The organism is Alkalimarinus alittae (assembly GCF_026016465.1).
In the GTDB taxonomy this organism is placed as follows: Bacteria; Pseudomonadota; Gammaproteobacteria; order Pseudomonadales; family Oleiphilaceae; genus Alkalimarinus; species Alkalimarinus alittae.
In genome coordinates this window covers 1,374,315-1,431,985 of record NZ_CP100390.1, presented here as the reverse complement: position 1 = coordinate 1,431,985, position 57,671 = coordinate 1,374,315, and the positions used below count along the sequence as shown (strand labels likewise).

General features: G+C 44.0%; 58 protein-coding genes (2 of these 58 cut by a window edge). 29 read left to right on the top strand and 29 right to left on the bottom strand.

Features of this window, described 5'->3' with window-relative positions; translation table 11 throughout:
- Together NKI27_RS06500 and NKI27_RS06495 are read left to right on the top strand one after the other, a co-directional pair.
- Nucleotides 1-116: the 3' end of a class I SAM-dependent methyltransferase gene (locus tag NKI27_RS06500; protein ID WP_265048869.1), read on the top strand. Its footprint begins 505 nt before the window's first position; only the last 116 of its 621 coding nucleotides appear in the window; its start codon lies beyond the left edge, outside the window; the stop codon is at nt 114-116.
- A 104-nt stretch (nt 117-220) separates the two neighbouring features.
- The gene (locus tag NKI27_RS06495; protein WP_265048868.1) at nt 221-1,147 is read left to right on the top strand and encodes a diguanylate cyclase; all 927 of its coding nucleotides are present in this window, start codon (nt 221-223) and stop codon (nt 1,145-1,147) included.
- On the opposite strand, the gene NKI27_RS06490 is transcribed toward NKI27_RS06495, so the two are convergent.
- The 5 genes from NKI27_RS06490 to dcd form a co-directional block, all read right to left on the bottom strand.
- The gene (locus NKI27_RS06490; protein ID WP_265048867.1) at nt 1,148-2,410 is read right to left on the bottom strand and encodes a valine--pyruvate transaminase; all 1,263 of its coding nucleotides are present in this window, start codon (nt 2,408-2,410) and stop codon (nt 1,148-1,150) included. It lies immediately after the preceding gene.
- A 69-nt stretch (nt 2,411-2,479) separates the two neighbouring features.
- Nucleotides 2,480-3,082, bottom strand: a complete 603-nt coding sequence (locus NKI27_RS06485) for a YjaG family protein (RefSeq protein WP_265048866.1) — start codon at nt 3,080-3,082, stop codon at nt 2,480-2,482.
- Nucleotides 3,083-3,177: 95 nt separating this feature from the next.
- Nucleotides 3,178-3,936, bottom strand: a complete 759-nt coding sequence (locus NKI27_RS06480; RefSeq protein ID WP_265048865.1) for a class II aldolase/adducin family protein — start codon at nt 3,934-3,936, stop codon at nt 3,178-3,180.
- A gap of 7 nt (nt 3,937-3,943) precedes the next feature.
- Nucleotides 3,944-5,080, bottom strand: coding sequence for an MFS transporter (locus NKI27_RS06475; RefSeq protein ID WP_265048864.1), 1,137 nt, complete (start codon nt 5,078-5,080; stop codon nt 3,944-3,946).
- A gap of 138 nt (nt 5,081-5,218) precedes the next feature.
- On the bottom strand, nt 5,219-5,785 hold the full coding sequence (gene dcd, locus NKI27_RS06470) for a dCTP deaminase (protein ID WP_265048863.1): 567 nt from the start codon (nt 5,783-5,785) through the stop codon (nt 5,219-5,221).
- Between the two features lie 228 nt (nt 5,786-6,013).
- Here dcd and NKI27_RS06465 point away from each other — a divergent pair, with 228 nt between their 5' ends.
- The 7 genes from NKI27_RS06465 (at nt 6,014) to NKI27_RS06435 (ending at nt 13,519) form a co-directional block, all read left to right on the top strand.
- Nucleotides 6,014-6,562: an ABC transporter ATP-binding protein gene (locus NKI27_RS06465; protein ID WP_265048862.1), complete on the top strand. Its 549-nt coding sequence runs from the start codon at nt 6,014-6,016 to the stop codon at nt 6,560-6,562.
- On the top strand, nt 6,559-7,356 hold the full coding sequence (locus NKI27_RS06460) for an ABC transporter permease (RefSeq protein ID WP_265048861.1): 798 nt from the start codon (nt 6,559-6,561) through the stop codon (nt 7,354-7,356). The genes NKI27_RS06465 and NKI27_RS06460 overlap by 4 nt, the downstream gene beginning before the upstream one ends.
- 35 nt (nt 7,357-7,391) lie before the next feature.
- Complete coding sequence (locus NKI27_RS06455) at nt 7,392-8,156, top strand: hypothetical protein (protein WP_265048860.1); 765 nt, start codon at nt 7,392-7,394, stop codon at nt 8,154-8,156.
- 303 nt (nt 8,157-8,459) lie between these two features.
- The gene (locus NKI27_RS06450) at nt 8,460-10,067 is read left to right on the top strand and encodes a cbb3-type cytochrome c oxidase subunit I (RefSeq protein ID WP_265048859.1); all 1,608 of its coding nucleotides are present in this window, start codon (nt 8,460-8,462) and stop codon (nt 10,065-10,067) included.
- Nucleotides 10,064-10,687 carry a cbb3-type cytochrome c oxidase subunit II gene (locus tag NKI27_RS06445; RefSeq protein WP_265048858.1) on the top strand — a complete coding sequence of 208 codons (624 nt, stop codon included), beginning with the start codon at nt 10,064-10,066 and terminating at the stop codon, nt 10,685-10,687. Before NKI27_RS06450 ends, NKI27_RS06445 begins: the two co-directional genes overlap by 4 nt.
- A gap of 8 nt (nt 10,688-10,695) precedes the next feature.
- A complete protein-coding gene (locus NKI27_RS06440; protein WP_265048857.1) occupies nt 10,696-11,307 on the top strand; it encodes a c-type cytochrome in 612 nt (203 codons plus the stop codon).
- A gap of 1 nt (nt 11,308) precedes the next feature.
- A complete protein-coding gene (locus NKI27_RS06435; RefSeq protein WP_265048856.1) occupies nt 11,309-13,519 on the top strand; it encodes a heavy metal translocating P-type ATPase in 2,211 nt (736 codons plus the stop codon).
- Nucleotides 13,520-13,571: 52 nt separating this feature from the next.
- On the opposite strand, the gene apbC is transcribed toward NKI27_RS06435, so the two are convergent.
- A complete protein-coding gene (apbC, locus tag NKI27_RS06430) occupies nt 13,572-14,672 on the bottom strand; it encodes an iron-sulfur cluster carrier protein ApbC (protein WP_265048855.1) in 1,101 nt (366 codons plus the stop codon).
- A gap of 354 nt (nt 14,673-15,026) precedes the next feature.
- On the opposite strand from apbC, the gene metG reads away from it, so the two are divergent.
- The 10 genes from metG to NKI27_RS06380 all read left to right on the top strand — a co-directional run bounded on the left by metG (nt 15,027) and on the right by NKI27_RS06380 (nt 25,638).
- Nucleotides 15,027-17,081, top strand: a complete 2,055-nt coding sequence (metG, locus tag NKI27_RS06425) for a methionine--tRNA ligase (protein WP_265048854.1) — start codon at nt 15,027-15,029, stop codon at nt 17,079-17,081.
- 225 nt (nt 17,082-17,306) lie between these two features.
- Nucleotides 17,307-17,888, top strand: a complete 582-nt coding sequence (gene rsxA / locus NKI27_RS06420) for an electron transport complex subunit RsxA (protein WP_265049480.1) — start codon at nt 17,307-17,309, stop codon at nt 17,886-17,888.
- 15 nt (nt 17,889-17,903) lie between these two features.
- Complete coding sequence (gene rsxB / locus NKI27_RS06415; protein WP_265048853.1) at nt 17,904-18,503, top strand: electron transport complex subunit RsxB; 600 nt, start codon at nt 17,904-17,906, stop codon at nt 18,501-18,503.
- Complete coding sequence (rsxC, locus tag NKI27_RS06410; RefSeq protein WP_265048852.1) at nt 18,500-20,536, top strand: electron transport complex subunit RsxC; 2,037 nt, start codon at nt 18,500-18,502, stop codon at nt 20,534-20,536. Before rsxB ends, rsxC begins: the two co-directional genes overlap by 4 nt.
- A gap of 4 nt (nt 20,537-20,540) precedes the next feature.
- Nucleotides 20,541-21,587, top strand: coding sequence for an electron transport complex subunit RsxD (rsxD, locus tag NKI27_RS06405; RefSeq protein WP_265048851.1), 1,047 nt, complete (start codon nt 20,541-20,543; stop codon nt 21,585-21,587).
- A complete protein-coding gene (gene rsxG, locus NKI27_RS06400) occupies nt 21,587-22,252 on the top strand; it encodes an electron transport complex subunit RsxG (RefSeq protein ID WP_265048850.1) in 666 nt (221 codons plus the stop codon). The genes rsxD and rsxG overlap by 1 nt, the downstream gene beginning before the upstream one ends.
- On the top strand, nt 22,242-22,955 hold the full coding sequence (locus NKI27_RS06395; protein ID WP_265048849.1) for an electron transport complex subunit E: 714 nt from the start codon (nt 22,242-22,244) through the stop codon (nt 22,953-22,955). Before rsxG ends, NKI27_RS06395 begins: the two co-directional genes overlap by 11 nt.
- Nucleotides 22,955-23,596, top strand: coding sequence for an endonuclease III (gene nth, locus NKI27_RS06390; protein WP_265048848.1), 642 nt, complete (start codon nt 22,955-22,957; stop codon nt 23,594-23,596). The genes NKI27_RS06395 and nth overlap by 1 nt, the downstream gene beginning before the upstream one ends.
- Before the next feature lie 393 nt (nt 23,597-23,989).
- On the top strand, nt 23,990-24,559 hold the full coding sequence (locus NKI27_RS06385; RefSeq protein ID WP_265048847.1) for a phosphoribosyltransferase: 570 nt from the start codon (nt 23,990-23,992) through the stop codon (nt 24,557-24,559).
- 191 nt (nt 24,560-24,750) lie between these two features.
- Nucleotides 24,751-25,638 (top strand): lysophospholipid acyltransferase family protein, encoded by an 888-nt coding sequence (locus NKI27_RS06380; RefSeq protein ID WP_265048846.1) that lies wholly within the window; start codon nt 24,751-24,753, stop codon nt 25,636-25,638.
- Between the two features lie 13 nt (nt 25,639-25,651).
- Here NKI27_RS06380 and modC read toward each other — a convergent pair whose 3' ends face one another.
- The 22 genes from modC to NKI27_RS06270 form a co-directional block, all read right to left on the bottom strand.
- Nucleotides 25,652-26,734, bottom strand: coding sequence for a molybdenum ABC transporter ATP-binding protein (gene modC / locus NKI27_RS06375; RefSeq protein ID WP_265048845.1), 1,083 nt, complete (start codon nt 26,732-26,734; stop codon nt 25,652-25,654).
- Nucleotides 26,731-27,414, bottom strand: coding sequence for a molybdate ABC transporter permease subunit (modB, locus tag NKI27_RS06370; protein ID WP_265048844.1), 684 nt, complete (start codon nt 27,412-27,414; stop codon nt 26,731-26,733). The genes modC and modB overlap by 4 nt, the downstream gene beginning before the upstream one ends.
- Complete coding sequence (gene modA / locus NKI27_RS06365; RefSeq protein ID WP_265048843.1) at nt 27,411-28,178, bottom strand: molybdate ABC transporter substrate-binding protein; 768 nt, start codon at nt 28,176-28,178, stop codon at nt 27,411-27,413. The genes modB and modA overlap by 4 nt, the downstream gene beginning before the upstream one ends.
- A 137-nt stretch (nt 28,179-28,315) precedes the next feature.
- Nucleotides 28,316-28,873, bottom strand: coding sequence for a chalcone isomerase family protein (locus NKI27_RS06360; RefSeq protein ID WP_265048842.1), 558 nt, complete (start codon nt 28,871-28,873; stop codon nt 28,316-28,318).
- A gap of 368 nt (nt 28,874-29,241) precedes the next feature.
- On the bottom strand, nt 29,242-30,225 hold the full coding sequence (gene rpoS / locus NKI27_RS06355) for an RNA polymerase sigma factor RpoS (protein ID WP_265048841.1): 984 nt from the start codon (nt 30,223-30,225) through the stop codon (nt 29,242-29,244).
- A 169-nt stretch (nt 30,226-30,394) separates the two neighbouring features.
- Nucleotides 30,395-31,021 carry a peptidoglycan DD-metalloendopeptidase family protein gene (locus NKI27_RS06350; protein ID WP_406802961.1) on the bottom strand — a complete coding sequence of 209 codons (627 nt, stop codon included), beginning with the start codon at nt 31,019-31,021 and terminating at the stop codon, nt 30,395-30,397.
- A 392-nt stretch (nt 31,022-31,413) separates the two neighbouring features.
- Nucleotides 31,414-32,337 carry a DUF368 domain-containing protein gene (locus NKI27_RS06345; RefSeq protein ID WP_265048840.1) on the bottom strand — a complete coding sequence of 308 codons (924 nt, stop codon included), beginning with the start codon at nt 32,335-32,337 and terminating at the stop codon, nt 31,414-31,416.
- 24 nt (nt 32,338-32,361) lie between these two features.
- Nucleotides 32,362-32,991 (bottom strand): protein-L-isoaspartate(D-aspartate) O-methyltransferase, encoded by a 630-nt coding sequence (locus tag NKI27_RS06340; RefSeq protein WP_265049478.1) that lies wholly within the window; start codon nt 32,989-32,991, stop codon nt 32,362-32,364.
- Nucleotides 32,992-33,020: 29 nt separating this feature from the next.
- Nucleotides 33,021-33,194 carry a hypothetical protein gene (locus NKI27_RS06335; RefSeq protein ID WP_265048839.1) on the bottom strand — a complete coding sequence of 58 codons (174 nt, stop codon included), beginning with the start codon at nt 33,192-33,194 and terminating at the stop codon, nt 33,021-33,023.
- Between the two features lie 66 nt (nt 33,195-33,260).
- Nucleotides 33,261-34,244, bottom strand: coding sequence for a tRNA pseudouridine(13) synthase TruD (truD, locus tag NKI27_RS06330; RefSeq protein ID WP_265048838.1), 984 nt, complete (start codon nt 34,242-34,244; stop codon nt 33,261-33,263).
- Nucleotides 34,245-34,270: 26 nt separating this feature from the next.
- Complete coding sequence (ispF, locus tag NKI27_RS06325) at nt 34,271-34,756, bottom strand: 2-C-methyl-D-erythritol 2,4-cyclodiphosphate synthase (protein WP_406802959.1); 486 nt, start codon at nt 34,754-34,756, stop codon at nt 34,271-34,273.
- The gene (ispD, locus tag NKI27_RS06320; protein ID WP_265048837.1) at nt 34,753-35,526 is read right to left on the bottom strand and encodes a 2-C-methyl-D-erythritol 4-phosphate cytidylyltransferase; all 774 of its coding nucleotides are present in this window, start codon (nt 35,524-35,526) and stop codon (nt 34,753-34,755) included. The genes ispF and ispD overlap by 4 nt, the downstream gene beginning before the upstream one ends.
- 38 nt (nt 35,527-35,564) lie before the next feature.
- Entirely contained in the window at nt 35,565-35,840 is a 276-nt protein-coding gene (ftsB, locus tag NKI27_RS06315; RefSeq protein ID WP_265048836.1) for a cell division protein FtsB, read from the bottom strand.
- A 153-nt stretch (nt 35,841-35,993) separates the two neighbouring features.
- Complete coding sequence (eno, locus tag NKI27_RS06310) at nt 35,994-37,295, bottom strand: phosphopyruvate hydratase (RefSeq protein WP_265048835.1); 1,302 nt, start codon at nt 37,293-37,295, stop codon at nt 35,994-35,996.
- 240 nt (nt 37,296-37,535) lie between these two features.
- Nucleotides 37,536-38,384, bottom strand: a complete 849-nt coding sequence (kdsA, locus tag NKI27_RS06305) for a 3-deoxy-8-phosphooctulonate synthase (RefSeq protein WP_265048834.1) — start codon at nt 38,382-38,384, stop codon at nt 37,536-37,538.
- 11 nt (nt 38,385-38,395) lie between these two features.
- A complete protein-coding gene (locus NKI27_RS06300; protein ID WP_265048833.1) occupies nt 38,396-40,018 on the bottom strand; it encodes a CTP synthase in 1,623 nt (540 codons plus the stop codon).
- 180 nt (nt 40,019-40,198) lie between these two features.
- Nucleotides 40,199-41,653 (bottom strand): tRNA lysidine(34) synthetase TilS, encoded by a 1,455-nt coding sequence (gene tilS / locus NKI27_RS06295; RefSeq protein ID WP_265048832.1) that lies wholly within the window; start codon nt 41,651-41,653, stop codon nt 40,199-40,201.
- Entirely contained in the window at nt 41,637-42,590 is a 954-nt protein-coding gene (gene accA, locus NKI27_RS06290) for an acetyl-CoA carboxylase carboxyl transferase subunit alpha (RefSeq protein ID WP_265048831.1), read from the bottom strand. Before accA ends, tilS begins: the two co-directional genes overlap by 17 nt.
- Nucleotides 42,591-42,843: 253 nt before the next feature.
- Nucleotides 42,844-46,320 (bottom strand): DNA polymerase III subunit alpha, encoded by a 3,477-nt coding sequence (dnaE, locus tag NKI27_RS06285; RefSeq protein WP_265048830.1) that lies wholly within the window; start codon nt 46,318-46,320, stop codon nt 42,844-42,846.
- A gap of 48 nt (nt 46,321-46,368) precedes the next feature.
- The gene (locus NKI27_RS06280; protein ID WP_265048829.1) at nt 46,369-47,352 is read right to left on the bottom strand and encodes a GGDEF domain-containing protein; all 984 of its coding nucleotides are present in this window, start codon (nt 47,350-47,352) and stop codon (nt 46,369-46,371) included.
- Between the two features lie 110 nt (nt 47,353-47,462).
- A complete protein-coding gene (locus NKI27_RS06275) occupies nt 47,463-47,879 on the bottom strand; it encodes a hypothetical protein (protein ID WP_265049476.1) in 417 nt (138 codons plus the stop codon).
- A gap of 43 nt (nt 47,880-47,922) precedes the next feature.
- Nucleotides 47,923-48,213, bottom strand: coding sequence for a DUF6471 domain-containing protein (locus tag NKI27_RS06270; RefSeq protein ID WP_265048828.1), 291 nt, complete (start codon nt 48,211-48,213; stop codon nt 47,923-47,925).
- A gap of 146 nt (nt 48,214-48,359) precedes the next feature.
- On the opposite strand from NKI27_RS06270, the gene NKI27_RS06265 reads away from it, so the two are divergent.
- From NKI27_RS06265 to NKI27_RS06230, 8 genes are all read left to right on the top strand, one after another.
- Nucleotides 48,360-48,749, top strand: a complete 390-nt coding sequence (locus NKI27_RS06265) for a YjfI family protein (RefSeq protein WP_265048827.1) — start codon at nt 48,360-48,362, stop codon at nt 48,747-48,749.
- Nucleotides 48,750-48,760: 11 nt separating this feature from the next.
- Nucleotides 48,761-49,444, top strand: a complete 684-nt coding sequence (locus NKI27_RS06260) for a PspA/IM30 family protein (RefSeq protein WP_265048826.1) — start codon at nt 48,761-48,763, stop codon at nt 49,442-49,444.
- An 11-nt stretch (nt 49,445-49,455) separates the two neighbouring features.
- On the top strand, nt 49,456-50,502 hold the full coding sequence (locus NKI27_RS06255; protein WP_265048825.1) for a potassium channel family protein: 1,047 nt from the start codon (nt 49,456-49,458) through the stop codon (nt 50,500-50,502).
- Nucleotides 50,495-51,139, top strand: coding sequence for a YjfK family protein (locus tag NKI27_RS06250; protein WP_265048824.1), 645 nt, complete (start codon nt 50,495-50,497; stop codon nt 51,137-51,139). Before NKI27_RS06255 ends, NKI27_RS06250 begins: the two co-directional genes overlap by 8 nt.
- Nucleotides 51,140-51,198: 59 nt before the next feature.
- On the top strand, nt 51,199-51,615 hold the full coding sequence (locus tag NKI27_RS06245) for a DUF350 domain-containing protein (protein WP_265048823.1): 417 nt from the start codon (nt 51,199-51,201) through the stop codon (nt 51,613-51,615).
- An 11-nt stretch (nt 51,616-51,626) separates the two neighbouring features.
- Nucleotides 51,627-52,238 (top strand): DUF1190 family protein, encoded by a 612-nt coding sequence (locus NKI27_RS06240; RefSeq protein ID WP_265048822.1) that lies wholly within the window; start codon nt 51,627-51,629, stop codon nt 52,236-52,238.
- 5 nt (nt 52,239-52,243) lie between these two features.
- A complete protein-coding gene (locus NKI27_RS06235; protein ID WP_265048821.1) occupies nt 52,244-53,410 on the top strand; it encodes a glutathionylspermidine synthase family protein in 1,167 nt (388 codons plus the stop codon).
- A gap of 232 nt (nt 53,411-53,642) precedes the next feature.
- Nucleotides 53,643-56,162, top strand: a complete 2,520-nt coding sequence (locus NKI27_RS06230; protein ID WP_265048820.1) for a DEAD/DEAH box helicase — start codon at nt 53,643-53,645, stop codon at nt 56,160-56,162.
- Nucleotides 56,163-56,188: 26 nt separating this feature from the next.
- Here the strand turns inward: NKI27_RS06230 and NKI27_RS06225 are convergent, their stop codons facing one another.
- Nucleotides 56,189-56,638, bottom strand: coding sequence for a TlpA family protein disulfide reductase (locus NKI27_RS06225; protein ID WP_265048819.1), 450 nt, complete (start codon nt 56,636-56,638; stop codon nt 56,189-56,191).
- Between the two features lie 97 nt (nt 56,639-56,735).
- Here NKI27_RS06225 and arsC point away from each other — a divergent pair, with 97 nt between their 5' ends.
- Entirely contained in the window at nt 56,736-57,089 is a 354-nt protein-coding gene (gene arsC / locus NKI27_RS06220; RefSeq protein ID WP_265048818.1) for an arsenate reductase (glutaredoxin), read from the top strand.
- A 38-nt stretch (nt 57,090-57,127) separates the two neighbouring features.
- Nucleotides 57,128-57,671: the 5' portion of an NAD(P)H:quinone oxidoreductase gene (gene wrbA, locus NKI27_RS06215; RefSeq protein WP_265048817.1), read on the top strand. The gene runs 62 nt beyond the window's last position; 544 of the gene's 606 nt are visible here — the first part of the coding sequence; the start codon lies at nt 57,128-57,130; its stop codon lies beyond the right edge, outside the window.

The window sequence follows — 57,671 nt, the reverse complement described above, 5'->3', positions numbered from 1 at the left end:
TTCCTCAATGCCTTGAGCAGGCCGGTTTTACTATAATGAACATGGAAACTCGCTATCTACCATCCACTCCTAAAATTGCAGGTTTTAACTATTGGGGGTATGCTCAATACACGTAACTTAGCGTTCTTATGTAGTAGATCAAATATATTATTCACCCACGTTTTATAATGAATTATATAAGCTAATTAAATATATCTTCATTTGAAATGAGAATTTGCTGATGCTTTCAAAATCTGTACAGAGCAACGTAGTATCACAAATAAATAGCGACATTGTTGCCATCAACAACGCCATATTGCTGCATAAAAAATGGTTGGCTGAATGGAACAAAAAGCTTGTTTTCCAACTGCCTATCTCTGACGAATTTATACAGTCTAATGCCCATAAGCATTGTGGGTTTGGTCTTTGGTACTATGGCGAGCATAGTCTTTTTACCGAAGAACAAGACGAATTCCCACGGCTTGGTTCACTCCATATAGCGCTGCACGATAGTGTTAGACACATCTCTCTTAAAATAGCGAATAAGCAAGAATTAACGCCCGAGGATTACGATAAATTCACCGCCAAAGAGATCGAATTTACACTTTCGATGACACACCTTCGCGATGCTCTATTCGGCCAATTATATTCGTTTGATTACTTAACGGGCGTCCACAATCGTCAGGCATTATATGCATTATTAGAAAGAGAACATGCACGGCTAACCCGAACCTCAGGCGTTTCTAGCATCGTAATGGTTGACTTAGATTATTTCAAAAAGGTAAACGATCAATACGGACATCAAGCGGGCGATGAAGTACTGATGTTTTTCGCAAATTATCTAAAAGAGAGACTTCGCCCTTATGATTCGATTGGCCGTTATGGTGGTGAAGAGTTTCTACTTTGTCTGCCTGATACGAGCATCAACGATACTGAAGCCATTATGAACCGTATTAGAGAGGATCTGGCAGCCCAACCCATTGATATTACGGGGCTAGATGGTCAACCTTATAGCATTAAAATAACGGCGTCCTTTGGTGTATCCTCTATCAGTAAAAGACACCCGATTAGCGAGGCGGTTGAAACCGCAGATATAGCCATGTACCAAGCCAAATCTGCGGGCCGAAACCGTGTAAAAACCTATCATTACAAGGATCAGAGTAATTAATTATTTCTCTGCTTCGTCATACGCTTTTTTAACTTCATCAGCAATAATGGCGAGGCCCTTTTTCACTACAGCCTCATCTTGTGAATAGGTAATACGAATACACTCTTGCTTATGCTGCCAGTCATCATCGATACCCGGGAAAAAATAATGGCCCGATACCACCAGCACACCTCGAGCTTTAAGCCTTTCATAAAGCGCTTGGTTTGAAATCGGTAAATCTTTTAACCACAACCACAAAAACATTGCGCCTTCAGGCTTATGCAATAGATAAGGGTATCCATCAAGCCCGTCACCCAATAGCTTCACGGCTTTTTCAGCTTTACTCTCGTAATACGGACAAACAATATCTTTACTGAGTGAAATGATCTCACCCGATGCTACCATATCGTTCGCCAACATGCTGCCAAAGCTACCTGTTGCAAGATTCAAAATAGCATTAATGCCTGACATAGACGCGATCACATCTTCATTAGCAATGACGATTCCGGTTCTGGCGGCAGGCAATCCTAGCTTAGAAAGGCTTAAGCACAGAATGATATTTTCATTCCAGATGGGGGTCGCATCAGTGAAAATAAGGTGAGGAAAAGGCGTTCCGTATGCGCCATCTATAATAAGAGGCACACCATGGCTCTTAGCGATTTTGTCTAGCCGAGAGACCTCTTCATCGGTCAATACATTACCCGTTGGATTAGTCGGTCGAGAGACACAAATAGCGCCTGTCTCTTCAGTGATATGAAGCTTGTCAAAGTCAACATGATACTTAAATGTATGTTTATCAAAATACTCAAAGCTAGGCCTTGCGGCAGTAAAAAAATGACTAGTCAACCCAGCATCTGCATAGCCAATATATTCGGGCGCTAAGGGTAACTGTATTTTACGCTTAGAGCCATCATCGTAGTCGCCCGCAAACATATTAAACAGCATGAAGAATGCCGCCTGACTACCGTTGGTCAAGCCAATATTACGTTCGGTTAGGTTCCAACCATAGAGGTTATTCAAAAGTTTAACTAAATGACTAATAAACTCTTTCTCGCCTTGCGGTGGATCATAAATACCAATCAGTCGCTTAAACTGATTCTCGTCTGCCAAAATATCTTCTAAGCGTTGATGAAACTTAGCTTGAACTTCAGGTATATGCCCCGGATTACCCCCTCCCATCATGATCATATCAGACCCTGAAGATAGCGCATTCCCTAGGTCATCCATCAACGAAGTAATACCCGATTGACGGGTGAATTTCTCTCCAAATGCTGATAATTTCATCTACCTGCCCTTTAAACGCTTTAACACACGCATGCTATTAATATACGACTGAGTGGATAACAAAACCGCTCACTCTTCGTCTAATGAAATACCGATATTGCTCACCCCTTCATCAGAGGCTAATAGCCTAAGACCCGCTACGACATGTTGGTCGGGGACGCTTTCTTTACGTAATCGATCAACTAACTCTTCCTGAAAGGCCATTTCTCGCTTAATCAGGGAGCTTTGATCGAACACCTTAACTAACTCGTCTTCAGACAAGCCTTCGCCCTCGGTGGTCTCTATAAAATCCATCACGCCTTCAAACGAGTTTTGCGCCGTATCCGTCGCTCGGCGTTTCTCAGTATTAACTTGACTCAGCAATGCTTGCTCAAGCGTTTCACAAAAGCTGACCGCCGTCACCGCGCCAAACATATCGTACTCTGCGAGATCTGGTACGTTTTCTTCAAGCAGTTCCAGTAGCTCGATGTAGCGATCTTCTTCTGCATTCTCTACTAGTGCGGCCCAACCTTGCTCTAAGCAATTAGTAACGGCTTGTGCACCAGAAAACTCAACAACCTGAGAAAATAGCGCAAAATTAGGGTACGCCCTTTCTGCTAGCGCTAAAATAAAGGCGGTTTCTCTCCAGCCTTTTAGCTGTGCAAGATGCCGCTGAAACTGATTCGCTTTCACACTAACCTCGTTAAAAAATAGTAACTCAGGAGTCCATTGAATAATTTTACTAAGATGATATTTGAAAAATACTATTTTAACGGTTATAGCGGAATTTAACGAACAGTTTTCATAACCGATTGGTGATAAACCGACAGCAATGTCGAAATGGCAGAAGCTAAGTCGGGGCCAAATGATACAATACCATCCCTATGCCCCTTCATCGCGAACACCGGCGCAATCGACTTGGCTGAGATATCGTTTGCAACACTAACCACTGCAGCAGCCATATCAGTTGTACCGTATGGAATGTCGGCACATGTAGTAGGTAACGACAATCGTTCTGCTAATCGCCATATTAAAGGCGAATGCACATGGACAACCGCGCCAACAGAAGGGAATTCATTATATAGCACACCATGGGTCAATGACTCGGACGAAGGTTTACACTCGCCTAGCGCGATTAAATGATTAAGTTTAGGGAAGCAACGAGTCACAACCGCGCAATGCTCAGAGCTTAAATAAGGAAGATGTCCTGTTTGACTGCCCGATATCAAAAAGGCATTTTTGATATTCTGGTGAGTCTTTTCTGCCAACAAGCAAGCCGCCTCCGTTGGTACTCGAGTTGATATATTACCAAAACCTAGCCCCCCATAGCGTTGAGGGTCTTGACCTACTAATTTTAGATTGAACAACACATGCCGCCACATGTCGAGCAGTTCTACCGGCATGCATGAAGGAATAGGTTGCTGATTAAACAGTAGCTTATATTTAATCACCCCTTCTCGTTCATGTCCCTCTTCACATTCACCACGACCTTGTTGTAAGTCACCAACAAATGCTTGATTTTGATCTTCTAATTGCTCGCTATCCATAATCACTTTAATTTATTTTTATCTTGCTAATGCTCATCAAACCAATAGCTGCAGCCAAAATTAATACCACCACAAAATAGTTCCAGCCAAACCACTCATAGACTAAACCGGGTAACACTGACCCTAGTACGCCACCCAAATAATAAAAGGTCAAGTACAATGCATTAACCAAGCGTCGTTTTTCACCTGCGACAGTGTTCACCCACGCCGCTGCAATAGAGTGCACTAAAAACATAGCACCACAGAAGACAAACAATGATATAAACAAAATGTTTATGTCATTAAACACCGTCATTGCAATCGCTAATGTATAGATTATAAAACCTATCATTAGGGTACGATGATCTCCACCTCCTAGTATAGAAAGTTTAGACGACAGTAGCGAAGTCACAACCCCTAATAAATAACCGCTATACATTAAACTAATAAATATACCTGACGCTTCAGAGTTTAGGTCACTGACTCTAAAGGGTAAAAAATTCATCATCGCTGAAAAAATAAAAAACAAACAACTAACCGCTAAAAAGACATATCCTAGCCCACGATCAAACAGTAGAACCTTAATGTCGTGCCAATTAATTTGGTCGTCTTGCACTGCAGATGTATTCTCTCGCCCAAAAGGAGCGCACGCCATCACCACTAACAGAACAGACAGCAAATAAAAGAAATAACGCCAATCACTATAGTCTGCAAAAAAACCGCTAATTAATCGACCAAACAACCCCCCTAAAATCGTCGCCGTTACATAGGCAGACATCGCTTGTTTTATTGACGTTGGTCCTGCACATCTTGAGGTTAATGTCATCACCGAAGTAAGCAATACAGGCAGTAAAAGCCCTTGGCAAAAACGAATAACCAGCAATAGCGTAAAGTCATTCGCTAAAACAAAGCCGGTTGTGGTTAATGCCAATAACAACAAAGAAATACGCAGCAACCTTTCAGGGGAATACTTTGATAGCAGACGGCCAAATGTTAACGGAGCGATAAACAGCGGAAGCATAGTCGCCGTCGTTAGCAATCCAGTTTGAGTTTCTGATAACCCTAAACTAATAGAAAGTAAGGGAAATAACGGCTGTGGGGCATAAAGAACAAAATACGCCAGAATTGACGCTACTAATAGCGGCAGTATTTGAACAATACGCACACAAAAAACCTCTTACGGATCGAAATGGGGGGATTTAAAGCAAGACAAACAAAAAAGGAGCCCTTAAGTTAATCAGAGGACTCCTCAAATAGTTCATTATCAATTCAACATATTAACAATGCTATGCTCTTAGCAATGTTAAGTTCTTGGTAATGTTACGCCAGTTTGACCATGATACTTACCACCACGATCTTTATAACTTGTTTCACATTCTTCATCTGACTCAAAAAATAACATTTGAGCCACACCTTCATTAGCATAAATTTTTGCGGGCAATGTGGTGGTGTTAGAAAACTCTAATGTTACATGGCCTTCCCATTCTGGTTCGAGAGGCGTCACGTTAACAATGATACCGCAGCGCGCATAAGTTGATTTACCAAGACAAATCGTTAATACGTTTCTTGGGATCCGGAAGTACTCAACCGTACGAGCCAATGCAAATGAGTTGGGTGGAATAATGCAGACATCACTTTGAACATCAACAAAACTATTTTCGTCAAAATTCTTCGGGTCTACTGTCGCAGAATGTACATTAGTAAATATTTTAAACTCATTACTGCAGCGCACATCATAACCATAGCTTGATGTACCATAAGAGATTATACGACCCTGTTCGTCTTCACGCACTTGGCCTGGTTCAAAAGGTTCGATCATGCCAGTTTGCTCGGCCATTCTTCGAATCCATTTGTCAGACTTGATTGTCATCTTAGTTCGTCTCGTTAATTATGTTCTTTGAATGAATGCTTTTTATACTAAAAATAAGGTGGCAATCATACCCTGATCTGATACTTTTAAAAAGACAGTAATGCAGTCTCACTCACAAACACACTCGTCCATCATGACATTAAGGCATTAACACTCCCTCATATGAGCCAAACTCACGCACTTTTATCCATCAACAAACTCCTGGTTTTTCATGTTGGACCGGTTGATATGCAGATCTATACCCAACAAATCGTTGGTCTTAGTGGCCCCTCTGGATGCGGTAAAAGTGTTTTTTTAAAATCTCTTGCTGACCTTATTGAAAGCCGTGGCAACATTAAGCTAGCAGGCATCCATAGCAAAGCTATTGAAGCGCCTAAGTGGCGACAAAAAGTTCAACTTGTTCCCGCAGAAAGTTTTTGGTGGCACAACACGGTGGGCGAGCACTTTCAGCATCCTATGAATAAAGACCACTTAGTACGATTATCATTAGCCACCGATATCGCCCGGAACCCCGTTAACCAACTTTCAACAGGTCAAAAGCAACGTCTCGCTCTGCTCAGGTCGCTTGAAAAAAAGCCTCAGGTTTTATTATTAGATGAACCCACAGGAAGCCTAGATAATGAAAATACTGCAAGTGTTGAATCACTCGTAAGAGATTATCTAACCAACAATAATGCGGCGGCAATTTGGGTAAGCCATGACCCAGAACAGCTAAAACGAGTGGCAGATATATCATTTAAAATGGAAAATGGAAAAATAGAGAGTGTTCAAAGATGAGTAGCGTAAGCCTAAGTGTATGGGACTTTGTTGCAACGTCTTTTTTGATCCTTATTCTTGCTGCTATTAGTTTAAAGCAGCAACTCAACCTTCATAAGCAACTTATTATTGCGGCAATAAGAGCAACAGTACAGTTATTGTTGATCGGCTTTATTTTACGTTGGCTATTTGGTGACATTAACCCGCTATGGCTTATTCTAGTGGCTTCCGTCATGCTATTGGCTGCCGGCCGCGAAGTAATCAGTCGCCAACAGCGCCCTTTTACAGACAGTTATGGTTACTTATCAACTGTTTTATCAATGTTTCTATCTTCATTTATACTCACTATTGCCACGCTGACCATCGTGATTCAAGCAGACCCTTGGTATTCTCCCCAATATGCTATTCCGCTACTCGGCATGCTGCTCGGTAATACCATGAATGGCATTTCTATTTCTATGGATCGACTCACCTCAACAGTATGGCTCCAGCAGCAGGTCATTGAACAACGATTAATGTTAGGCGAACAAAGCAAAGAAGCATTAGCCGATATCAAAAGAGATGCCATGCGTGCCGGCATGATACCGTCTATCAATGGCATGGCTTCTGCCGGTATAGTCGCGCTACCAGGAATGATGACAGGACAAATTCTAGCAGGAAGCAGCCCTATTGAAGCGGTAAAGTATCAAATACTGATACTCTTTTTAATCTCTGCCGGATCAGGCTTTGGGATTTACGCATCTCTTAAGCTTGGAAGCCGTCATTTATTTGATAAACGACACCGTCTTCGCCTAGAGCGTCTAAAAAGTGATTAATTTAATGCCATATTAAACTAGGAACAAACGATTAAATGATGACTCGATCAACCTCCCCTTTATTCATAACCTCTATCGTTGTGACCGCACTCTCTTGTATGCTTTCAAGCCACCTACATGCAGACCCTATAAAATATGAAGAAGTCACCACCCCAAACAAACCGCCTACTGACGACTGGATCTATCTATCTGTCATGCTAGGCAAACTAGATACTCAAAGCCAAGCGGTCATGACTGACGAGAGTACTGGCGAGAAATCTTATGCGGACATCCCTTCAATGCCATTTGCTGGAATACAAGCGCAAATCCCCATATCACGCCAGTGGTTTGAATACGGTTTTGAAACAGGCGCGAATATTGGCTGGAAAAACGACAGTTTTGTTTTCGTCGCGACGAACAATCAAGCCGCTTTAGCGCTAAAGAGTCAGTTCTTTTTAATGGAAATACATGGCGGCGTTTTTGCTGCTCTAGCCCCTACCAGCCGCTTCAGAATTTATGCTGGCGCAGGCCCCGTTTTAGCCTACGGGCATATCAACAACTCAGACTCAGAGCCCGCACACCTACCCGCTACTCAAGGCGGGGCGAACATTTCAATCAATCTATCAGATAGCACCGATGATATATCATTAGGTCTATACGGGCGCGCAGGCATTGAGTACTTTACCCGCTCTGGATTCAGCATTGGTGCAGGCGTAAGGCGTGCTAAGTATGACTTAGACTTTGGTAATGTCGCTGGAGAAATGAAGTTAAATGATAATGTGTATTTTATGAGCTTAGGCCAGAGATTTAGGACTTATTAATCACGCCTAAGCATTACATACTCTCACTACTATAATACCTTCCATTAAATTCAGATAAGACTTGACATTTATCAATGACAATGAAAATAGCGGGTTGTCGTTAGATAAATGAAGGAGTATTCTGAAAAAAGTTATAAGTTAGCTTTCAACTAATACTTTTAGATCTAACAGGCCTTTAGTTGCCTACATAGGTTAGTGGGCACTAATCGCCAAACAAGAGCGCTAGCGCTTACCCGTTTGCATTATCTCTTCGCACCAACGATATCTTCTTACTGCAGATATCACCGTACAAAAGGGCTGCTCATGACCCCGACCATTGCCATCCTTCTTATCATCACCTTCTTACTATCGACCGTAGGTCTTCTATTACTTATCTGGTCTATCGCCAACAATCAATTCCGTCACGGAAAGGACGCTGCCCGCACAATTTTCACCTCTGGTGAAGAAGGGGTTGGCGAAGATCCCGCTGAGAAATCCACACAAGAACTGACTGAAAAGCCTGACCTCGAGCTTTCTGCACGCTATCAAGCTGACCAGTCATCCCGCAAAGCAGCTTTGGCGTGGATCGCGTCTTCTATTGTCTGGATTGTGGTTGGCTCATTTTATGGCCTACTCTCCTCTGCAAAGATGCACATGCCAGAATTGCTAGCCAGTAGTGAATGGTTTACCTTTGGTCGTATCCGACCTATGCACTTGAATGCGGTTTCCTATGGTTGGTCATCTATGGCCGGTATTGGTATCGCATTATTTTTAATTCCCCGTCTATTCAAAACACCCTTAGTCGGTAGCCGATACGCGATACTAGGAAGTGCTATCTGGAACATCGGTTTAGTGCTTGGGCTTGGCGCCATTAACATAGGGCTATCTGACGGTAAGGAATGGCTTGAGTTCCCTTGGCAGATAGACCTTTTATTTGTTGTGGGTGGGGCTTTATGTGCCGTCCCATTACTACTGACAGCAGCAAACCGCACGGTGTCTCATCTATATGTCACTAGTTGGTACTTATTAGCAGCATTGGTATGGTTTCCAATTCTATTTTTTATCGCCAACATGCCGTTTACTTTTCCAGGCGCCTCGGGGGCCACTGTTAACTGGTGGTTTGCCCATAACGTGCTGGGGCTTTGGGTCACACCACTGGGTATTGGTATCGCTTATTACATGATTCCTAAAATTCTCGGTCGGCCTATTATCTCTTATCAGCTATCATTGATCGGCTTCTGGTCATTAGCGTTATTCTACAGTCAGGTCGGCATACACCACATCATCGGCGGGCCCATTCCAACCTGGCTTGTCACCCTATCTATTGTTCATAGCGTCATGATGTCGATTCCAGTCATCACTGTTGCCATCAACCATCACGGTACGATGATGGGTAACTTCGGCCGCCTTAAAGACTCCCCTACACTTCGTTTTGTTTGGATTGGTGCACTGATGTATACCGCGTCGTCTTTACAAGGTTCAATGGAAGCCTTACGAAGCATTAACGTCATTACCCACTTCACGCACTACACCGTAGCGCATGCGCACCTAGGTATGTATGCATTTCTAAGCTTTATTTTGTTTGGCGCCATCTACTTTGTCATGCCTCGCCTAATGAACTGGGAGTGGCCATCGAGAGGGTTGATCAGCTTGCATTTTTGGTTGGTGAGCGCGGGCATCCTAATTTATTTCTTTTCAATGACTATCGCCGGCTGGAAACAAGGTATCGAGCTTTTAACCGCTGATACCCCCTTCATGGATATTGTACGTATGACGATTCCTTATTTAGAAGCGCGCACCCTTGGCGGCTCTTTAATGACCCTCGGCCACCTAGTCTTTGCGCTTCACTTTTTGGCGATGCTACTTCGACGGGGAGAAAGTAAAGATCAACCCACACTATTTCGCTCCATGAATAAGGAGGTGATTCGATGAAACGTGCACTTGCGATAATGGTAGGCGCAGCCTTAATTCTGCTTTTGGCTATGCTCACGCTGGTAGTGATGCCGTACATACAAATGTCATCTGAAGAGGTGCCGGAAGACCTTAAACCCTACACGGCGCAACAATTAAAAGGACGTCAGGTGTATATTGCTAATGGCTGTATCTATTGCCATAGCCAGCAACCTCGCGACCCTTCATTCGCGCCGGGTGACAAAGATCGAGGCTGGGGTCGCCCGTCTGTGCCAGGCGACTATAAGTATGATGAACCACACCTTCTAGGTACCATGCGTACAGGCCCTGACCTGTTCAATATTGGCGCTCGACAACCCAGCATCGATTGGCAATTAATTCACCTGTACAGCCCTCAGGCGGTTGTACCTGATAGCATTATGCCGCCTCACCGTTTCTTATTTAAGACAGTGGATAAAGTCGCAGAGGGAGAAAAAGAAGTTCATATACCCCCGCCGTACGGCCCTAAAAAAGGCCATGTCGTTGCCACCGATAAAGCGCTAGCATTGGCTGAATACCTGTTAGGGCTCGATCACACATACCCTGCGCCGACCTTACCTCAGCCCGACGTTAACGCTCAGCCTGACGATATAAAGGAGTAACAGTCGCCGTGATAAACGATGATAAACATACACAATTGCGTGAAAACCCCGAACCTGAAGAAGGTACCCTCACCACACCCAAAGCCGTGCTAGCATGGATTTTTATCCTTATCGTCTGGGGTGTTGGTTATTATGCTTGGCAAATAGGCAAACCGATGCTCGGCGGTGATAGTAGAACAGCCGTAGCCGCCCCCCCACAGAGCCCAGAAGAGTCTCTAGACGGCACAATCGTTGCCGCCCCAGAAGGTAAAACCGTGTTTTCAGCTCACTGCGCAGCCTGTCATCAGGCTACCGGCCAAGGCATACCCGGCGCGTTCCCTCCACTGGCGGGCAGTCAATGGGTCACAGCAGAAGATTCGAATCTTCCACTTGCCATTATTCACGATGGTCTAAGTGGTGAAATCGAAGTAGCGGGAAATACATACAATGGAATCATGCCTTCCTTTAAAGGGACTCTTTCTTCTGCTGAACTCGCTGCGGTGCTGACATACATCCGTCAAAATTGGGGCAATAACGCGGAAGCTATTGATGCCTCCATCGTTGAAAAACATAATGAGGTTATTGGTGATCGTGACCCATGGACGGTAAACGAACTGAAACAGACATTCCAGACACCTTGATATGATCGATAGCACTGCAATGCCTGCCCACAAGACGGTACAAGAAAGCGTACTATTCGTCGAGGGCATGCATTGCGGTAGCTGTGCAGCAGCAATAGAAATGCTGCTAAGTCGACAGCAAGGAGTAATAGACGTTTCGGTCAGTTTTGCAGCCGACACGGCCATGCTGAGCTGGAATACCGAACAAACCAATATTACTAAGCTTAAACTCGCAATCTCACGATTAGGCTATCGCCTTCATACGACCCAATCAACTCAATCTGAACGTGTATGCGACACCATACGCAAACGACTGCAATGGCGGTTAGCCGTTGCGGTCGTGTTTGGTATGTGGAGCATGATGCCAGCCTTTCTCGTGTATTTAGCCCCTCTCGGCATTGTCGAACCCGACATAACCTGGTCCCTAGCATTAGCTAGCGGATTATTTGCCCTACCCGTACTTATTTACTCAGGCACACACTTTTACAAAGTCGGCTGGCGCACGCTTATAGTCGGCGTACCAGGGCTCGATACACTGATTACATTTGCTGTAGCTGCAGCATGCATTCTTTCTGTGTGGAGCCTTATCGAAGGTAGTAATCATGTTTATTTTGATGCCAGTGTCATGCTCATCACCTTTCAACTCATTGCGCGCTTACTTGATCACAGTGTAAGACGACATGCTGCGGACGTAGTACGCAGCTATCTTAATGAAGCCCCCGAGGACGTCACTGTTATTCAGCCAAACGGGGAACCTGAAACCCTACCTGCTAAACAGGTTCAACTCGATCAAACTATCACTCTGAGCTCAGGCCAGCATCTCGCCCTAGATGCCTGCGTTATCAGCGGTACAGGGTATATGGATATATCCATGATAAGTGGCGAAAGCACGCCGCAGCTAATCGGCCCTGATTCGGAGCTATACGCAGGATGCATCTTAATTGAAGGAGAGGTAAAACTCAGCGTGACCGCCATCGTCGGTCAGCGCCGCATAGACAACCTAGCGCAATCAATACGAGGGTTACTCAGTAGAAAGACCGCCCTACAACTCATCACCGATCGGGTAGCAAGAATACTACTTCCGACCATTCTTATTGCCGCTACTACAGCTATGATGCTTGCCTTATTTCAAGGACTTCCACTCCTTGATGCAACCGCACGCGCTCTTGCTGTGATGATTATCACCTGCCCTTGCGCATTAAGTCTTGCCATCCCGTTAGTCGTCATCATGGGGCACGCACACATGACCACCAACGGCATCGTTTTTCAAGACCCTGCCGCGCTCGAAACAGCTGCAGATATTAACGTGGTCGTTTTTGATAAAACAGGCACACTCACGACTAACAACCCGACAGTAGCCACCATTAAGCCAGCAAATGGTTGGTCAAAAAGCGAGTTATTACAGTTAGCCATTAACACACTTCAAGACTCTCCTCACCCCACAGCGAGAGGCCTTTCCATGCGAGGCACTCCCACCATCGATAGCACAATCGGCAGCCGAAAAACCGCACTAGGTCATGGCACCTGCTGGCAGTTAGGTAACCAAACTGTTTTAGCTGGAAGAGCCTCTTGGCTGAAAGCGCAAGGTGTAAAACTACTGGTTAATACTGAAGACGAAATGACATTACACCTTGCTTGCAATAACCAGCATGCAGGAAAAATCACATTCAAAGAAACTATCCGACCAGAAGCATTCTCTTTAATACCAGCATTAAAGGACATGAACATGCCGATGTATTTGTTAAGTGGCGATACTCGCCGGTCATCGCTAGCATTGGCACACCATTTGAACATTCCGCCTGAACGGGTAATCGCCGAAGCGACTCCCGAACAAAAATGTCGCTTTATTCAATACCTAGAAAAGCACCACAGTGTCGCGTTCGTGGGTGACGGGTTGAACGACGGCTTAGCCTTAGCATCAGCACAACTAGGCATTGCAGTTCATTCAGCATCGACATCAGCCAGCTCAGCCGCAGCTGTTTATTTACCTGATGGATTAATGAGAATACCATCCACGTTACAGTTCGCACATCGGGCACGTAGGCTCATGCGACAAAATCTGATCTGGGCAATTATTTATAACGGAGTGGCCCTGCCAATGGCGATTACAGGGTGGGTACAGCCGGTCGTAGCAGCGATTGCCATGACCTTAAGCAGTCTTTGTGTATTCATTAACAGCATGAGAATGCAACGTAAGAGTGACAGCTTCACTGATAAAGCTTGCAAGGAGTAGTACTAATTGCTGAAACGAGGCGCAAACTCTCCGCTTGCGCCTGCTAGCTTGTTTAATCCTGACTCACAATAATCTCAGGAAACACATTACTGTAATTCTTAGCGCGCTTAGACAGCTCAGCCGTCACTTTTCGAGCAATATCTCGATACATCAGTGCAACTTCTGAATCAGGTTCAGCCACTACAGTTGGCGTACCTGAATCTGTTTGCTCCCTGATTGTTTTGTGCAGCGGTAACTGCCCAAGTAACGCCGTATCATATTCTTCTGCTATACGCTCACCACCGCCCTCTCCAAAGAGGGGTTCATGGTGCCCGCAGTTACTACAAATATGAACACTCATATTTTCGATAACACCCAACACCGGAATATCCACTTTGCGGAACATTTCAATGCCCTTCTTGCAATCAAGCAAAGCAATGTCCTGTGGCGTGGTCACAATAACAGACCCCGCAACTGGGACTTTCTGTGACAACGTCAGTTGGATATCACCTGTACCTGGCGGCATATCAACAATCAAGTAGTCAAGATCATCCCATAACGACTGATTCAACAACTGCTGAACCGCACCACTAACCATTGGACCACGCCATACCATCGGCGTTTTATCATTCACTAAAAAAGCCATCGACATGGCTTGTATACCATATTTTTCGAGCGGTATAAAAAACTTGTTCTCATGTGTTTTAGGCGTCGTTCCGTCAGGAAACCCCAACATTAAGCCGACACTAGGCCCATATATATCCGCATCCAATATACCGACTTTAGCGCCTTCTTGGCTCAGCGCTAATGCCAAGTTAATAGATGTTGTAGATTTACCCACTCCACCCTTACCCGAAGCCACCGCAATAATATTTTTTACTTTGTCCATATTCTTCATATGGTTTTGAACCTGGTGCGGAATAATCTTCGTAGTCACGTTAATTGTAACTGATTCCACGCCATCCACATTTTCAATCGCAGACGTTAAGATTTGAGCCATTCCTCCCTTAATACCATCACAAGGGTAACCCATCTGGATATCTACTTTTACGTTCCCCTGCTCATCGCTCTCTACATTTTGAATAGCGTTAAGCTCATATAAATTTTCATTTAGATAAGGGTCTTGGTAACACTTGATTGCAGATTCTAACTGCGTCGCGTCGACTTGACTCATAAATTTATTCCACCGAGCAATTGCTTGTAAAACGACATTCCGAAAAATGTTATTGGAGGGTAAAACCAAGTAAAATAGTCTACTACTTCTAACGGTAACTTAAAATGCTATCGGTATTTCAATTCACCCAAAGATAATTTATCTTGCGTTTGCTCAATAATAACACGCCAAGCGCCGGAATTAAGATGAAATTTTTGACATCAAACGGTATCATAGCGCCCATTTTCCATACTCTAATTTCGAAGCGCTGATACTTTACAGATTAATTTCAATGCGCTGCTAGATAACCTCTTGTTTTTAGAGAAAAGACCGAACAGTTGATCAGAACTAAAAGACTAGCCTGGGATATATAACATGACACAGACCACTGCACGAAACATTCTGGTAACCAGCGCGCTCCCCTATGCTAACGGCCCTATTCATTTAGGCCACATGCTGGAGTATATCCAAACTGATATTTGGGTGCGTTTTCAGAAGCTGCGTGGTGAAAACTGTACTTATGTCTGTGCAGACGATGCACATGGCACGGCTATTATGCTGCGTGCAGAAAATGAAGGCATCACGCCTGAACAGCTCATTGATCGTGTCAATAAAGAGCATAAGGCAGATTTCGATAATTTCTTAATTGATTTCGATAACTACTACTCGACTCACTCTGACGAAAATAAAGAGCTGTCTGAGCTGATTTACAACAGATGCCTAGCCAAAGATCGCATTGCATCTCGCTCAATCACTCAAGCGTTTGACCCTGAAAAAGAGCTCTTTCTAGCGGATCGTTTTATTAAAGGCACCTGTCCTAAATGTAAAGCCGAAGACCAATATGGCGATAACTGTGAAGTCTGTAGTGCGACTTACACGCCAATGGAGTTGATTAACCCACGCTCTGCTATTTCTGGAGCAACGCCGATTGAAAAAGATTCCGAACACTTCTTCTTCAAATTGCCAGAATTTACTGAGTTTTTGAAAGAATGGACCCGCAGCGGAACATTACAACCACAAATCGCGAATAAGCTATCTGAATGGCTAGATTCTGGCCTACAAGAGTGGGATATCAGTCGTGACGCGCCTTACTTCGGGTTTGAAATTCCCAATCAGCCAGGCAAATACTTTTATGTTTGGCTAGATGCCCCTATTGGTTACATGGCCAGCTTCAAAAACCTATGTAAGCGTCGTGACGATCTTAACTTTGAAGATTATTGGGGAAAAGATTCCACGACCGAGCTGTATCACTTTATCGGCAAAGACATTATTAACTTTCACGCCTTGTTTTGGCCAGCGATGCTACATTGTGCTGACTTTAGAACGCCTACTGCTGTTTATGCTCATGGATTTGTCACAGTAAACGGCAAAAAGATGTCTAAGTCTCGAGGCACATTTATCAAAGCCAGTACGTACCTAGAACAGCTGAACCCTGAGTATTTGCGTTATTATTTTGCAGCAAAACTGACAAGCCATGTAGATGACTTAGACCTTAACCTAGAAGACTTTGCACAACGTGTAAACTCTGATTTAGTCGGAAAAGTCGTCAATATCGCTAGCCGCTGCGCAGGTTTTATCACTAAACGTTTCGATGGCCGTTTATCAGCCACCTGCGATGAGCCTGAATTATTAAAACAGTTTGTTGATGCAGGTGATGACATTGCAGCGCTGTATGAATCTCGTGATTTTGGCAAAGCGGTTCGTCTTATTATGGAGCTAGCTGAAACGGCTAACCAATATATTCATGATAAAGCACCTTGGACGCTGGCTAAACAAGAAGGTCAAGAGCAAATATTACAGAACATCTGCTCTAACGCGATCAACATGTTTAAGCTACTGGTCACCTATTTGGCCCCCGTACTACCCGCAATGACGGAGAAGACTGAAGCGTTTTTGAACGTCAAATTAAGTTGGCATCAGCGCGGTGAGTTACTACTTGATCATGAAGTAAACAAGTTTAAGCCCATGATGACGCGCATCGAAATGAGCAAAATTGAAGCCATGATTGAAGCCTCTAAAGAAGACGCCATTGCTGAAGCTAAAGTCAGTGGAAAATCTGCGCCTGCAGCTGCAGAAGAGTCTTCTCCACTTGAGCCTTTTGCCGATGAAATTGAATTTGATGATTTTGCCAAGGTTGACTTGCGCGTAGCGCTCATTGCCAATGCAGAGCATGTAGAAGGCGCCAAAAAACTGCTCCGTTTAACACTTGATTTAGGGGGCGAAACCAAAACGGTATTCTCAGGCATTAAGTCTGCTTACCAGCCAGAAGACTTGGTCGGAAAGCTAACCGTCATGGTGGCGAACCTTAAGCCTCGAAAAATGAAATTTGGTATGTCTGAAGGCATGGTGTTAGCCGCAGGCCCTGGTGGTAAAGAGATTTGGTTATTAGAGCCACATGAAGGCGCCAAGCCTGGCATGAGGATTATGTAATAACGGTATTACTTGGGGGAATGACAGTGTTGTTCCTGCATGCCTGACAGAAACTTTACTGTCGAGCTACCGATAAAGTTAAATACCAATACAAGATTTAATAACCTTATTCCAAAATCAACTAGGTTTTCTCTTTGTAAATCTTGAATGGAATAACAAGCTCTCAGATAATAGCGGGCCTTATAGAGGCTAACCTATGCTCGGGTTAGCTAATTGGAGTACATGATGACCGAATACATCCTCATTCTTGTCAGCACCATATTGGTTAACAATTTCGTGCTAGTCCAGTTTCTGGGTTTATGTCCATTTATGGGTGTTTCCAATAAGCTAGAAACTGCTATGGGAATGTCGCTGGCGACAACCTTTGTTTTGACGCTTTCGTCTGTTTGCAGTTATTTAGCATTCGAGTATCTGTTAGAGCCTCTCGGACTCGAATACCTACAAACCATCACCTTTATTTTGGTCATCGCGGTGGTGGTTCAATTTACCGAAATTGTCGTGAGAAAAACCAGCCCTCTACTTTATAGAGTACTCGGTATATTCCTCCCTTTAATCACCACCAACTGTGCTGTACTGGGTGTCGCACTGTTGAATATCAAAAAACAAAACGGCTTTGTTGAGTCCATCATGTATGGCTTTGGCGCTGCGGTCGGGTTTGCATTGGTACTGGTTTTGTTCTCGGCCATGCGAGAGCGAATAGCGGTCGCGGATGTACCCACTCCTTTCAAGGGTTCTGCGATTGGCATGATTACCGCAGGCTTAATGTCATTAGCTTTTTTAGGCTTCACCGGCTTAGTTAACATTTAGGGATCGGCTTAATCAATGAGTATTATTTTAAGCGCCATTCTTACCCTTCTCGCCTTGGCTGTCGTCTTTGGCGCGATCCTTGGGTTCGCTGCAATCAAATTTAAAGTTGAAGGAAACCCAATTGTTGATGAAATCGACAATTTGCTCCCTCAAACTCAATGTGGCCAATGTGGTTTCCCCGGTTGCCGCCCTTATGCTGAAGCCATTGCCAATGGCGAAGAAATCAACAAATGCCCTCCGGGGGGTGAAGCGACTATCCAGTCACTCGCTGATTTACTCGATGTCGAAGCCCCGCCACTCGATGCGGAACACGGAGAAGAAACCGGCAAGCAAGTAGCGGTTATTCGTGAAGATGAATGCATCGGCTGCACTAAATGTATTCAAGCCTGCCCCGTCGATGCCATTTTGGGTGCGGCAAAGCAAATGCATACCGTTATTGCCGATGAGTGTACTGGCTGCGACTTATGTGTTGAGCCCTGCCCTGTTGACTGTATCGATATGGTATCAGTGCCAGAAGATATCAAATCTTGGTCGTGGGATAGCCCTATTAACCAACCGCCAACCGCTGACAACATCATAGCAACCGATAAAGGCCCAGAGGTATCTGTATCATGAAACAAATATGGGACTTTCATGGCGGTATACATCCAAAAGAGAATAAAGACCAATCGAATCAAAATAGCATTGCGAATGCAGGTATTCCTCCTCAGTTGATATTGCCACTACAGCAACATGTAGGGCATCGCGCTGAGCCGATCGTAAATGTTGGCGAAAAGATACTTAAAGGCCAGTTAATCGCCGAGGCTGTTGGCCCGATTAGTGTGGCTATTCACGCCCCAACCTCTGGTACAGTGAGCGCAATTGAAGACCATCAGGTACCTCATGCATCTGGCATGACAGACCTGTGCGTCATAATCGACACCGACGGTGAAGATAAATGGTGCGAACGTACGCCCTGTGAAGACTATTCAACATTGTCTCCTGAAGAACTACTCGTTCGAATACGTAATGCGGGTATCGCTGGTATGGGCGGCGCAGGTTTCCCTACCGCTATTAAGCTAAACCCGCCGCGCCAAGATAAAGTTAATACGCTGATATTAAACGGCGCAGAATGCGAGCCCTACATCACCTCTGATGACCGTTTAATGAGAGAGCGCGCCAAAGACGTTATTCTAGGTCTTGAAATAATGGCCTACATTCTTCAACCTGGCGAATGCCTAATAGGCGTTGAAGATAACAAACCTGAAGCCATTAGCGCTCTTCGCGAGGCAGCTAAAGACACCCGAATAGAAGTGGTCGTTATTCCCACTAAATATCCTTCTGGAGGTGAAAAACAACTGATTAAGATTCTGACGGGTAAAGAAGTTCCTCATGGGCGAATCCCCGCAGATATTGGCGTCATGTGCCAGAATGTAGCCACCGCCGCTGCAGTATATCGCGCTATCCGATTCGACGAACCACTTATCTCACGCGTTACCACCATAACCGGCGACTGCATCGCCAACAAAGGTAACGTTGAAGTTTTAATTGGTACGCCTATCGACTGGCTACTTGAAAAAAATGGATACCTAAATCAAAAAGGTAGCCGCTTAGTGATGGGTGGCCCTATGATGGGCTTTACATTACACGACACTCGATTACCGGTTGTAAAAACCACTAACTGTTTATTAGCGGCCACAAACAAAGAGCTCACACCACCACAGCCTGCTCAAGCCTGTATTCGTTGCGGCATGTGTTCGGAAGTATGCCCTGCTGAGTTGCTACCGCAACAACTGTACTGGTTTGCGAAAGGGCAAGAGTTTGAAAAAGCTGAAAATCACAATCTATTTGACTGCATTGAATGTGGTGCCTGCTCATACGTTTGCCCCAGCACTATCCCATTAGTTCAATACTACCGATATGCGAAAGGCGAAATAAGACAAATAAAAGCAGACCAAGAAAAATCGAATCAAGCTCGCGAGCGCTTTGAGTTCCGACAAGAGCGTATAGAGCGAGAAAAAGCAGAGAAAGAAGCCAAGCGCAAAGCCAGAGCGGAAGCGGCGGCAAAAGCTCAGGCCGCTAAAAAAGAAGCTGAAGCCGCAAAAGAATCATCTGCGTCAGGCGTAACCACAGAGCCAGATTCAAAGAATGACAAGGCCGCTGCTATTCAAGCCGCATTACAACGAGTGGAGGCCAAAAAGCAAGCCCAAGCAGCACCAGAAGTCACACTAGAAACCCTGCAAAAAAAGTTGCTCAGCGCCGAAGATAAATTTAGCAAGATGGAAGCTGCCTGGAAAGATGCACTCACCAATAACCCAGCGCGTGCAGAAAAACTGGCAACTGCTGTAGAAAGCAGCAAAAGCAATGTATTGAAACTTAAAAACCAAATAGCGACTATGGGAGAGTCTGCGCAGGCACAAGGTGCAGCACCACAAGCATCCACTGGACCTTCTATTAAAGAGCTACAAGTCAACGTCGATAAGGCCAAGAGCAAGCTACAACTGATGTTAGATACATTAGAAGACGCCAAACAAAACCACCCCGATCGTGTAGAGAAAATTGAACGCGCTATTGCAAAAAACCGCACAAGAGTGAGCCATGCAGAAACCGCTCTTAACGACGCAAAAAGCGCCGAACAACAAACTGAACCAACAGAGAGTAACGGTTAACTAAATGGGCTTAATGACAATTACATCCCCTCACGCACACGGGCCTAGAAAAACGGCTAACTTGATGCGTGCAGTGGTGATCGCAACACTTCCTGGCCTTTTAGCGCTGACATGGTTCTTTGGCTGGGGTAACCTGATTAATGTAATCTGGTGTTCTATTATCGCGCTATTAGCAGAGTCGAGTGTACTACTAATAAGAAAACGCCCGCTTGCATTTTATTTAGGCGACTATAGTGCATTAGTAACAGGGGTTTTACTGGGATTAGCGCTACCGCCTTTGGCACCTTGGTGGGTGTCTGTTGTTGCAGTGGGGTTTGCCATTATTGTGGCAAAACACCTTTATGGCGGCATGGGATACAACCCATTCAACCCTGCTATGGTAGGGTTTGCATTGGTGCTGATTTCATTCCCTGTCGCTATGACTACCAGTTGGGCCACTCCTAGCTATTTACTCGACAGCCCAATGAGTTTCATTGATACCCTAAGCACCGTATTTGGTTTTGCATCTCAAAGTATTGATGCATTCACGATGGCAACACCACTTGATGTATATAAACATGAAATAGGCCACTCGATCGCAGAAGACGTCGTAAAGAACCCTGTTTTTGGTGACTTTATTGCTCATGGGTGGGAATGGGTAAATATTGCCTTTTTAGCCGGCGGCCTGTTTTTGATGAAAAAAGGGGTGTTTACATGGCATACCCCCATTAGCATGTTGGTAGCACTCGTTGTAATGTCGCTAGTGTTCGGTTGGGATGCAGACCAAACCACGCCCCTCTTACTACATCTATTGGCAGGTGCGACCATGCTGGGCGCATTTTTTATTGCAACCGACCCGGTAACATCGGCCGTTAGCCCTCAAGGGAAACTGATCTACGGTGCGGGCATCGGCATTCTGACTTACATCATCAGAACCTATGGCAGCTACCCTGATGCCATCGCATTCTCAGTTCTACTAATGAATTTTGCAGCACCACTTATCGACTTGTACACCCAGCCACGAACATACGGCTATGCTAAAGCCAAGCGCGGCGCGAAGGAGTCAGAATAATGGATTCAATAAAACAATCCATAACCAGATCTGTTATTGGGCTGGGTATATTTGCCATTATCACCGCAGGCCTTATCGCAGCAACACAGATAATGACCAAAGAAACCATCGAAAAACAGGTCAAAAAAGCCCAATCGAAAGCATTGCTGCAAATAATATCTCATGAAGAGCACGACAATGACCTTCTAGAAGATACGTTTTTACTCGAAGCAGGCGGGCTACTCAATCTCCCTAACAGCAAAGAAGCCTATATCGCTCGCAATGATGACATGGCTACGGCCATCATTTTACCGGTGGTGGCAGAAAACGGGTATTCCGGCCCGATTTCAATGATTGTCGGCATAGAAGCAAACGGCAAGGTTAAAGGCGTTCGAGTCATTAATCACAAAGAAACACCAGGGCTCGGTGATAAAATTGATATCAAAAAATCTGACTGGATAAAACAGTTCGAGGGTGTTTCATTGACCCAACCAGCGCCAGATCAGTGGAAAGTAAAGAAAGATGACGGAGAGTTTGACCAGTTAACAGGCGCAACAATAACACCAAGAGCCATCGTTAGCGGCGTTCACAATGCATTAAACTTCTTCGAGCAAAACAAAGTCGAACTATTAAAAGCACTACCCAGTCCACAGTTATCAGTAGAGGGTGATTCGAATGGCCAATAGTAGCTATAAAGAAATTACACTTAACGGCCTGTGGAAAAATAATCCCGCACTCGTTCAACTTCTTGGACTATGCCCTTTACTCGCCGTCACCGGTACGACCGTTAACGCAATCGGGCTAGGCCTTGCGACTACGCTCGTACTGCTCGGCTCTAATATTTCTGTTTCGTTAATACGTAACTTTGTACCCGAGACGGTAAGACTACCTGCATTTGTAATGATCATTGCCTCACTGGTGACCTGTGCAGAACTACTCATGCAAGCCTATACCTACGAGCTGTATGAAATCTTAGGGATTTTTATCCCTCTTATCGTGACCAACTGTGCTATTTTAGGCAGAGCTGATGCATTTGCATCTAAGAATTCCGTCGTCCCCTCAGCATTAGATGGCCTTATGATGGGGTTGGGTTTTAGTATTGTGTTAATCATTTTAGGGACTGTGCGTGAACTGATCGGACAGGGAACCCTGTTCAGTGGCATGGATTTACTCTTTGGTGAAATCGCTAAAGACTGGCAGATCAATGTCTTTACAGATTACCCTGACTTTCTCTTTGCCATCTTACCCCCCGGCGCCTTTGTAGGCATGGGTATTATTATTGCCATCAAAAACATTATCGATGACCGCTTAAAAGAAAGAGAGCAAAGAAACAGCGTTAAGGTGGTATCAGGCAGCAAGCGCGTCAGAACAACAGGCACTATTTCTTAATGAACAAGGATATTCGCACTGAAATATTTAGACGCTTAAAAGCGGATAATCCCAACCCTGAAACGGAACTTAACTACAGCACGCCTTTTGAGTTGCTAATTGCGGTTATTTTATCTGCTCAAGCTACTGATGTAGGCGTTAACAAAGCGACAGATAAGCTATACCCTGTCGCCAATACCCCCGAAGCCATTTATGCGCTCGGGTTGGATAAACTAAAAGAGTACGTCAAAACAATTGGCCTATTTAATAGCAAAGCCGCCAATATCATAAAAACCTGCGACATTTTAATCAAAAAGCATAACGCTGAAGTACCCCAAGACCGCGAATCGCTAGAAGCACTCCCCGGTGTTGGCCGAAAGACGGCCAATGTGGTGCTGAATACTGCATTCGGCATGCCTGTTATGGCGGTAGACACGCACATCTTTCGCGTATCTAATCGAACCAAAATCGCGACAGGCAAAAACGTAGTAGACGTTGAAAAAAGACTGATGCGACTAGTGCCCAAAGAATATCTTTTAGATGCCCACCACTGGTTGATTCTTCACGGCCGATATATTTGCACCGCGCGAAAGCCAAAATGTGGCGCCTGTATTATCGAAGATTTATGTGAATTCAAAGATAAAACCGAATACTCTGATTAGAGTCTTATCGTATTTCGGTTTTAAACCGCTCTAAATCCTCTCGAGCAGACAAAATATAATATGCCTCAGTCGAACCACTGGGATATCAAAAGGACCGTTAGCAATCATCGTCACGGTTAAGTAGTGTCACCCTCCTTTCTAAACACTACTTTATAGCGCTTCGAGATAACCCAGTAAACCGCTAAACAGCAACATAATGATAAAGCGTCTTTAGCCCCCCCTCTAATCTATTCGTACATTTAACTTTGATGGTTTAAACGCCTATCTAAAAATAATTAATTAAACGCCGAATTAACACCCTTAAAATTAACGATAAGCAGCAATAATTTGCTAGCATTGCACTCTTTCTAGAGCATCATCCTCGACAACTTTTTGAATATAATAGGCAGTAAGATGGAAAAGGTTTACATCAGCGCCCAGCAACTTTTAGAAGACTCCTTCCAGCTGGCAATCAATATTTATGAAAGCGGCTATCGCCCTGACTACATTGTGGGTGTATGGCGGGGCGGAGCACCGGTAGGAATAGCAGTACAAGAACTATTGCATGTCTTTGGCGTAGAATCAGATCATATTGCGATACGGACATCATCCTATACCGGCATCGGTGAGCGCAGCAAAAAAGTAAAAGTTCATGGTCTCACCTATTTAATCAAGCGTCTAGAGAGTGAAGACAGCTTACTGATAGTCGATGATGTACATGATAGCGGTTTAAGCATTAACCAAACGATTCTCGACATCAAAAGAGCCTGCAAGAAAAACACCCCTGAGATTCGAATAGCGACACCCTATTACAAGCCTGCCAACAATAAAACGGACAGAGTGCCTGACTATTACGTTCATGAAAGTAATGAGTGGCTGGTCTTCCCTCATGAAATAGATGGCTTAAGTACGGATGAAATTCGCCAACACCGACCGGAACTGACGCATATTGCAGATAAGATAGATGAAATAAAAAATAAATAATTCAAAAAGCACTATCACTTCCTGGCTCGCTCATTAAGGTGCTACAATCTTGTGCACCTTTTTGTAACACCGTTACAACGCAATTAGTTAAACACCTATACAGAACATTGTTTCTGGTCGACGGTCCACTCTACCTTCTTCCTTATTAGCGATGATAATCGTCTCTCTTGCAATATTTAGGAAGATCAGTAGTGAAAAGTTTTATAGTCTCTATCGGCATCTGTGCCATTTGGTTAATCGCCTTATTACCTCTCTCCATTGCACATAAATTAGGTGCCTTCATCGGTTGGATTTTGTGGATAACCAATAGCAAAAAACGCAAAATTTCAGAGGTGAATTTGAGGCTATGCTTTCCTGACTACAGCGACGATGAGATCAACCGCATCGTTAAAAAAAGCCTCAAAGCATTGGGCAAAACATACACCGAGATGGGCATGTCATGGATGTGGCCAATCCCTAAAGTTCATAAGCTCATCACGCACATTGAGGGGGAAGAATATTTACAGCAAGCACTTGATGAAAACAACGGCATTATTCTTATCGCCCCCCATTTAGGTAACTGGGAAATCCTCAATCACTTCTTCCGAACCTATCTATTCATGACCGTGATGTACAAAACGGCAAAAATTCCCAAACTAGACAAATTTATATTTGATACCCGAAAACGAGTAGACGTAGGTTTAGTGCCTGCCGACCGTGAGGGTGTTATGTCGCTCTATAAAATTTTAGAAAATAAAGGCGTAGTCGCGGTTCTTCCAGACCAGCAGCCGCGAATTAAAAGTGGCGTCTTTGCCCCCTTTTTTGGTCAAAAGGCTCTCACTGGAAAGCTAATTGGTGAAATGGCTAGCACAACTCCAGCCTACTTATTATGCTGCTATGCCAAGAGAATGAGTGATGGACGTTACTCAGTGGTACTAAAGCCAGCAAATGATCTAGTCCGCGACCCAGACCCCGCCATTGCAGCCACTGCGCTGAATAAGAGTATCGAGCAATGTATACTAGACTGCCCTGAACAATATCAATGGAGCTATAAACGTTTTCGTACTCAGCCAGAAACGAATATAAATTTTTATCAGTAATCAGCCACTAGACTTAAATCGACTTATTATCGGTTAATAACGCAATACTCTTAATTTGAGCATAGACATGCTGGCCGCATTTCAGATTAAGCTGTGCAGCAGATTTTTTAGTAACTCGCGACAATAAAGTCACCTCTCCAACCTTTAACCTCACAATCACTTCTGGCTGTTCATCGGTTATTATTTCCGTAACCGTTGCCGGAAAAATATTAAGGATACTGGTTCCCGTCTGGTGCTCAAGCGTTAAACTAACATCTCGTGCCACAACCCTAAGTCTTACGGCTTGCCCAACAGAAAGCGTGTTGCAAGGCACTATAAACTGGCCTCCCCTAAAATCAAGATAGGTGACACCGTAGTGGCTATCGTGAGAAGCAACATTGGCTTTTATAACAGCCGCAGCATCATCGCCGTGCGCGAGAGGCAAGTCCAATCGAGTCAGCATGCCCTCAATGGGCCCTTCGGCCCTTACCTTACCCGCTTCAAGCAATACCAGATGATCGGCCAAGCGAGCCACTTCATCAGGTGCATGGCTGACATAAATAATCGGGATATCGAGCTCATCATGCAACGATTCAAGGTACGGCATAATCTCACGCTTCAAAGCCTGATCTAATGCCGATAAAGGCTCATCCATTAGCAACACTTTAGGGCTCACCGCTAACGCTCTAGCAATAGCGACTCGCTGTTTTTCGCCGCCTGACAGTTTATCGGTTTTGCGGCTCAAGAGATGGCCAATCCCCAATAATGCTACAGCGTGATCGATCGATACTTTTCGCTCAGTGGCAGGGACGCGCTTTACGCCATATGCTAGATTATCGGCCACATTTAAGTGTGAAAATAGGCTCGCTTCCTGAAACACATAACCAATGGCTCGTTCATGTGAAGGTATAAACCCCTCTATCCCCTGCCAAACGTTATCTCTAACTTTCAAATACCCATTATCACAACGCTCCAACCCCGCAATCAATCGTAGCAGTGTCGTTTTACCACACCCTGACGGACCAAAAACAGCGGTAACACCTTTACTAGGGATAGTTAATGCGACATCTAGCTCAAACGCTTTCTTGGTTAACTTAAATTTGGCCTCTATACTCATGTGCGCCCCCAGTTCAATCGACCGTTAAGCGCATAGACAATCATCAACATAAGAAAAGAAAGCAGTAAAAGGCCTCCAGACAACCAATGTGCCTGACTATACTCAAGCGCTTCAACATGATCATAGATGGCAATCGAAAGCACCTGGGTTTCACCCGGAATATTCCCACCAATCATGAGCACAACACCAAATTCACCAATCGTATGCGCAAAGCCAAGAACGGCAGCAGTTAAAAAACCATGTTTAGCGAGCGGCATAGCGACGGAAAAAAAACGATCTAACGGAGAGGCTCTAAGCGTTGCCGCTACCTCCATTGGTCTTTTCCCAATGGCAGAAAACGCATTTTGTAAGGGCTGTATAACAAAGGGCATTGAGTAAAAAACAGAACCGATAACCAAGCCGCTGAAGGTAAATGCCAATGAGGGCCCACCGAGCCATGCCATCATCTGCCCAAGAGGCCCATTAGGACCCAGCGTAATAAGAAGATAAAAACCGAGAACTGTCGGGGGCAGCACCAAAGGAAGTGCTACTAACCCTTCAAATATAAATTTGAACTTAAAACGAGTATTGGCTAACCACCACGCCACCGGCGTACCTATCAACAGTAATATGCCTGTCGTAATAGCCGCTAATTTAAACGTCAAAAGTAGTGCCGCGATATCAAAACCGCTTAAATTCATAATGAACCGTATCCGTAGCGCTGAATCACTATTTTTGACTCTTCACTTTTAACAAATGAGAGAAATGAGCGTGCTACAGGATTACTTTTTAATAATACCGCTTGCTGCTCAATCGGTGTATAGAGTGATTGTGGGATCATCCATACAGACCCTTCTCGTCGATCTATCTTATTTTTTACTTGTGTGTAAGCAACAAACCCTAATTCAGCATTACCACTTTTAACAAACTGATAGGTCTGACCGATATTTTCACCTCGTACCATTTTCGTTTGCAGTGAGGCCCACAACCCTTTTGCTTGCAACACATCTTTGGCTGCTAAGCCATAAGGTGCTAACTTTGGATTCGCAATTGCCAAATATCGAAACTCAGCAGACTGAAAGATACTGAGACTTTCATCCACTAAGTCTTCATTTGGGCTCCATAACACGAGCTTTCCTATAGCATAGGTAAATCGAGTTGAAGGAATAGCATACCCCTCACGCTCTAACCGTTGAGGCCGCTCGATGTCAGCAGCAAAAAAAGCGTCATAAGGAGCACCATGTACTATTTGAGCATAGTGTTTACCTGTAGAACCCACGACCACCACTACATGATGCCCAGTTTGTTTTTCAAACGAATGAGCCAACGCTTTTATCGTGTCGCTAAAGTTGCTAGCGACCGCTACCCGAATTTCGCCAGCGCTGGCATGAACATTAAGCCCTATTGCCAACATAAAAACAGCCAACGTGACCATGACTGTTTTTTGCAACCCAACTATATTCATTACACCTCAATGTGATGCTGCTAATAAAATGCCTATCTAAACAATAGTGTAACCAAAACCAATAAAAAAGGCCGCATCAGGCGTTTATTATAACACCCAAAATGCGACCTTTTTATTTAGAGAGGTAGTAAGCGTGATTAGCTACCTAGCATTTCATCTCTTAAGCTTTTCTGTGCTGGCTTATCAGACAACCAGATACCAAAAAGTGCTTTTTTGAAGTCTGCGCCTTCAATGGTGTTAGCTAGTTTACCATTAACGTAAACTTCAACACCTTTACCAGGAACATATACCATGTCGTATACGTTATTTTCAGTCGCTTCATCACCGAATACCGCTAAGAAGCTATCAATTTCAGTTTTGATAGCTGCAGTGTTACCGTTAGTTGCGTTCTCAAAACCTTCACGTGTAGCGTTTGTCATTTTTTCGCCAGACACGTCACGCAACATGTGTAGTTTAATAGCCATAGGCTCATCTGCATTAATTACTTGTGTTGCATCAGAAGACTTCTGACCGAGATACAGACCACCAACATAAACATCAAACATCCACTTTTCACGTAAACCTGCGCCATTCAGTGCAAGATCAGAGCTGCCAGCTTTAATTGAATCAGGAATTTTAACGCCCCCAACTTCTTTTGCAAAAGCAACTTGAGTAAGCCCTAAAACTAATACCAATGCTGTAATTATCTGTTTCATTTACCTTTCATCCCTAATTGATTATTTTTAGTAGCCCTAAACCAACGTGCCTCCCAACTCTCTGCTTGGTAAGTCACGAGCCGGACTAATGATAAGTCGACTACCTATGAATCTTTATCACTAGCCGATGGTATCAGGAGCCTGATGATTATACTGCTCAATAGTTCTCAAACAATATGCTAATTAATAAAAACGAGGGTTATTTATCGTAATTTTGTACACAAAAAAACCACGTTTTAAAAAGACATAAGAGTCCTTTCAAATACGTGGTTCTAATAAAACAGGGTTAAACTCACCCAATTTGATATTTCAGCTGTACTTTATTTATACAATATCTACTCAAATGTCGTCTATTATTTAAATATCGTCTATTTAAATAATGTTTCGCCCGTTAACCCTTGTTTCTCAAGGATATCTCTCAAACGTTTAAGCGCTTCTACCTGAATCTGTCTAACACGTTCGCGAGTCAGACCAATTTCTCTGCCCACTTCTTCAAGCGTGCTCATCTGGTAGCCACGAAGCCCAAAGCGTCGAGCTAATACTTCTTGCTGTTTACCCGATAGTTGGTCTAACCAAGTATCAATACTGCCTCTAAGGTTGCTGTCTTGCAACAACTCAGCAGGGTCTGACGCAGACTCGTCAGCAACGGTGTCCAACAGGCATTTATCGCCGTTGGCGCCTACAGGCGTATCTACAGAAGTGATACGCTCATTAAGGCCAAGCATTCGTTTAACATCTTCAACAGGCTTATCTAATAAATCGGCAATTTCTTCTGCAGTTGGCTCATGGTCTAATTTTTGAGTCAACTCTCTTGCAGCTCTTAAATATAGATTAAGCTCTTTAACAACATGAATCGGAAGACGAATCGTGCGCGTTTGGTTCATAATCGCACGTTCAATTGTCTGTCTTATCCACCATGTGGCATACGTAGAAAACCGGAAACCTCTTTCAGGGTCAAACTTTTCAACCGCTCGAATTAACCCTAAGTTACCTTCTTCAATAAGATCGAGAAGCGTTAATCCACGATTTACATATCGCCGAGCAATTTTAACCACCAAGCGAAGATTGGATTCGATCATCCGTTTACGTCCTGCCTCATCGCCTTTTTGTGCGAGTCGTGCGTAGTAAACCTCTTCTTCCGGTGTTAAAAGCGGTGAAAAACCGATTTCATTTAAGTAGATTTGAGTGGCGTCCAATTGACGATAATTTTTTGATTCCGCGGTGTACTTATTAGCCTTTTTACGATCAATCGGAGTAACCACACTCTCTTCATCACGCTTAACGGCTTTTGTTACTTTAGTACCCTTCTCAAAAGCTACTTCTTCGACGTATTTTTCTCTTTCAGCTGACATAATACGGGCCCTGCTTTCTGTATTGTTTTTAAGGACTTCACAACCGTAAAGGGTTGTAACGTCTAAACAATCTAGTTGTTATATGAACTACCCCGTTTGGTATTAACCGTAGACTACAAGATACGGACCAAACAATATTTTATTTTTTGTAACTTTTCTTTTCGAACTTTTACCGTTTAGGTAAATAGTTCAATGGGTTAACCGGTTTTCCATCTCGTCTTATTTCAAAATGAAGTTTCACCCGGTTAGTGCCAGTATTCCCCATTTCAGCTATCTTCTGACCTTGTTTTATCTTTTGGCCTTCTTTTACCAAGATCTGATCGTTATGCGCATAAGCACTTAGGTAATGTTCGTTATGATATATAATTATCAATTTCCCATACCCTAGTAATCCGCTTCCTGCATACACCACTTCACCATTGGCAGCTGAAATTACTGAATCACCCAATGTGCCAGCAATGTCGATACCTTTGTTATCATTGCCAGCAGAAGAGTATCTTGCAATAACTCGGCCAAGATGAGGCCAATGCCAATTTACACCCTTGACGCGCTTTGATTTTGTGCTAGCACGCGGCTTCTTTTTTGCGGACGCAACAGGCTTACTTTTTGTAGGCGCTTTAACTTGTCGCGTTTTTTTATAGTTTACCGATGACGTTTTTTGAGTCGCGCTAGAAACTGACCCTCTAAGGTCGAGCCGTACCCTCTGCCCTAACTTAATAATATAGGGCGGCTTAATATTATTCGCAGAGGCCAACTCCTTGTAATCCCTACCGTAGCGCCAAGCGATGGAATACATAGTGTCTCCCTGACTGACCTTATGAGAGCCAAAATAAACAGGGGGGTTAAAGTTTTTATCTTGATAAATTCCACTTGAATTACAAGCAGATAAAGAAAGAATTAGGCAAAAAAAAGATAAATTTCGAAACAACAGAACAACTAAAGGCTGGGAACCAACAGTCAAAGGGGGGTGCTTTTGAGTCGTTTCGAATAAATACACAATAATTTAATATACTATAAATAAGCTCATATATTCCAAAACGATATATAAGAAGTCACACAATATTAAGAATCTACGCTAACCTATTATTCTAGCAAACTATTTCAATACAGCCAGACACTCACTTTAGTTACCCGAAAAGCGAAACGTTACCAAAGGAAACACCCTAAAGTAACAACTGGTTCACACTTTTAATGTCTACTGCGCCCCACTTTTTCTAATAACAAGACAATAGCGATACCGCAAACCACTGAAATCAATGCCCAACCTAGCTGAGACGACTGCCCTGTTAAGGTTTCAAAGGTAGCAGGTAACACATTAGACTGTATCAGTGGAACTTGTTCGCCGTGACTGTTCATCCGAAAGCTTATCGTTTCTTTCCAAGGCCATACTTTATCCAGTGCACCAATCATAAACCCCGTTAACACGAGTAATGTATAGTCATGAAAACGTTTAAATGCCCAAGCGAGTAAATTAGCGATTGTTAGCAATCCAACAACACAACCACCTGCAAAAATAGCTAATACCGCGACATCTAACGATTTTACCGCATCAAGTATGACGCTATACATACCTAACAACAGTAGAATAAAGCTCCCTGATATACCGGGAAGAATCATGGCACAAATGGCTAAACAACCAGAAAGAAAGAGGTTTAATGTTGTCGCCTCCACTTCTGCAGGCGTCGCACTGCTAGCCCCCCAAGCGACTAACACACCCACTAAAACAGGTAGCAGATTAATCCACCGCCATACTTTAATTTGCTGGCTCACATGCCAAACCGAGGCCAGAACAAGGCCAAAGAAAAATGACCATAGCACTTCTGGGTACGCAACTAACAAAAAACTGATTAGCTTTGCCAGGGTAAAAACACTGAATAAAATCCCTGAAAATAGCGTTAATAAAAACCACCCATTGATTGAATTCCACGCAGCAGAAATGCCGTCCTGTTTCAACGTAACAAGGGTTTTCCATGAAACCGACTGAATCGAGTTGATCAACTCTTCATAAATACCCGTAATAAAGGCAATTGTTCCACCAGATACCCCTGGAACAATATCCGCAGCACCCATTGCAGCACCTTTAAAAAACAACAACGCTTTTGATTGTTTCAAAACTCATCCCTAATAAATTAATAACTAACGAATAACACCGCCAAGCAACGGAACAAAATACACAGGTTCAATCACTTCATAGTTAAAGTCATCTCCGTTTCGTGTTACCACAGTAAGCTCTTGCGTATCATCACCGACAGGAATAACCAGTCGCCCACCATCTGCGAGTTGGTTCAACAATTCTTTGGGTATTTCGCTCGGAGCAGCGGTCACAATAATCCCATCAAAAGGCGCCGAGCTAGGCCAACCCATTCCTCCATCAGCGTGACGGGTATAAACATTACGCAATCCCATTTGGCGAAATCGCTCCTTAGCTTTCTCTTGTAGCGGCCTTATTCGCTCCACACTAAAAACTTCATTCACCAACTGAGCTAAAATAGCGGTCTGAAAACCTGAACCTGTACCGAGCTCAAGCACTCGGGCAGGTTTTGACTGCAGCAGCACTTGGGTCATTCTCGCCACAATATACGGCTGAGATAACGTTTGATTGTGGCCAATAGGTAATGCCGTATCTTCATACGCTCTATGCGCTAATGCTTCATCGACAAATATGTGACGAGGCGTATTCGCCATTACATCTAACACATCTTGATTATCGATGCCTTTTTCCCTAAGCCTTTGAACTAAGCGCATTCTTGTGCGCATAGAGGTCATCCCGATCCCCTGTAAATCGAATGTTTGACTCACTTTATCCCCTCAATCCAGTGGTTAACATCACTGATTGCATCATAACCTGTCATGTCTATATGTATCGGTGTTATTAAAACAAACCCATGTTCTAGAAAAGCAGCACACTGAGATCGATTTAACGTAAGCGGATTGCTCACGCCATCGCCGTTTGAAATTAATAAATTCATTATTTTTCTTTTTATGTTGATGAACTGACGTTGCTAAAATAAGTTATTAAAGTAGCTATTATTATTTTATTCCGATGGGTAAGTTCGTTCAAAAACACTGTAGTTTACTACTTCATTCAATAATGATGTAGCAAATGATCCGGTTGGTAACAAAAAACCAACATCGAGAACATTTTCTAGCAACGTCCACGTCATCTCTTGCGGTATAGCCGCTAGCGGGCGCTCTTCCATTTTTAAACGGTTGGCATACAACCCTTTAGTGATATCTGGGTATTGTTCGAAAATCGAGCGTTCAAGCTGACTGCACCCAACATAGCCTTCCGGATCACGATCTTCAAAAATTTGATCAACAAAGTCTCGCGGTAACTCGCCGTAAAGTGGTCCGGCAGAAGGCCTATCTAGCCAACTACTGTTTTCTATCCGTTCGGCCAGTACCCTATTAAATAGAAAAGAGCGAGCCGCTGAAAGGTAAAAACCTCGCTTACTTTTAGTGGCCTTAATTTCACGCTTAAACATCGCGACGGCTTTATTAACATTCGCGCCATTTCTGCCAAAACGCTGTTCACCAAAGTAATTGGGGAATCCTCGACGACTTACCGCTTCAAGGGACTGCTCAAGCAATGCTAGATCACCCTTTATATCGCGAATACGCAGTACAAACCGATTAGCGTAGTGCTGCCCTCGACGAAGTTTATGGCTGTGTCGCTGGTATGAGAGCACCTGTAAGTTCTCATCATTTAACTGCGCCCACTCTGGCTCAGGGTTATTACCCAAATAAACACTAAACCACTGCCGCGTCACAGCATGTCGATCTTTTAAACCACTTAAGCCAATGTCCATTTCTCTCACACCGGCATGCTTGGCTATTTTGCGCGCAATAAAGTCTGTGTTTTCACCTCGTTTCTCAACAAAGAGCCAAACATGCTCGCCCTCGTCAGCCAATGAGACATCCATCATCTCCTCAACAAAGAAATCTTCATTACAGGTTCTAATAACACCTTGGCAGCTTATATTTTTATTCGCGGTGGGAAACGATAGGTTATATTCCAAATTTAATGTCCTATTCAAAAACTTCGCTATAGCGGCTTGATCACTAAACAGGTCGCAAAACACGCGATCCCTTCTTTACGACCAGTAAACCCTAAATGTTCTGTAGTCGTAGCTTTAACACTGACGGTTTCAACATCTATGGATAAATCTTCTGCAATACTCTCTCTCATGCGTTGAATATACGGTGCCATCTTGGGAGCCTGAGCAACAATAGTGCAATCAACATTAGAAATGCCGAACGGTAGAATAAGCGATCGTACTTTTCGTAGTAGCGAACGGCTATCTGCACCAGCCCACTCTGCATCAGTATCAGGAAAATGATGCCCTATATCGCCCAGTGCCACCGCACCTAGCAACGCATCACACAGCGCATGAAGCAGTACATCTCCATCAGAGTGTGCTTTTAAGCCTTGTGCATATGGGATTTTCACCCCCCCAATAGTGACATGATCACCCGATTCAAACGCATGAACGTCGTAACCTTGCCCAACTCTAATTATGGGTAAACTCATCTAGTCACCATATCCTTTTCTCTTGATAGATATATCTCAGCTAAATGGAGGTCACCCGGCTGAGTAATTTTAATGTTTTCAGCGCTACCCTGAATCATTTTAGGTGTTAGGCCTTCCGCTTCCATCGCTGATGCTTCATCGGTAATCACGACACCTTTATTCAAACCATTCTCGAGTGCGCTATACAAGGCTTGATACCGAAACATCTGCGGCGTATAAGCACGCCATAGCGATGAGCGGTCTACTGTATTTACAATACCCCCATTCACCACTTTCTTTACTGTATCAGCAACAGGCACACCCAGTATTCCGCCTACGTCATCAGCCTCTAACGCCTTAACCATTCGATCAATATCGTTGAGCGTAATGCAAGGGCGTGCGACATCATGCACGAGCACCCAGTCATCAGGGCTTGCCCTATCAGCAATAAGCTGAAGCCCATTCAACACGGTATCAACCCTTTCTTTTCCTCCATCAAACCGCACGACCCGCTTATTACAGCTGATAGGAAATCGCTCCCAGTATTGATCGTCTACCGAAACCCCCACTAACAGATGATCAAAGAGTGGATAGCTAAGGAGTTTTTCGAGTGTATGCTCAATAACCGTTTTATCAGATAGCGGAAGGTATTGCTTTGGGCGGTCTGCATTCATTCGACTGCCTACACCGGCGGCAGGAACGATAACCCAATATTTAATAGATGGACGAGGGGGGGAGGTCTTAGTCATCGCTGGGGTGGAATTAGTCATAGCGGAGGTGGGATTAGTCATAGTAGAAAGTACGCACCCGATACGTTATTTTCATAGGCTCACTTATTATCAATTAACAGATAAAAAGACTCACCTTTATGAATCATGCCCAAATGATTTCTGGCACGCTCTTCAATCGCTTCATTTCCCGACTTTAGGTCTAGTACCTCGGCATCGAGCAGTGCATTACGATCAGCCAACAATTGGTTGGCTGCAATTTGTTCGTCAATCTGTTTCTGTAACACCCACACTTGTGCAAAGCTGCCCTCTCCTACCCAAAGGCGAACTTGTAACGTTACAATAAAAACAGAAAGTAAAAGCCAGAGCCATTTCATAGTGGGTACACTAACAGCAATCAAATTAAGTCTAAGTCTAAGTTTAACCTGCTAAGTGTGCCACTGTTATTTATGCACAGAAATAGCAGCATTTAAAACAAGAAAGGGCAGATATTACTCTGCCCTTTCTAAACGCTTGATCAGTAGTCAGTGTTAGACTCTTACTTTACCGTTAATTTCGACCAAGCCTTTATAAGGTGCCGCACGCCCTAACTGCTCTTCAATTCTTAGCAGGCGGTTATACTTAGCAACACGATCAGATCGGCACAATGAACCCGTTTTGATCTGGCCTGCACAGGTACCTACCGCTAAATCTGCGATAGTGGTATCTTCTGTTTCACCTGAACGGTGAGAAATAACCGCAGTATATCCAGCATCTTTTGCCATCTTTATCGCATCAAGCGTCTCAGATAAGCTACCGATTTGGTTGAACTTAATAAGAATTGAGTTAGCAATACTCTTATCGATACCTTCTTTAAGGATACGAGTATTAGTCACAAACAAATCATCCCCCACTAACTGGATGAACTCGCCTGACTTCTTAGTTGAATATGCCCAACCATCCCAGTCGCTTTCGTCTAGGCCATCTTCAATCGATACAATCGGGTACTTTTTAGTCAAGTCATCGAGGTAGTCCGAGAAGCCTTCAGAATCAAATATTTTACCCTCGCCCGCTAAGTTATACTGACCGTCTTTGTAGAATTCAGACGCCGCACAATCAAGCGCTAGCGTGATATCTTTGCCTAATTCATAACCTGTTTCAGCAATTGCATCTTTAATAACCGCTAATGCCGCTTCATTTGATTCTAGGTTTGGCGCAAAGCCACCTTCGTCACCAACAGCCGTATTAAGACCTTTGCTTTTTAATACTTTTTTCAGTGCATGAAATATCTCTGCACCTGCACGCAATGCTTCTGCAAATGTTGGTGCAGTCACTGGCTGAACCATAAACTCTTGAATATCGACATTATTATCGGCGTGTTCACCACCGTTAAGAATATTCATCATAGGTACAGGCATTGAATACTGGCCTGGTGTACCATTGATGTCGGCGATATGAACGTATAACTCAACACCCTTAGACTGCGCGGCTGCTTTAGCGGCTGCCAATGAAACAGCAAGAATTGCGTTCGCACCTAAAGTCGCTTTGTTATCAGTACCGTCTAACTCAAGCATCTTGTTATCAAGTGCGCGTTGATCTGTAGCATCCATTCCTACTAGAGCATCACGAATAGTCGTATTAATACCCGCAACAGCGTTTAATACACCCTTGCCCAGGTAACGAGACTTATCGCCATCTCTTAATTCAAGTGCTTCACGCGAACCGGTAGATGCGCCAGAAGGTGCACATGCAGTTGCTACAAAGCCACCCTCTAGAAAAACATCGGCTTCCACTGTCGGGTTACCACGAGAATCTAGTACTTCACGTCCTTTGATATCAACGATTTTTGCCATTACTCTGTATCTCCAATTACGACACAATTACTATTTAAAAAGTATTCTTTCAGTTATTACCGTATTTAACAGCTCACGTCATTCCCGAGAAGGCGGGAATCCAAATACTTGCACACCTAAAACAATGGATCCCCACATTCGCAAGGATGACGTGCTGTGTATCCCATCTACGCGAAGATAACGTGTGGTGTACCCCATTTACGAGTGTGCTGTATCAGCCCGTTAAACGTTTGCTAAAGCCTATTCAGTATCTAGCGGTTCAAGGCTCTTAACCAAATCATCAATGGCTTTAATCTGCTGTAAAAACGGTTCTAACTTATCTAAACGTAATGCACTTGGGCCATCGCATTTAGCATTGTCAGGGTCTGGGTGTGCTTCTAGGAATAATCCTGCTAAACCTGCCGCCATACCTGCACGTGCTAACTCAGCCACTTGCCCTCTGCGTCCACCCGATGCAGCACCGGATGGGTCACGGCATTGCAATGCATGAGTGACATCAAAAATCAGCGGAAGCCCACCAGTACACTCTTTCATGGTCCTAAAACCAAGCATATCAACAACCAAGTTGTCATAGCCAAAGTTACTGCCGCGCTCACATAAAATAATATTCTCGTTACCCGCTTCTTTGAACTTCTCAACGATATTACCCATTTGAGAAGGGCTCAGGAACTGCGGCTTTTTAACATTAATCACCGCGCCGGTTTTAGCCATTGCTGCCACCAGGTCGGTTTGGCGAGCCAGAAAAGCAGGTAGCTGGATAACATCACAAACGTCCGCTACTGGTGCCGCCTGATAAATCTCATGTACGTCGGTTATAACAGGCACATTGAATGTCGACTTAATCTCTTCGAAGATCTTCAGCCCTTCTTCCATGCCAGGTCCACGATAAGAGTGGATTGAGGAACGATTCGCTTTATCGAATGAGGCTTTAAATACGTAGGGAATACCCAATTTCTGAGTCACTTCTACGTACTTTTCAGCGATCTGCATCGCCATATCGCGTGACTCTAAAACATTCATTCCGCCAAATAATACAAAAGGGCGATCGTTAGCAACGGATATATTCTGAACGTTAATAACTTTAGACATATCTAAGGTCCCTATTTTTTATTATCAAAGGCAGCGCGAACAAACCCTTCAAACAAGCCATGTCCATCACGTGGATTAGACGTAAACTCAGGGTGGAACTGACAAGCCACAAACCAAGGGTGGCTAGGGTCTTCTACAATCTCGACCAGCGCCCCATCCATTGAACGACCTGAAATCACTAACCCTGCCTCATTTAATTTGGGCAAGAAGTTATTATTCACTTCAAAACGATGGCGATGACGCTCTACAATAACGGGCTTGCCATAGCTTTCATACGCTTTAGTACCTTCTTCAAGACGGCACTCCTGACCACCTAGACGCATTGTTCCGCCAAGGTCCGAATCTTCATCACGTGTTTCTACCGCACCGCTAGCATCTTTCCACTCTGTGATAAGCCCCACAACAGGAAACGGTGATTCTTGAGTAAACTCAGTACTGTGCGCACCTTCCATTCCGGCAACGTTACGGGCAAACTCAATAACGGCCACTTGCATGCCTAAGCAAATACCTAAATAAGGGACTTTGTTCTCACGCGCATACTGTACAGTTTTGATCTTGCCTTCCACACCGCGCTCACCAAAACCACCTGGTACTAAAATAGCATCAACGGTATCTAAAACCCCAGTACCATCACGCTCAATATCTTCTGAATCGATATAGCGCATTTTGATTTTAGTACGGTTATGTATACCTGCATGCTTAAGCGCTTCAATCAACGACTTATATGCATCAAGCAATTCCATATATTTGCCAACCATTGCAATGGTGACATCTTTTGTTGGGCTCGCTTCCGCTTCTACTACGGCATCCCACTCAGAAAGGTCTGCAGGCTTCGCCTCTAAGTTAAAGCGCTCAACGATAATATCGTCCAAGCCTCTTTGATGGAGCATTGAAGGAATTTTATAAATGCTGTCCGCATCTTCTAAGCCAATCACTGCACGCTCTTCTACATTGGTGAAGAGTGCGATTTTTCGACGTGAAGAATCATCAATCGGATGATCTGAGCGACATAAAAGAATATCTGGCTGAAGACCTATAGAACGCATTTCTTTAACAGAGTGCTGTGTAGGCTTGGTTTTGGTTTCGCCAGCAGTGGCGATATAAGGCACCAACGTCAAATGCATAAAGAGGCTGCGCTGTGCGCCCACTTCAACTCTTAGCTGACGAATCGCTTCAAGGAATGGCTGTGATTCAATATCGCCCACCGTTCCGCCAATTTCGACTAACGCGACATCTACATCCCCCGCACCTTCTACAACACGACGCTTTATTTCATCGGTAATGTGAGGAATAACCTGAACCGTACCACCCAAGTAGTCACCACGACGTTCTTTACGAATAACATCTTCGTAAACGCGACCACTGGTAAAGTTATTACGCTTGGTCATGGTTCTTCGGATATATCGTTCGTAGTGTCCTAGGTCCAGATCCGTCTCTGCGCCATCATCCGTAACAAACACTTCTCCATGCTGAAAAGGGCTCATCGTACCCGGATCAACATTGATATATGGATCAAGTTTTAAAATGGTTACTTTTAGTCCTCTAGATTCCAATATTGCGGCCAAAGAAGCTGAGGCAATACCTTTACCCAGAGAAGATACAACACCACCGGTGACGAATATATAGCGCGTCATGCAGATCCCGTAAGTCTTTTGTTTATAAAACAGTAAGTTTATGAAACATTAATTAGTGAGGGGAGATTGTCATCTCAAGATGGGGGGTCAGGGTACCAGAATCTCAAATTCGACTCAACGAAAATCATCTATCTAACGATCGCTGATATCAATATTTTACAATTGATTATGGCTTGGCTTTTAGCCCCACTTTATTTCGATGCTTTCAGGACGCATTATACCCTGAAAACCTTCCGCTACTAATAAGTTTCCAACCGCTACTAAGCTCTCATTGTAATATAGCAACGGAATCGAATCTCTCAACCATGGTGGCACATTCTCATCATGAAACCATTTTTTTAACGGCCGATGATGCGCCTTTCCAACTGGCTTAAATAATTCTCCGCCCTGACGAAACTGAATACTGACTTGCTCGCCTCTCTTTGGCCGTCGCAGCAAAAGCCTATCACCCTCTTTAGACTCGCCATCCATTACGCAGAGTGTATAGCATTTCCCTAATATCGTGCGCTCAAACAAGCTTAATCGGCCGACACCTTGGTCATCGCCATATAATGAAGGCTCAACACCAATCTTAATAACATCGTGGGAAGCAGCTTTTTGATCTTCTATCTCCCTCACAGATAAAGCAAATATTGCATTTCGATAACGCCTAACACACCCTAACGACCACTCAATCAATGGGTTCGCATCATCTCTTGCAATCAACAGCTCAGTCCAAATTCTTTGAAATCGTTTTTCTCCAGGGTATCCCACCCCTTTCTGCCGTAACCAGTAGCGAACCACATTGCGCTGACGACTCATCGGTAACGTCATTAATTCTGTGATTGATAACGCCAAATCAAAAACATCATGCTTTATAGATGCTAAATCAATCTGAGCAAGTGCGTCTTCTAATTCCGCACTTTCGCGACAATGGCTGGCCGACATAGCCAACCGACTAATAGCCCCCTGCCAACGATTTTCTAGCTGAGGGATAATTTCATGCCTAATATAATTTCTATCGTAATCAAGGCTGGCATTACTCTCATCCTCAACCCATTCAAGTTCAAACGCTGTAGCAACTTGAAGAAGTATCTTTCTAGGTAGCGCTAAAAATGGCCGTTCAATGATTGCTGAGTTAAATTCACGGGTTCGAGGGATACTCGCAATACCTTTTGCGCCCGCCCCCCTCATCAATCTCAATAACACAGTTTCTGCCTGATCATTTTGGTGATGACCCTGTAGCAACACCGCACCATTAGGCAACACATCTTCAAAAACAGTGTAACGCGCCGCTCTAGCGGCCTCTTCCACACCTTTGGTTTTGTTGGTGAGCGAGACCTTCCGAACGACTAACGCGACACCCCATCGTTGACACATTTGCTCGCAGTGAGCCTGCCATTGATCAGCATAGTCACTCAAGCCATGATGCACATGAATCGCCGTAACGGGCGACTGACGAAACTGAGATAGATAACGACTTGCAAGCAGTAGCAGCAATGAAGAGTCCAACCCACCACTTAAAGCAACATAGTAATTATTTGAAGCAGGAATGGATTGAAGAGATTGCTGTAAAGAATCGGGCAATGAGGCATACCAAGCCTCATCTAACACATGAGGCTTGGTATGCCGTTTTGAATCAGAGGAACCGGTCATATGACGTCAAGCGCTGATATCTTGCCTCAACCAACTCATCAACAGGCATCTTTTTAAGTTTTTTAAGTCCAGCTATTAGCGCTGCTTGCAGGTTTTCGGCTATCTGCTCATGGTCACGGTGGGCAGCACCCAATGGCTCATCGATTAATCGATCAACAAACCCTAATGCCTGAAGCTTAGACGCCGTTATACCCATCGCCTCCGCTGCTTCTGACGCATACTCCGCACTCTTCCATAAAATAGAAGCACACCCTTCTGGCGAAATAACCGCATAGGTTGAGTATTCAAGCATATAGAGTTGGTCGCAAACACCAATCGCTAGCGCACCACCAGAACCACCTTCACCAATAACCGTTGAAATAATCGGTGTTTTAAGGCGAGACATAACCGCTAAATTATGGGCAATAGCCTCGCTCTGACCACGCTCTTCAGCACCGATACCCGGGTACGCACCAGGCGTATCAATAAAGGTCAGTATAGGTAGTTTAAAACGTTCAGCCATTTCCATTAGGCGGCAGGCCTTTCGGTACCCTTCAGGTTTAGGCATACCAAAGTTACGTCTGACCTTCTCTTTTATTTCTCGTCCTTTCTGATGACCAATCACCATCACAGGCTCACCTGCTAGCCGAGCGATCCCTCCCACAATAGAAGGATCATCTGCGAATGCACGATCGCCATGCAATTCGTCAAAGTCCGTAAAGATATGAGAAATATAGTCTAACGTGTAAGGTCGCTTTGGGTGACGAGCAAGGCGTGCGACATCCCATGCGGAAAGATCCGAAAAAATATTTTCGGTCAATGTCACACTTTTATTTTTGAGGCGGTTAATTTCTTCCGTGATATTCAAATCACTATCATTACCCACCATTCTAAGCTCTTCGATTTTCTCTTCAAGCTCAGCAATAGGTTGTTCGAAATCCAAGTAATAAGCGTTCATATCGCTATAATCTGTTGCAAAGAAAGTTCGTCAGTGGGCAGTCAATACTGGCACTGTACCAATAGCCAAGTGAACATGGCTAGTAAAAGCACTCTAATAATTGGTATTTTCTACAATTTACCTATCAAAACACAAGAGTCATCGAGAGGAAACCGGACATTTTCGAGGAAATTCGACACATTTCCAGTTAAATACCCTGAACATCCTCGAAGATCGACTTTATTTTAATGCTGATTGGCGAGAATACGCTAACTTAATCTCGATAACGCATCTTCACATTAGTATCGCCAAGCACATAGCGAAGCCCCTGAATGAGCTCATCCGCAGGTTTAACCTGCCAGTCACGGCCTAACTCGATCATCGAGCGAGCGTCACTGCGATGATAATCAACCGTCACTTTACAACCCTCACCTTTATAAGGCGTAAGTGTTTCTTCTAGTTCATTTAAAAAGCCGTTAACAAAAACCCCTTCATCCACTTTTAAATATAGCGATTTAGCATGACGCATGCGCGCACTGAGGATGTCGTAAGCCGCGTTAACTCTCATTTTGGTTGAGCCTGTGTAATCATCAATGCTGACCTCACCTTCCACAACCAAAATAGTATCGCTAACAAGTAGGTCTTTATTCTGTTCATAACTATCTGAGAAAAAGGCTATCTCTGTTCTGGCTGTTCGATCATCAATCGTAACAAACGCCATCGTGTTGCCTTTTTTATTCTTCATCGTCCTTACAGCAACGATGAGTCCTGCGATGTTGATATTCCCTTTGCCTGGCTGGATATCAGCGATCGGCGTTTTAGCAAACTGCCGAACCTCTTTCTCGTATTCATCAAATGGGTGACCCGTGAGATAAAGCCCAAGCGTGTCTTTTTCAAGCTTTAGACGCTCTTTCTCGCTCCACTCTCTGATATTTTTAGTTTCTGCGTACACATCTTCAGCCTCATCAGAAATCACTTCACCAAACATATCATCCATGCCGGCACTCTGATTTCGACTATTCTGATCTGCTCGTCGCCCCGCCTCACCAATACTCGCCATTAAACGACCGCGACTAGGGCCAATATTATCCATCGCACCTGACTTTATTAAGGCTTCAAGGGCTCGCTTGTTGACCTTCTTCATATCGACTCGATCGCAAAAATCGAACAAGCTCGTAAATGGCCCTCCTGCTTGCCTCGCCTCAATCAGACTTTCTATCGGTCCCTCACCTAACCCTTTTATGGCACCCAGTCCATAAACAACCCGATCATTTTCATCTACCGTAAACGTGTATTCACTCACATTAACATCAGGTAAAACGAGGTCGAGCCCCATTCGCCGACATTCTTCAACCAGTATCACCACCTTGTCGGTGTTCTGCATATCCGCAGTCAGTACCGCTGCCATAAACTCTGCAGGGTAATGGGTTTTGAGCCATAACGTTTGATAAGAAACCAATGCATAGGCTGCAGAGTGCGATTTGTTAAATCCGTATCCAGCAAACTTTTCAACCAGATCAAATATCTTCATCGCCAAGTCAGGGTCTATTCCCTGTCCTTTAGCCCCTTCAGCAAAAATCGCCCGCTGCTTTTCCATCTCCTCAGGCTTTTTCTTACCCATAGCCCGTCGAAGCATGTCGGCACCACCGAGGGTGTAACCTGCCAAAGCCTGCGCAATCTGCATAACCTGTTCTTGATAAACGATAACACCGTAGGTGGGTTCAAGAATCGGCTTCAAGCATTCATGCTGGAAATCTACATGAGGGTAAGCCACATCAGCCTTGCCATGCTTTCGGGCGATAAAGTCATCAACCATGCCTGACTCAAGCGGCCCTGGTCTAAACAGTGCCACCAAAGCGATCATATCTTCAAGATCATCAGGCTGTAAGCGGTTAACTAGATCTTTCATTCCGCGAGATTCTAGCTGGAACACTGCAGTCGTTTCTGCTCGCTTAAGCAAGGCAAACGACGGTGGATCATCCAACGGAATTCGATCGATATTAACCGGGTCGTGAGCCATTTTACGGGCATTGATCATTTTCAAAGCCCAGTCCACAATAGTGAGTGTTCTCAACCCCAAAAAGTCAAACTTAACGAGCCCCGCTGATTCAACATCATTCTTATCAAACTGAGTCACCAAGCCATCACCTTCTTCATCACAGTGAAGCGGTGAAAAGTCGGTGAGCTTAGTCGGAGCGATAACCACACCACCGGCATGCTTACCAGTATTACGGGTTATACCTTCTAATTTTAAGGCCATTTCCCAAATTTCTTGGGCGTCTTCATCCTGTTCGATAAACTCCCGCAACGGCGCTTCCATATCCACGGCTTTAGCCAAAGTCATGCCGATTTCAAACGGAATCATCTTCGATAAACGATCAGCCAAGCCGTAAGACTTCCCCTGAACACGGGCAACATCTCGCACAACCGCTTTTGCAGCCATGGTACCAAAGGTAATAATCTGGGATACCGCATTACGGCCATAGTTATCTGCAACATAGGCGATAACCCTGTCACGACCATCCATACAGAAATCGATATCAAAGTCAGGCATCGAAACCCGTTCAGGGTTTAGGAATCGCTCAAAAAGAAGATCATATTGCAGTGGATCAAGATCGGTAATTTTAAGTACATAGGCCACCAAAGAGCCGGCACCCGACCCTCGACCAGGGCCGACAGGAATATCATTATTTTTGGACCACTGAATAAAGTCCATTACGATCAAGAAATAACCCGGAAACCCCATCTGAATGATGATATCCAGTTCAAACTTCAATCGATCAAGATAAGGCTGACGCCTATCCTGATAATCATCAGCATTTTTATCTAAAATAGTCTCGAGTCTTTCTTCTAGCCCCTCTTGGGATATCTTGCGGAAGAACTCATCCATCGTCATCCCTTCAGGGATCGGGTAGTTAGGCAAGAAGTACTCACCCAACTGAACCTCAACATTACAGCGCTTTGCAATTTCTAGCGTGTTTTCTAATGCTTCCGGTATGTCTGAAAATAACTCAGCCATTTCTTCGGGGCTTTTAAGGTATTGCTCTGGGCTATAAAATTTATTTCTACGAGGGTCATCAATCGTGCAGCTATCATGGATGCAGACACGGGTTTCATGCGCTTCAAAATCTTCCGTTTCCATAAAGTGCACATCATTAGTCGCGACCACTGGGCAGCCCATTTCGGTAGCCAGCTCAACACTTAAGTGCAGACACTCTTCATCATTCACCCGCCCTGTTCGCTGCAGCTCAAGATAAAACGAATCAGGAAAAACGCTCATCCAATAACGGAGCCGCTCTTTAGCCAGCTCTTTTTTACCTGATAGAAGCGCTCGACCAATTTCACCAATCTTTGCTCCTGATAACGCAATAACGCCTTCAGAAGCGTCTTCTATCCATTCTTTATCAATAATCGCCTTATCGTAACGCTGCCCCTCAGTAAAACCACGAGAGACGAGCTCAGTTATATTGCGATAGCCGACGTCATTTCGCGCATACAAGGTAATTCGGCTTGGATTATCATCTTCATCAAGATTGCGAAGCCATAAATCAACACCAATGATAGGCTTAATACCCGCCCCCATTGCACCGTTGTAAAATTTGACCAACGCACACATGTTCGACTGGTCGGTCAGCGCTACAGCGGGCATCTTATAGCTTGCCAGTTTTTTCATCAGCGGCTTTAGTCGAATAGTGCCATCGACCAGCGAAAATTCAGAATGGACTTTGAGATGTACAAAAGGGACAGACATAAACTCTTCTATTTAACTAAAAAATTAAATGCTAACACTGTATCAACATCAGCTTAATAGGTCATCTTCGGCGAGCTGCAATAGATCATCATAGCGATCTATCTCACAGTCTTCATCAGTCTGAGGGACACCATGAAAAACAGCTACACCCATTCTAAACTCAACCCACTCCTGCAGCTCGCTTTCTTCTAGATAATGCTCAATTTTAGCGTTAATACGCGCCGCTAAAATCTCTGAGCCAGTGCTATTGGTATGGGGCAGTAGCGCAACTATACGCTTGTCACTATAACGAGCCGCTTGATCTGAGTTTCTAAGTACACCTTGTATCAATAACGCCACATCAGCCAACACATTAACATAAGCATCGACAGGGAGTTCAGGCAAATTCTCATGATGGGTGGCCAGATCAATCAATAAAATAGATAAATCTTGTTGGTATCGTTTGCTACGATTAAATTCACTACTTAACCAAGATTCCCAATAAGCCCGACTGCTAAGCCCTGTCACTTCATCGCGTAGGCTATTTTGTTCCAATTCAAGCTCAAGCTCATTACCTCTTACTTCGTGCCGAATAAGTGCCGATATATTCTTAAGACAAATCGCGACCCATTTAGGTGCCTCATTGCCACTTGCTGCATCAACCTCTAGCGAAAGCGGCAACGCCTGCACACTAAAATGCCGTTCGACCTCATAGTCATCAGTAATAATAAGGTGATCACTCAACCAATGAGGATCATCAACCCTAAAAATAGCCTCCGCTAGCCCTTGTAACTGTTGAGCAAACCGAGGCACAAAAACCTCCCCTAACAAGCCCGATGGCAACGCCTCATCTGAAATCAACCACTGATCTTTGGTCATGTTGTGAAAGGTTGTGTTGCTGTAACGAATAGTCAAGCTGTCGTCTAGCAACATCACACCATCTTGCCAACTGCCTACCAATTGGCTAAATAACACGTTTAAATTAGGCTCAGAGAACATATTCGACTTTAATTCCTTAAATGAATACACACGGGATAGATGCCTAAAAAGCATCTCCATATCCCGAGGATAGCTTACTTATTATTATGGGTAATAAAAAAGTGAATATTAGCACGCGGTTAGAACCAACCACAGAGTGAATGACAGGAATATAAGAATAAATATCAAGATTCAGCGCTATCAATCGCCTTTAATGATCGAAGAAACAAACCTAGCCCGCCAATAGATAAGACTAAAATCATTATCAAATCAAACGCAGACATTGATCTAAAATTAAATCGAATTGAGGCAATTACACCAAACACAAGCGCAACAATAGCGCCAATCGATAGCAACCAACCCATGACATTTTTAGAATTATAAAAAATAAGTCCCACACCAAACATGAAGGGGATCATAATCATCCCAGACGTTATCCCATAGTTACCGCCAAATGCCGAAAAACCATACATTCTTGCGCCAAACCCAAAGCTTGAGGTGACAGAGATTGAGTTAAGCAGCAGATAAAAACCACCACACATCATGATAAAACCAATAAAAAACTGACCTATCCCACCACTTGTACCGCCAGCACCCTTCATAACACCTCCACTCAGTTCTGTTAAAATACGAGCAACCTTAATATTACTGTAGCTCACTCTCAGCCACACCGACTTCTTTTAATATTTCTACCAAGTTCTCACGCTCAATCTTTGTTACATTTAGAACGAGCATAATTTGTAAAAAAAGGTCCGCACCCAAAATGCCTTTATTGATTTTATTTCTTAAGTTGTCAGCGCTTTGAAGCGTATCTAACCTCTCCAATCGATCGCTCAAGTCACTATATTTTATGCCTTTTTTTGCCATTTCGGACTTAATAACACGAGATGCTAACTCTCTCCAGCATGACGTGGCAGGCTTAATATTTGAGGACATAGGTATTTTCACTCAGTGTTTTTTTGTAAAATATACTTTACATTCAGTTTTTATTAATTACTATAATTCAAATTAAATTCTGTGCAAGTAATATTTAAATCGCGCTCGAAAGCCTTATGCGCTCAATTTTAATACAGGGGATGTACATGAGTTGGAACCTCAACACGCTAGAACAGCTACTGTCCGAAAATCAGGATATGGCGATTACTAAAGAAGATGGTTGTATTCGCATCACGAATGATGACGGAATTGATGCCTATTTAGCCGTTAGTGGCGAACAAATTATTGTAGAGTCGCTACTTTTTGCCAAGTCCCAAGTAATGGACACCGCATTACTTAATGAAGAAATACTTAAGACTCATCAGGTATTTCCACTAACCACGATGGGCATGACTCAAGTAGGCGGAGAAGATTATTACATGGCGTTTGGCGCCCTATCTTCCCAATCTAAAGAAGAAAGTATTTTGCTGGAAATTCAGATGCTTTTTCAAAATATCGAGGGTTTTCTCGATGCCTACCAAGACCACCTTAAATAAGGAGTAATTTTATGAGTGTTTGGAAAAAATTAGTCTCAGCAATAAAGGGTGGCGCAAACGAGGCCGCTGAAGCCGTCGCAGATAATCAAGCGTTGCGCATCTTAGATCAAGAAATTAGGGAAGCAAAAGAAGAGTTACGAAAGTCAGATCACTCTTTGACTCAAATAATGGCAAAAAGAAAGCTTGCTGAACAAAAGACGCAAAGCTTAAGCGCCTCTGTTACCGAGTATGAAGGCCATGCCAGAAAAGCAGCAGGCACCGATCAACAACTTGCACTAGATTGCGCACAGAAGGTCGTAGAGCTTCAAGCGCAATTAGACACTGAGCAAAAATTTGTAGACCAATTTAATCAGACCGAGCAAAACCTAAGACGCAGCATCAGCCAAGCGAAAAGCAATTTGCGACGCATGGAGCAGCAAGTGGATATGGTAAAAGCAACGGAGTCGGTTCAAAAGGCTCAAGTGGCTGTTTCGTCACGGCACCTAGGTGCTAACAGCAAAATGAAAACTGCAGCAGAGTCGCTACAAAGAATTCAGGAAAAACAAACTCAGCGCGCAGCTGAGCTTCAATCGGCTGAAGAACTGGCTTCTGAAGAAAGCGGGAGCGACCTTGATGCGCGTTTAAAAGCAGCAGGCGTCGCAGGCTCAGCAACTAGCGCAGATGATGCTCTAGCGCGTATTCTTGCAGGTAAATAATAACCGAATCCATGTTTATTCTTACTAAACTTAGAGCGGTTATTTTTACACACTTTTTGGAACTGAAATGGCAAGGTCTTGCCCTTTCAGTTTTCTTTTATGTGTGTATATCATATTTACTGCTACATCTTGCGGGCGAGGATGCACTTACATCCTTCCCTGACTTCCCATACTGGTTAATTATTACCGCCTCCACTGTAGGTTATGGTGACCTTTCTCCTTCTACCACGCTAGGAAAGTTAACCGTCAGTATTTTTGTTGTTCCTTTCGGGCTCAGCCTCTTCGCATTATTTATTGGGCGAGTCGCGGCTTATGCATCATTTCAGTGGAGAAAAGGAGTAAAAGGCTTGAAGAATCTAGATTACTCAAATCACATTCTAGTTATAGGTTGGAATGAAAAAAGAACCATTCATTTAATAAAACTTTTGCTGCGAGAGCAATCTGGCGCAGAAGAGGAACGAAAAATAGCCTTGTGCACAAAGGCCGACATAGAAAACCCGCTGCCGAATGATATCGGTTTTGTTAAAGTTGAAAGCTATAGCGATAACGAGCACATGCAGCGCGCAGGCATCGATAGCGCCTCATCAATTATTATTGATACCCCTGAAGACGATATCACCATGACAACCGCATTGTTCTGCAACAGCAGAAACCCTAATGCACACATGATCGCCTACTTCCAAGATGACCATTTGAGTCAACTGCTCAAAGTACACTGCCCCAATATTGAGTGCGCGCCATCTGTTGACGTAGAGTTAATAGTAAAGGCTGCTATGTACCCCGGTTCTAGCGAACTGCATCACGATCTTCTTAATGTAGAAGACGGTATGACTCAATACGCCATAACCTACCCTAAAAGCAGTCAAAGTGTGTCCATACGTGATATTTTCATTGCCTTTAAAGAAAAACATGATGCAACCATTATCGCGATCGCGGAAACAGGTTCAAAGCCAGAGTTAAACCCAAGCTTTAATAAAACCCTCCACGGTGGCGCCACCATCTACTACATTGCAGACGAACGAATCGACGGCCTTGATTGGAACGCACTTTATGTTTAAAAAATTCTTTAAAAAAGAAACCGTCACGACCCCCAGCATACCCGAAATAATGGGGTTAAGAATCGGCGGCGCATTTGAGTTAGACCCACTTAAACTAAGACTTATTGAACCTCATTTAATTATTGAGGGCGCAGCTAAAACACAACTTATTCAAGCTGTTGGAGTTGTAAAACCTGACAATAATAGTACCATTCTGCGTTTTTATACCGACGACGATAGTTTTGTTCAGGTAATACTTAACGGTGGCATGACTGAAAACCATATTGAAGATGTTAAATTATGGTATTTTTATGAAACAAAATCAGTCAGCTCAGAACAAGACTGGAACAACCTGTTAAGTAAAAAAATTAGTCAACCGACCTACTTATTAGAAGATCATACCTTTGAAAGAGTATGGGAAGACATAGGAAGCCAGTCTCCTCCGGTTGCAGTAACAGAAACAACATATACCGAAGAACATACTGAGAGTGAAACAGACCAGTTTATGATGCTGTATGAACGCGGTATCAATGACGACTTATGTGAGTATCTCATGGTGTCAGGTGAGGAAAAAATAATCGACAATCAATTCGACCGATGCTTAGTTATTTCTACGGGTTTTGATCTTAGGCCTGCAGATATAACTATTATCGGCTAACGATGCTAACAACAACCTTATTTATTAATTTCAATCAGCACAATTAAAGGAACCATTACATGGACGCAATTACACAATCATTATTAGGGCTTGGAAACTTCGCACTCTACTTTGCCTCTTCGCTCTTTTTACTCCTTATTTTTAAGTTTCTGTACACACTTATCACACCGCATGATGAATGGAAGCTCGTTAAAGAAGATAAAAGTAGCGCAGCCGCAATCGGGCTTATTGGCGCAGTGATTGGTTTTTCGATTGCTTTAGGTGGCGCCGCATCAAACTCAGTGTCCCTACTAGATTTTTGGATTTGGGCTGCGGTTGCACTGATTGCTCAAGTAATAGCATTTGCTATTGTTCGGTTCGTTTTTGTTCCTAAAATAGTCCAGCGCATCAATGATGACGAAGTGTCTGCAGGCATCGTTCTTGGCGGCTTCTCCGTTGCGGTAGGTATCCTTAATGCAGCGTGCATGACTTACTAGGGAGAGATATCATGAAAAGGACTAAAAGCATCAATCTGGACAGAATGAGAAAGGTATCTCGTCAGCTCCATTTGGCTCCCCTTGGGGTCGCGTTTGCCAGCATGACGCTTGCTGGATGCTCCGATAGCCGTAAAGCAGTGGTCTATACTAACGTTGATCAATGCACGGCTGAAAATCCAGAACTAGAGCAAGAGTGCCGAGCCGCTTACGAAGACGCACTGGCTAAAGCAGAAAAAACAGCCCCTAAATATCGAAGCATGAGGGATTGTGAGTCTGATTTTGGCTCTCACACCTGCGTAAACAACCAAACCTCTCAATCAAGCAGCATTTTTATGCCTGCAATGGCAGGTTTTATGTTTGCCAGAGCGCTTGACCATAACAGATATGATAACAACCCCGTTTTCACCTCCAATGCTTACCGATCGCCGCTTTATGGTCATTGGGTATCATCAGACGGTTACCGTTATGGGTCAAACCGATCCAGAAAGGTCGAAGTGGGTAGTGATGCCTTCAAACCTAAGCCAAAAGTTACACGCACTATGTCAAGAGGTGGCTTTGGCTCAACGGTGGCAGCTAAGTCTTCATGGGGCGGTTCAAAGTCTCGAGGTGGCTGGGGCGGCTAAACATTATGATAAGGATGCCAATAAAAGAGCGCCCAGACTGGCGCGAAAAAGCCAAGGATTTCGGCTTCAAGTTTCATACCATGTATGGAAAAGCGTACTGGGACGAAACCGCCTACTATCAGTTTTCACTAGAGCAAATTGAAAAAGGGATCGAAGATCCTACGGCAGAAATCCACCAGATGTGTCTGGCTGTCGTCGATAAAGTCGTTAACGATGCCGAACTACTCGCGAAATTTAAGATACCAGAAGCCTTTTGGGACGCCATTAATACATCATGGGTTAATGGCGACCCTAGCCTCTATTCACGACTCGACTTTGCTTATGACGGCAAAACCGACGCAAAGCTCTACGAAAACAATGCTGATACCCCTACCAGCATTTACGAATCAGGCTTTTGGCAATGGCTCTGGTTAGAAGAAAGCGTGCAAACGGGTAAAATAAACAGAGGGGCTGATCAGTTTAATTCATTGCAAGAAAAACTGATTAACCAGTTCAGTCAAATTTACGCCAAAACCAATCACCCCTACCTTTATTTCGGCTGCTGCAAAGACACCGAAGAAGATAGAGGTACGGTTCAGTATTTAGAAGATTGCGCCAATGAAGCCGGTATCCCTACTAAGTTCATCTATATCGAAGATATCGGGCATGGCGAAGGGGATCTATTCACAGACCTAGATAACCAAGCGATTGAGCTCATGTTTAAACTCTACCCTTGGGAGTTTATGCAGCGAGAAGAGTATGCAGGCTTAATCAACAAAAACTCGACGCAATGGATAGAACCAATTTGGAAGTCGGTGCTATCCAACAAGGCATTACTGCCCATGCTTTGGAAGATGTTCCCCAATCACCCTAACCTGCTGCCCGCATTTTTTGAAGACGAGCTGGATAACTCGGTAGCCTTTGATATCGTAAAAAAACCCATCTTCTCTAGGGAAGGGTCAAATGTATCGATTATAAAAAACGGCCAACCTATCTTAGATACTATGGGGCCATATGGCGAAGAAGGATTTATATATCAAGCCTACCACCCACTTCCCAAGTTTGGAGACAACTACACACTGATTGGTTCGTGGCTCGTCAACGATCAGCCGGCAGGCATATCGGTGCGCGAGGATGCATCGGTAGTCACCCAAGATTTATCACGCTACCTCCCACATATTATTCTTAACTAACTGCCAACAATGCTGGGTTTGCTCCATTAACGATACTATTGAAAACGGCCAATACGCCATTAACAATAAGGTCAATTTTTATCGTGATTGCTATCGGTCAGATAATCGTGATCTGTCCGTATGGAATACAGATAAACTAGGCTCTGACTGTCACTGGTTATCTGAAGAAGAGCTCATAGCACGTCAAACGTTTCACCGTGCGCCCGTAGCTTACAAAGCGGGCGAACACTTATTGAAACGACAAGCGCTTTACCTTCGAGAAAAAGCGCTTGTATATGGACTTTTTTTTGTCAAAGGACGCATTGCAGGGTCGTTTGGCTCGAATAAACAGCGCACTATCTGCAGTCCACTACTTATTTATCCCACTAGAATCGAAATCGAAAACAACACGACCTTTGTTTACCTAACCAATGATACTCCCCAGCTTAATACTCGCTTATTATTAGAGCTAGTAGGCGACGAAAATCGAGAGGAGGCGCTTTCAAACGTCCCCAAAATAGATGGAGCGCTAACAGATACTCACATATCAAACCTAGTTAGCTGGATTCAGCAATACACCGACATAAAAGATGCCCTTTACCTACTCCGATACCCTGAACTTACCACTCAGTTAGATAAGGTCTCGCCAAAAGGACTCAAAGTCACTTCATCGGCCGCTGTAATGTTAGTTGATCGCCCGAAGAGTTCGAGCGGAATCATACATGAGCTCAAAAGCATCGCACAGTCAGGTTCTGTGTCAGCTCCTATCTTTAAGTTGTTATCTAACCAAGAAGTCGCGCCAAACGTTTCGGCACCACCCAACTTTGAGGCCGTGCCTGGACTATTAAGTAAAGCCCAAAAAACAGCTATCAAGATCGCTTCATCAGAAACACTTGGGCTAATTTCAGGACCACCTGGCACAGGCAAGAGCTACACCATTGCAGCAACCGTTGCTGATAGAGTCACCCAAAATGAATCCGTTCTGATTGTTTGTGAAACCGAACAAGCCATTGATGTCATTGAGCAAAAACTAGACGAGCATTTTTTTCTCACCGGCTGCCATATACGGACTGGTGACAAAGCCGTACTCAAAGAACTGAAGAGCCAAGTCGCTAGTTGGCTTAATTTCGGCATCAAAGCCATTGACGATGATGCGCTCAAACATTCGTTATCGCAACTGCGCCAAACACAGCAACGAACCAAGAGTCTTGAGAAGCAATTCATTAAGTGCAACAAACGCTCAATGCTATTTGGACGTTTTATCAAACAAGCCCAACAGCCAAGGGCGTCTTTGCTTTCGCGATTGATCTATCGTTATATAAAATACAGACTCCCTAAACTTAAAACACAGTGGTCTATTATTGACGAGCTTCAACAATCCTTGTCTGAACGAGAGCAACAAGCCGCCCACCATATTAAGCTAACAACCCAAGCACGCATTGAGCACTTACTGAATCATCATCGCTCCGAACTGGTTAAGTTTAATCAAGCCATTCGAGCACGATCATCTGGCAAACAAGCAGATATTTTTAACTCGATCGACCCTCAACACTTACTCCAAGCGTTTCCGGTGTGGTTAGTCACAGCAGATACCTTGCATCGAACGCTGCCGTTAAAAAAAGAACTGTTTGATGTTGTACTGATTGATGAAGCCACTCAATGCAATATTGCCGCTGCCCTGCCCGCGTTATATCGCGCTAAACGCGCTCTTATCGTCGGAGACGCTAAACAACTTAAACATGTATCGTTTTTATCTAAAGAAAAAGAGCGTGAATTATTACAAAAAAACCACATCGATGAAGAAGCCTTAAATAAGCTCAGTTATCGAGATAACAGTATCCTCCACCTTGCTTCAGATGCGATAACGACTCAAAAAAGCGTCACCATGCTAGATGAACATTTTAGAAGCAAGCAAGACATCATCGCCTTCAGCAACCATCATTTTTATGACAGCCGACTGAAAATCATGCAGCATAGACCAAACCAAGATGCTTTAGGCAATGTATACCTCCACCGCACCTCGGGCACACGGTGTAAAAAAGGCACCAACACGGTTGAGATTGAACGAATCTCTGCATTATTAGAAGATACGATTAATCGGTTCAAAAATAAGTCCCACCCACCCTCTATTGGCATTATCTCACCGTTTAGACATCAAGCAGAAGCCATCGCAAAACAGCTAAACCGTAACTTCACCCACGACACCATCAGCAGGCATAACATAAGAGCCGCAACCCCATATGGTTTTCAGGGTGAAGAACGCGACATCATGTTGCTCTCATTTGCTATCGATAACGACTCACAAAGGGCTGCAGTGTATTTAAGAAAAGAAGACATGTTTAATGTCGCTATCACTCGGGCTAGACAAGCACAGCATGTATTTTTTTCATTCGACCCCAAATTATTGCCGAATGACCATTTGTTAAAGCAATTTATTGAGTACTACACAAACGTTGCTTCCCAGCATATCGGTCACGATGACACCCTCGATTCGTTCCAAACTCAAGTGTGTAAGACCCTTAACGAAAGAGGGGTTCAAACATGGAAGAGCTATCCCATTGCAGGGAGAAAAGTAGACATTCTTTGTCATGCTAACGATAAACGACTCGCCATTGACCTCATTGGTTTTCCGGGCCCCTGGCAAGATTATTTTGAGCTTGAGACTTACAAGTTATTTAATCGAGCCAATTTAAGTATTTTCCCGTTATCTTATGGCCTATGGGTCGAACAGCAAGAGCGTTGTCTAGATGAAATTATCAAACGACTAAGCTAGAGAGCGCTTAACGCCTGACTTAATGTTCATTGCATTTTATCTACAATCGAATCAACCGTTTGCGGCCCAAACAGCACATGTTTAATGTTACTGTCTGGATCAATCAAGACGGTCGCAGGCAAGACACTTGGCCGTTTTATATCTAGGTTTTCAGCCGGGTCATGGGCTATCATTGCGTATTGTATCCCCAGTGTTTCTGCCTGGTGTATCAACGCATCACCTTGAATACCATCAAAATTCACCCCCAAAACAACCGTATCTTCGCGTTCATTCAACTTATTTAATTGAGGTATCTCTTCAACGCAGGGTTTACACCAAACAGCCCAGTAGTTAACCACCAGCCAACGCCCTTGAAAGTCGCTCATCGGTTTTATTTCCCCATTGGTGAGGGTGAACTCAGTCTGTCCACACCCCGCCGTACTCAAAACAGTCGCTAACGCGATAAATAACCACAAAACGTTTAATTTTCGTAACATTACGTCCCCACATAGACATAAGATTGTGAACCACTAATGATACGCTAAACGAAATCTTATAGAATAGCCTCATTCGATTTTGCATATAGGACTTATCATGACCACTCAAGCGACCATTTATCACAATCCAAGATGCTCAAAGTCACGCCAAACACTTGCCCTACTTGAAGAGAAAAGTGTAACGCCAGAGGTGGTGCTTTATCTAGAAACACCCCCTTCTGCTGATCAGATAAGAGACATCTTAACAAAATTGGCGATAAAACCTCGCCAACTAATGCGTACAAAAGAAGCCCTTTATAAAGAAAACAATTTAGCGGATGACGCGCTGACCGACGCGCAACTGATTGATGCAATGGTCACGTTCCCTAAACTCATCGAGCGCCCTATTGTGTTAGCTAATGGCAAAGCTGCGTTGGGCCGTCCACCAGAAGATGTATTAACTATCTTATAGCATCAGCAGTCCCCCTTCACAAACACTCGGAATTCATTATGACCACAGAACAGCCTTATGTGCTTGTACTGTATTACAGCCGACATGGCGCAACGAAAGAGATGGCGATGCAAATCGCACGGGGTGTAGAAAAGGTCAACGGCATTCGTTCACTTATTCGCACCGTACCGGCTATCTCTGCCACTTGCGAAGCAACCGAAAGCGACATTCCCACTGAAGGCGCACTCTACTGCACCAGTGAAGAATTAAAAAATTGTGCAGGCTTATTACTCGGCAGCCCTACCCGGTTTGGAAATATGGCGGCTCCGTTAAAATACTTTTTAGATGGAACGTCAGATATTTGGTTAAGTGGCGCCTTAAACGACAAACCCGCTGGAGTGTTTACCTCTACGGGCAGTTTACATGGAGGGCAAGAATCAACGCTGCTAACGATGATGCTACCGCTATTACATCAAGGGATGGTTATTTCAGGTATTCCCTACTCGGTCGGCGAACTCAATACCACAGCAGAAGGCGGCACCCCCTACGGCGCAAGTCACTGGGCTCATGACGCACAAAAAAACACACTCTCAGCTACTGAAC

Bases quoted from the DNA above. Each gene is read 5' to 3' on its own strand.
- NKI27_RS06495 (WP_265048868.1), top strand. From the start codon at position 221: ATGCTTTCAAAATCTGTACAGAGCAACGTAGTATCACAAATAAATAGC.
- NKI27_RS06490 (WP_265048867.1), bottom strand. From the start codon at position 2,410: ATGAAATTATCAGCATTTGGAGAGAAATTCACCCGTCAATCGGGTATT.
- NKI27_RS06480 (WP_265048865.1), bottom strand. From the start codon at position 3,936: ATGGATAGCGAGCAATTAGAAGATCAAAATCAAGCATTTGTTGGTGAC.
- dcd (WP_265048863.1), bottom strand. From the start codon at position 5,785: ATGACAATCAAGTCTGACAAATGGATTCGAAGAATGGCCGAGCAAACT.
- NKI27_RS06465 (WP_265048862.1), top strand. From the start codon at position 6,014: ATGCAGATCTATACCCAACAAATCGTTGGTCTTAGTGGCCCCTCTGGA.
- NKI27_RS06460 (WP_265048861.1), top strand. From the start codon at position 6,559: ATGAGTAGCGTAAGCCTAAGTGTATGGGACTTTGTTGCAACGTCTTTT.
- NKI27_RS06455 (WP_265048860.1), top strand. From the start codon at position 7,392: ATGATGACTCGATCAACCTCCCCTTTATTCATAACCTCTATCGTTGTG.
- NKI27_RS06450 (WP_265048859.1), top strand. From the start codon at position 8,460: ATGACCCCGACCATTGCCATCCTTCTTATCATCACCTTCTTACTATCG.
- NKI27_RS06445 (WP_265048858.1), top strand. From the start codon at position 10,064: ATGAAACGTGCACTTGCGATAATGGTAGGCGCAGCCTTAATTCTGCTT.
- NKI27_RS06435 (WP_265048856.1), top strand. From the start codon at position 11,309: ATGATCGATAGCACTGCAATGCCTGCCCACAAGACGGTACAAGAAAGC.
- apbC (WP_265048855.1), bottom strand. From the start codon at position 14,672: ATGAGTCAAGTCGACGCGACGCAGTTAGAATCTGCAATCAAGTGTTAC.
- metG (WP_265048854.1), top strand. From the start codon at position 15,027: ATGACACAGACCACTGCACGAAACATTCTGGTAACCAGCGCGCTCCCC.
- rsxA (WP_265049480.1), top strand. From the start codon at position 17,307: ATGACCGAATACATCCTCATTCTTGTCAGCACCATATTGGTTAACAAT.
- rsxB (WP_265048853.1), top strand. From the start codon at position 17,904: ATGAGTATTATTTTAAGCGCCATTCTTACCCTTCTCGCCTTGGCTGTC.
- rsxC (WP_265048852.1), top strand. From the start codon at position 18,500: ATGAAACAAATATGGGACTTTCATGGCGGTATACATCCAAAAGAGAAT.
- rsxD (WP_265048851.1), top strand. From the start codon at position 20,541: ATGGGCTTAATGACAATTACATCCCCTCACGCACACGGGCCTAGAAAA.
- rsxG (WP_265048850.1), top strand. From the start codon at position 21,587: ATGGATTCAATAAAACAATCCATAACCAGATCTGTTATTGGGCTGGGT.
- NKI27_RS06395 (WP_265048849.1), top strand. From the start codon at position 22,242: ATGGCCAATAGTAGCTATAAAGAAATTACACTTAACGGCCTGTGGAAA.
- nth (WP_265048848.1), top strand. From the start codon at position 22,955: ATGAACAAGGATATTCGCACTGAAATATTTAGACGCTTAAAAGCGGAT.
- NKI27_RS06385 (WP_265048847.1), top strand. From the start codon at position 23,990: ATGGAAAAGGTTTACATCAGCGCCCAGCAACTTTTAGAAGACTCCTTC.
- modC (WP_265048845.1), bottom strand. From the start codon at position 26,734: ATGAGTATAGAGGCCAAATTTAAGTTAACCAAGAAAGCGTTTGAGCTA.
- modB (WP_265048844.1), bottom strand. From the start codon at position 27,414: ATGAATTTAAGCGGTTTTGATATCGCGGCACTACTTTTGACGTTTAAA.
- modA (WP_265048843.1), bottom strand. From the start codon at position 28,178: ATGAATATAGTTGGGTTGCAAAAAACAGTCATGGTCACGTTGGCTGTT.
- NKI27_RS06360 (WP_265048842.1), bottom strand. From the start codon at position 28,873: ATGAAACAGATAATTACAGCATTGGTATTAGTTTTAGGGCTTACTCAA.
- rpoS (WP_265048841.1), bottom strand. From the start codon at position 30,225: ATGTCAGCTGAAAGAGAAAAATACGTCGAAGAAGTAGCTTTTGAGAAG.
- NKI27_RS06350 (WP_406802961.1), bottom strand. From the start codon at position 31,021: ATGTATTCCATCGCTTGGCGCTACGGTAGGGATTACAAGGAGTTGGCC.
- NKI27_RS06340 (WP_265049478.1), bottom strand. From the start codon at position 32,991: ATGACCTCTATGCGCACAAGAATGCGCTTAGTTCAAAGGCTTAGGGAA.
- NKI27_RS06335 (WP_265048839.1), bottom strand. From the start codon at position 33,194: ATGAATTTATTAATTTCAAACGGCGATGGCGTGAGCAATCCGCTTACG.
- ispF (WP_406802959.1), bottom strand. From the start codon at position 34,756: ATGAGTTTACCCATAATTAGAGTTGGGCAAGGTTACGACGTTCATGCG.
- ispD (WP_265048837.1), bottom strand. From the start codon at position 35,526: ATGACTAATCCCACCTCCGCTATGACTAATTCCACCCCAGCGATGACT.
- ftsB (WP_265048836.1), bottom strand. From the start codon at position 35,840: ATGAAATGGCTCTGGCTTTTACTTTCTGTTTTTATTGTAACGTTACAA.
- eno (WP_265048835.1), bottom strand. From the start codon at position 37,295: ATGGCAAAAATCGTTGATATCAAAGGACGTGAAGTACTAGATTCTCGT.
- kdsA (WP_265048834.1), bottom strand. From the start codon at position 38,384: ATGTCTAAAGTTATTAACGTTCAGAATATATCCGTTGCTAACGATCGC.
- NKI27_RS06300 (WP_265048833.1), bottom strand. From the start codon at position 40,018: ATGACGCGCTATATATTCGTCACCGGTGGTGTTGTATCTTCTCTGGGT.
- tilS (WP_265048832.1), bottom strand. From the start codon at position 41,653: ATGACCGGTTCCTCTGATTCAAAACGGCATACCAAGCCTCATGTGTTA.
- accA (WP_265048831.1), bottom strand. From the start codon at position 42,590: ATGAACGCTTATTACTTGGATTTCGAACAACCTATTGCTGAGCTTGAA.
- dnaE (WP_265048830.1), bottom strand. From the start codon at position 46,320: ATGTCTGTCCCTTTTGTACATCTCAAAGTCCATTCTGAATTTTCGCTG.
- NKI27_RS06280 (WP_265048829.1), bottom strand. From the start codon at position 47,352: ATGCTTTTTAGGCATCTATCCCGTGTGTATTCATTTAAGGAATTAAAG.
- NKI27_RS06275 (WP_265049476.1), bottom strand. From the start codon at position 47,879: ATGAAGGGTGCTGGCGGTACAAGTGGTGGGATAGGTCAGTTTTTTATT.
- NKI27_RS06270 (WP_265048828.1), bottom strand. From the start codon at position 48,213: ATGTCCTCAAATATTAAGCCTGCCACGTCATGCTGGAGAGAGTTAGCA.
- NKI27_RS06265 (WP_265048827.1), top strand. From the start codon at position 48,360: ATGAGTTGGAACCTCAACACGCTAGAACAGCTACTGTCCGAAAATCAG.
- NKI27_RS06260 (WP_265048826.1), top strand. From the start codon at position 48,761: ATGAGTGTTTGGAAAAAATTAGTCTCAGCAATAAAGGGTGGCGCAAAC.
- NKI27_RS06255 (WP_265048825.1), top strand. From the start codon at position 49,456: ATGTTTATTCTTACTAAACTTAGAGCGGTTATTTTTACACACTTTTTG.
- NKI27_RS06250 (WP_265048824.1), top strand. From the start codon at position 50,495: ATGTTTAAAAAATTCTTTAAAAAAGAAACCGTCACGACCCCCAGCATA.
- NKI27_RS06245 (WP_265048823.1), top strand. From the start codon at position 51,199: ATGGACGCAATTACACAATCATTATTAGGGCTTGGAAACTTCGCACTC.
- NKI27_RS06240 (WP_265048822.1), top strand. From the start codon at position 51,627: ATGAAAAGGACTAAAAGCATCAATCTGGACAGAATGAGAAAGGTATCT.
- NKI27_RS06235 (WP_265048821.1), top strand. From the start codon at position 52,244: ATGATAAGGATGCCAATAAAAGAGCGCCCAGACTGGCGCGAAAAAGCC.
- NKI27_RS06225 (WP_265048819.1), bottom strand. From the start codon at position 56,638: ATGTTACGAAAATTAAACGTTTTGTGGTTATTTATCGCGTTAGCGACT.
- arsC (WP_265048818.1), top strand. From the start codon at position 56,736: ATGACCACTCAAGCGACCATTTATCACAATCCAAGATGCTCAAAGTCA.